This is a genomic window from Winogradskya consettensis, assembly GCF_018332715.1.
In the GTDB taxonomy this organism is placed as follows: domain Bacteria; phylum Actinomycetota; class Actinomycetes; order Mycobacteriales; family Micromonosporaceae; genus Actinoplanes; species Actinoplanes consettensis.
Genome location: NZ_BOQP01000027.1, coordinates 1 through 57,352 on the forward strand (window position 1 = coordinate 1; position 57,352 = coordinate 57,352).

The following is a 57,352-nucleotide window of genomic DNA, read 5'->3' on the forward strand; positions in this document are numbered from 1 at the left end:
GCTGCACGTCGATGAGCCGTCGCCGCACGTGGACTGGTCCTCCGGCGCGCTGCGCCTGCTGACGGAGCCGCGACCGTGGCCGGCCGGGGACGCCCCGCGCCGGGCAGGTGTGTCGTCGTTCGGGATCAGCGGCACCAACGCGCACGTGATCATCGAGCACGCCCCGCCGGAGGGTACACCCGAAGCGCCCACCCCAGTCCCGGCCCCGCCTCTGATCCCGTGGGTGGTCTCCGCCCGCGACGATCGCGGTCTGCGGGCGCAGATCGAACGACTGGGGGAGTTCGCCTCCGCGTACCCGGAGCTGGATCCCGTGGACGTGGGCCGGTCGCTGGTGTCCACCCGGGTATCGCTGGAACGCTCGGTGGTCGTGCTGGGCCGCGATCGTGCCACTCTGCTGGACGGTCTGTCGAAGGCGACCCCGGGGGTGCGCTCTGCGGGCCGGACGGCGTTGCTGTTCACGGGTCAGGGCAGCCAGCGCCTCGGCATGGGCCGCGGACTGTACGAGGCGTTCCCGGTCTTCCGGGCGGCGTTCGACGCGGTGTGTGACCTTGTCGACGGTGAGCTGGATCGTCCGTTGGCGTCGGTGGTGTTCGCGCCGGTGGATTCGGCCGAGGCGGCGCTGATTGATCAGACGGTGTTCACGCAGGTGGGTTTGTTCGCCCTGGAAACGGCGTTGTTCCGGCTGGTGGAGAGCTTCGGCGTGGTCCCGGACATGCTGTTGGGTCATTCGATCGGTGAGGTTGTGGCCGCGCACGCCGCCGGGGTGCTGGATCTGCCGGATGCGTGCCGGCTGGTGGTGGCCCGGGGCAGGCTGATGCAGTCGGCGCCGGACGGTGGGGCGATGGTCGCGGTCGAGGCCACCGAGGAGGAGATCCTCGCCGGGCTGCCTGCGGGGGTGTCGATCGCGGGGGTGAATGGACCGCGGTCGGTGGTGGTGTCGGGTGACGCGGACGCTGTGCTCGGGGTCGAACAGCAGTGGCGGGCGCAGAGCCGTCGTACGAAGCGGCTCGTGGTCAGCCATGCGTTCCATTCGGCGCACATGGACGGTGTCCTGGAGGAGTTCCGGTCGGTGGTGGCGGATCTGTCGTTCGCGCCGGCGCGGATTCCGGTGGTGTCCAATGTGACGGGTGTGACGGCGACGGATGAGCAGTTGAGTTCGCCGGATTACTGGGCGCGGCATATCCGGTCCACGGTGCGTTTCCACGATGGTGTCCGCCATCTGGAGAGCGAGGGGGTGACCCGGTTCGTCGAGCTCGGCCCCGACGGCGTACTGACCGCCCTGACGGGTACGGACGCCGTGGTGGCCGCACCGGTGCTGCGCGCGGGGCGTCCCGAGTCCGGTCAGCTGTGTGCGGTACTCGCCCAGCTGCATACCACGGGTGTGCCCGTGGACTGGTCGCCGCTGCTGGTCGGCGGTCGGCGGGTGGAGCTTCCGACCTACGCGTTCCGCCAGGACCGCTACTGGCTCGAGTCGGCCGGTACGCCCGGAGTCGCATCACCGGGCTCGGTGGCGACGGGACATCCGTTGGTGAGTGCCGCCGTGCAGCTGGCGGGATCGGGTGAGGTGGTGCTGTCGGGCCGGTTGTCGGCGGCGGACCTGCCCTGGCTGTCCGGGCACCGGATCGGTGACGCGCTCGTGGTGCCGGCGGCCGCGCTGGTCGAGGCGGTGATCCGGGCCGGTGACGAGGTCGGCTGCCCGGTGATCCGGGAACTGGTGCTGACCGCGCCGCTGGTCCTGCCCGCGAACCGGGCTCTCACGGTGCAGATCCGAGTCGGTGCCGACGACGGCGACGAGCGTCAGGTGTGGATCCACGCCCGGCCGGAGGGAGGCGTCCCGTCCGGCTGGACCCACTGTGCGGACGGCCGTATCACCGCGGCGCCGGACGAACCCGAACCCGAACCCGGCCCCGGACCCAGCCCTGCCGGCGCTGACGGTGTCGATGTCGCCCTACCGGAGGAACTGCATGCCGACGCGGCCCGCTACGGGCTGCACCCCCTGCTCTTGAGCGCGGCGACGCTGGCCGTCGCCGGCCCACCAGCCGGTCCCGGCCTGGTCCGCGTCCCGCTCGCCTGGCGCGGGATGCGGTTGCTGGCAGGCGGGGCGATCGCGGTGAAGGTGATCGCGACGCCGGTCGACGACCGGGCGGTGTCGCTGGTGCTGCTCGACGCGACGGGGTCCCCGGTGGCGGCGGCGGACGCCGTTGTCTTCGAGGATCAGCCGCTGGCGTCGTTCCGGGCGGCGCAGGACGGGCCGCCGGCCGAGCCGGTCGCGATGCCGGTCCGACCCGTCGCACGGATCGCACCGGCCCCGGCGCCTGCCGAGCGGCTCACCTCCCTGCCCGTGCCCGAGCGCCGTGAGGCGGTGCTCGACCTGGTCCGCGCGGAGGTCGCCGCCGTCCTGGGGCACCCGGACCCGGACGCCGTCGACCTGGACCGCTCGTTCCAGGAGCTCGGGTTCGACTCGCTCGCCGCGGTCAACCTGCGCAACCAGCTGGGCGCGGCGACCGGGATACGGCTCGCCGCCACGGTGGTGTTCGACCATCCCACACCGACGGCGCTCGCCGGTCATCTGGTGGCGCTGGCCGGGCCGGCCGTCGAGCACGGGTCACCGCTCGCGGAACTGGACCGCCTCGAGTCGGTCCTCGCCCGGATCGGCCCCGACGACGGTGAACGCGCGCGGATCTCCGCGCGGCTGCAAGCGATCGCCTCCCGCTGGCAGGACCAGCCGGACCCGGATCTCACCCGCGACATCGGGTCGGCCTCGGCCGCGGAGATCTTCGACTTCATCGACAACGAGCTGGGTCGCACCGCGAACTGACGGCGCCGCTCCCGGAAAGATCGTGGGTAACCATGTCCGAGCAGGAAAACAAACTCGTCGACTACCTCAAGTGGGTCACCGCCGACCTCCAGCGCACCCGCCGGCAGCTGAGCGACCTGGAGGAGAGCCGGAGCGAGCCCATCGCCATCGTCGCGATGGCGTGCCGCTACCCCGGTGGCATCGCGTCCCCGGAGGACCTCTGGGACCTGGTCCTGGCCGGGCGCGACGGCATCTCGCCGTGGCCCGCCGACCGCGGCTGGGACGTCGACCGGCTCTACGATCCGCAAGGGTCCACGCCCGGGACGTCGTACACCCGGGAAGGGGGTTTCGTTGACGACGCGACCTCGTTCGACGCGGGTTTCTTCGGCATCTCCCCGCGTGAGGCGCTGTCCATGGACCCGCAGCAGCGGGTGCTGCTGGAGACCGCGTGGGAGGTCTTCGAACGCGCCGGGATCGACCCCGCCACCCTCAAGGGCAGCCGGACCGGGGTGTACGCCGGGGTGGCCGGGCAGACCTACCTCGACCTCGACGGCCCGCAGGAACTGGAGGGCTACCTCACCACCGGCCGGCTCGGCAGCGTCGCGTCCGGCCGGATCTCGTACTTCTTCGACCTCGACGGCCCGGCGGTCTCGGTGGACACCGCCTGCTCGTCGTCGCTGGTCGCGCTGCACCTGGCCATGAACGCGCTGCGGGCCGGCGAGTGCGACCTCGCCCTGGCCGGCGGAGTCACCGTCAACGGACACCCCGGCGGCTTCATCGACTTCTCGCGGCAGCGGGGCCTGGCGCCGGACGGGCGGTGCAAATCGTTCGCGGCGGCTGCCGACGGCACCGGGTGGAGTGAGGGCGCCGGTCTGCTGCTGGTGGAACGGTTGTCGGACGCGCGCCGGCTGGGGCACGAGGTGCTGGCCGTGGTGCGCGGCTCGGCGGTGAACCAGGACGGTGCGTCGAACGGTCTGACGGCCCCGAACGGCCCGTCGCAGGAACGCGTGATCCGGCAGGCGTGGGCGAGCGCCGGCCTGACCGCCGCGGACATCGACGTGGTCGAGGCGCACGGGACCGGCACGCGGCTGGGTGACCCGATCGAGGCACAGGCGCTGCTGGCCACGTACGGCAAAGAGCGTTCCCCCGACCAGCCGCTGTGGCTCGGCTCCCTGAAGTCCAATATTGGGCATTCGGTAGCGGCCGCAGGAGTGGGCGGGCTGATCAAGATGGTGATGGCCATGCGCCACGGCATCCTGCCCAAGACCCTGCACGTCGACGCGCCCAGCCCGTTCATCGACTGGGATTCCGCCCCGGTACGACTGCTGACCGAGGCCCGGACCTGGCCGTCCACCGACCGTCCCCGCCGAGCCGGCGTCTCGTCGTTCGGAGTCAGCGGCACCAACGCCCACGTGATCCTCGAACAAGCCCCCGCACCTGTCCCCGCCGAACCGCCCTCGGCGAACCGGGCAGCGTCCCCACCGGTTATCCCGTGGGTCATCTCGGCGCGGGACGAGCGGGCCCTGACGGCACAGGCCGTCCGGCTGCACGACCATGTGACGCGGCACCCGGAGCTCGACCCGGTCGACGTGGCCTGGTCGCTGGCGTTCTCCCGGCCGGCCCTGGAGCACTCCGCGGTGGTACTGGGCCGCGATCGGCGTACGCTGCTCGACGCCCTGCCCACGGTCACGAGCCGCGCCCCGGGTGGTCGCACCGCGGTGCTGTTCACCGGTCAGGGCAGCCAGCGCCTCGGCATGGGCCACGAGCTGTACGAGACGTTCCCGGTCTTCCGCCAGGCCTTCGACAACGTCTGCGAGCTCGTCGACGCGGAGCTGGACCGGCCGCTCGCGTCGGTGGTGTTCGCACCCGCGGACTCGATCACGGCGGCGCTGATCGATCAGACGGTGTTCACGCAGGTGGGTCTGTTCGCCCTGGAAACGGCGTTGTTCCGGCTGGTGGAGAGCTTCGGCGTCGTCCCGGACATGCTGCTGGGTCATTCGATCGGTGAGGTCGTGGCCGCGCACGCCGCCGGAGTGCTGGACCTGCCGGACGCGTGCCGGCTCGTGGCGGCACGGGGCCGGCTGATGCAGTCCGCACCTGACGGTGGGGCGATGCTGGCCGTCGAGGCCACCGAGGACGAGGTGCTCGCCGTCCTGCCCGCGCGGGTGTCGATCGCGGGGGTGAACGGCCCGCGGTCGGTGGTGGTCTCCGGCGACGCCGACGCCGTGCGGCAGGTGGAGCAGCTGTGGTCGGCGCGGAACCGCCGGGTGAAGCAGCTGGTCGTCAGCCATGCGTTCCATTCGGCGCACATGGACGGTGTCCTGGAGGAGTTCCGGTCGGTGGTGGCGGGGTTGTCGTTCGCTCCGGCGCGGATTCCGGTGGTGTCCAATGTGACTGGTGTGACGGCGACGGATGAGCAGTTGAGTTCGCCGGACTACTGGGCGCGGCATATCCGGTCCACGGTGCGTTTCCATGACGGTGTCCGCCATCTGGAGAGCGAGGGCGTGACCCGGTTCGTGGAGCTCGGCCCCGACGGCGTACTGACCGCCCTGACCGGCGCCGCTCCCGTCCTCGCCGCCCCCGCCCTGCGGGCCGGCAGGTCCGAGACCGACCAGTTCTGCTCCGTCCTGGCCCAGCTCCACACGAGCGGTGTCCGCGTCGACTGGTCGCCGTTGCTGACCGGAGGCCGCCGGGTGGACCTGCCGACCTACGCGTTCCAGCGCAGCCGCTACTGGCTGGAACCGGCCGCGGCCCGCCCGGCGAGCGGCCATCCGCTCGTCACCACGGTCGTGGACGTCGCAGGCTCCGACGAGACGGTCATGACGGGGAGGCTCTCGCTCGCCCAGCAACCCTGGCTCGCCGGGCACCGCTCCGGTGACCTGACCGTCGTCCCTGCCGCTGCCCTCGTGGAAGCGGTGGTCCGCGCCGGTGACGAACTCGGCTGCACGACCGTCCGGGAGCTCCTGCTCACCACACCGCTCGTGCTTCCCGAACGCGGAGCGCTCTCGCTGCAGGTCCGCATCGGCGCTGCCGGCGACTCCGGCGACCGGCAGGTCCTGGTCCACGCCCGCCCCGACGTCCCCGAGCCACCCGCCTGGGCGTTGTACGCCCGGGGAACCCTGTCCAACGATGACCACGAGCCCGGTTTCGAGCTGGACGAGGGGCACGACGAGGTACAGCTGCCCCCGGAACAGCAGTCGGCCGCCGCGTCGTACGGCCTGCACCCGGATCTGCTCGACGCGGCTCTGCGTGTCGCCCTGCCGGGTGCGGCGATCGCCCTGCGGGATGTGCGGCTGTGGGCGGGCGGTGCGACTGCTCTGCGCGTACGCGTCACTGTCACCGGTCCGGACACCGTCTCGCTGGACCTGGCCGACCACCAGGGCCGTCCGGTGGCTTCCATCGGCTCGCTGGCGACGCGCCGGACCGCGGCGGTGGAACTTGCCACCGCCCGCGTGGGACACGACGACGCGTACTTCGCGGTGGACTGGAAGCCGGTGCCGTTCGCCGACGCGCCGGCCCTGAGCTGGGCCGTGCTGGGCGACCATCGCGGGTTCCCGGGCGTGGCGGTCTTCGCCGAAGCGGCCGAAGCGGCCCGGTCCACCGACCGGCCCGGGGCTGTCGTCCTCCTCGCCGGACGGCCGGACGACGCACTGCCCGCGGGTGTGCACGCCGCCACCAGCGACGTGCTGCGATCCGTTCAGCGATGGTGCGCCGACGAGCGGCTGGCCGGGACCCCGCTGGTCGTGGTCACCCAGGGCGCTGTCGCGGTGGACGGTCAGGTCAGCGACCTCACCGGCGCGGCGGTCTGGGGGCTCGTCCGCTCCGTCCAATCGGAGATACCCGGCCGCCTGGTCCTGCTCGACGTCGATGACATCACCTCGGTGGCTGCGATCGTCGGCGAGGTGGCCGCGGCGGGAGTGCCACAGGCCGCCGTCCGCGACGGCCGGTTACTGGCGCCAGTCCTCGCCCGGACCGTGCCCGGTACTGCCGGGCCGGTATGGCCGACCGACGGCGCGGTGCTGATCACTGGCGGCACCGGCGGCTTGGGCGCGCTCATGGCCCGGCATCTGGTACGCGTGCACAACGTGCCGGAGCTGGTGCTGGTCAGCCGTCGCGGCGCCGACGCCCCGGGTGCCGAGGCACTACGCAACGAGCTGACGGACGCCGGGGCCCGGGTCCTGATCGTGGCCGCCGACGCGGGGGACCGTGACTCGCTGGCCCGTGTCCTCGCTGACCTCCCGCCGGACGTCACGATCCGGGGCGTGGTGCACGCGGCGGGTGTCCTGGACGACGGCGTGCTCAGCTCCCTGAACGCCGGACGGTTGACCGGGGTGCTGCGGCCGAAAGCCGACACCGCATGGCACCTGCACGAGCTGACCCGCGATCTCGGCCTCACCGCGTTCGTCATGTTCTCCTCGATCGCAGGTGTCATCGGAGGTGCGGGCCAGGCGAACTATGCGGCCGCCAACGCGTTCCTCGACGGGCTCGCCGCGTACCGCCGGGCCCGTGGTCTGGCCGCCACGTCGGTGGCCTGGGGCATCTGGGACCAGGAGGGCGGCATCACCGCCGGCCTCGGCGATGCGGACCGGCAACGGATCGCCCGTGCCGGGTTCCCTGCCATCGACGCCGGCCGGGGACCGGCGATGCTGGATGCCGTCATGACCGCCGGCCGTCCGGCCGTGACCGTCACCCCGGTCGATCTGGTCGCGATGCGGTCGCGACCGGCCCAGGTCCCGTTCCTCTTCCGTGAGCTGGCGGGCCGGCCGCCCCGGCCGGCTGCCCGGGCAGCCGGCGACGTCGACGGCCCGTCCCTGGCACACGCGTTCGCCGGGCTCGAGCCGGCAGGGCAGGACCGGCTGATGCTCGATCTCGTCCGGCGCGAGGCGGCGGGCGTTCTCGGCCATGCCGGCCCCGCCGCGATCGACGACCACCGCAGCTTCGCCGAACTCGGCGCCGACTCGCTGACAGCGGTGGAACTGCGTAACCGGCTCGCCGCCGAGACGGCGGTGCCGTTGCCCGCCACCCTGGTCTTCGACCACCCCACGCCGGTCGACCTCGCCCGGCACCTCGCTACCCAGCTGCGCATGGCGACCCCCGGCGCCGTGCGGGATACCGAGCACGACGTCGACTACGCGGCCGAGGTCCGCCTCGCCGAGGACATTCGCCCGGCGGCGGGCCACGGTCCGGTACCACCGGCGGAACCGGGGCAGATCCTGCTCACCGGCGCGACCGGTTTCCTCGGCGCGTTCCTGCTGCGGGACCTCATGCGCACGACCACCGCCACGATCCACTGCCTCGTCCGGGCCGCGGATGCCCGGCAGGCCCGGGACCGGCTCGAGGACAACCTGCGCTGGTACCAGGTGGCGGACCAGGTGGACGGGGCCCGGCTGTCGATCGTCGTCGGGGACCTCGCGGCGCCCCGGCTCGGGCTCAGCGAGGAGACGTTCGACGGACTGGCCCGCTCGGTGGATGTTGTCTACCACGCGGGGGCGACGGTCAACTGGCTACGGCCGTACACCGCGCTGAAGGCGGCCAACGTCACCGGGACCGAGGAAATCCTGCGGCTGGCGGCGCGGCACCGCACGGTGCCGGTGCACTACGTCTCGACGGTAGGCGTCTTCGCCGGCCCGGTGACACCGGGCCGCCCGCTCGCTGTCACCGACCCCACCGGCCCGGCCGAAGCACTGCCCAGCGGCTACCTGCGCAGCAAATGGGTGGCCGAGGGCCTGCTCGAACTGGCCCGCGAACGGGGCCTCCCGGTCTCCGTGCACCGCGTCGACGTGATCTCCGGCGACCAGGACCACGGGGCCTGCCAGACCCGTGACTTCGTCTGGCTCAGCCTCAAGGGCCTGGTCCAGGCCGGCGCGGCCCCCGCCGACCTCACCGGCGCCTATCACCTGACACCGGTCGACTACGTCAGCGCGGGCATTGTCGCCCTGTCGCAGCGCCCCGAAACAGTGGGAAAGACGTTCCACTTCTACAACAAGAGCTCCCTGCGGCTCACCGACATCGTCACCCACCTGCGATCCATGGGGTACGCCCTCAGCGCCACCGACAGCGACACCTGGCACACCATCGTGCGTTCCGACCGGGACAACGCGCTGTTCCCGCTGCTCGACGCGTTCGCCATGATGCAGTCGGACAGCGGATCGTTCTATCCGGCCATCGACGTGTCGGCCACGGAGCGGGCGTTGCACAGCACCGGGATCGCCTGCCCGCCGCTGACCGCCGACCTGTTCCGCAAGTACGTCGGCTTCTTCGTCGGGGCCGGCTACCTCCCACCGCCCGGTAGCACGGGCCGGCCCGCCCTCGCCGGGCTGCTCGGGGACCCGTCATGACCGGGGTGGCCCTCGACACGCGGTGGCTGCGGCAGCTGCATCCCGGGGACGACCAAGCCGTCACCCTGATCTGCCTTCCGCACGCCGGCGGGTCAGCCAGCTTCTTCTTCCCCCTCTCCCGGGCACTCGCACCGCAGTGCCGGGTGCTGGGTGTGCAGTACCCGGGCCGCCAGGACCGGCACCGCGAGCCGGTCATCGACGACATGCACACACTCGCCGACCGGCTCTACCCGGCCGTGGCAGCGGTCGCCCGGCAGGGTCCCGTCGCGCTGTTCGGGCATAGTATGGGCGCCGTGCTCGGCTACGAACTGGCGGCCCGGATGCGCGCCGACACCCTGCCGCCACCGGTACGGCTCTTCGCCTCCGGCCGCCGGGCGCCGTCACGCCATCGCGACGAACAGGTGCACACCCTCGACGACCCCGGCATCGTCGCGGAACTCCACAGGCTGGGCGGTCCGGGCAACGTCCCGGGCGACCCCGACCTGCTACGACTCGCGTTACCGGCGATCCGCGGCGACTACCGGGCCGTCGAGACCTACCGGGAGCGGCCCGGCACCCTGCTCGACTGCCCGATCACCGTTCTCACCGGCTCCGGCGACCCGGTCGTCGACGCCGGCGAGGCCCGGCGCTGGGAAGCGCACACCACGGCAGCCGTCACCGTCCTCACCTACCCGGGCGGTCACTTCTTCCTGGTCGACCACGCCGCCGATGTCACCGCCGTCATCCGCGAGGCCCTGCGGTGACGATCTGCATGCAGTGAGCCGGTCGACGTCGGCCGCCGCCAACGCGGACGCGACCGGTGCACCCATGAGAAGGGAAGTGGGTGCACCGGGCAGGGGTGGCAGGGCGGCCCAGTGGGTCACGCCCTCCTTCGGGACGGGATCGTACGGTTTACAGGTCACCTGGTCGGAATCCCAGTAACGGCCGCGGCCAGGACCGGTACGCCGTCGGGCGGGTTCTCGAGCCGGGCATCGATCCATGTCATGGTGGCTCGTGCAGCGCCTGCGGCCCGGAACGGGCCTCGCCGTGGTGCGGGCTGCACCACGGCGAGGCCGGTTGATGTTTTTCGGATGTGTCAGCTGAAGGCGGGCTTGGTCGTTGCCGCCCAGTCGATGGTGGCCGGGGCTGCTGCCTCGACCTGGTTGGTGTCACCGATGCAGCGCTTGGTGGAGCCGTGGTCCCGGAGGTCGTTGTCGTTGACCCAGCCGCGGGTGCTGTCGGTGTCGGAGACCGTGACGACGTACGTCCAGGGTGTCGGCGCCGTTGATGTCGATCGCGTAGCAGTGGTAGTCGAGGCTCCAGCCCGTGATGTTGGTGGAGCTCACCGCGCAGCGGGTGCTCGAGCCGACCCGGGCGGTGGCGCCGTACCAGGCGACGTGGCCGCCGGTGGTGTCGATGTCGGCCGGGGCGCCGCGGCCGCAGCTCCAGTGGGCGGAGGCGGGTGCCGGGGCGGCCAGTGCGCCGAGGGCGACGGCGGTGATCGCCGAGGCGATGGCGAGCGGCCGGGATACCTTCTTGTTCATAGCTACTCCTTTGTTGGTGTGGCTGAGGGGAAGGGTCACCAGGCGCCGAGCGCGAGCCGTCCGCCGACCTTGTCGAGGTCGAGGGTGCCGCCGTTGTAGAAGGTGCCTGCTGAGGTGAGTCCGTTGCGGAAGACGTTGAGTTGCCAGTCGCCGGCGGGCTTCTGGTAGGCCATGACGATGTCGGCGCTGCCGTCACCGTCCACATCGGCCGCGTCGACCCGGTTGCCGACGTTGCTCAGCGAGAAACTGCTGTCGGCGTCGTAGTCGGTGGTGCGGCTGAACGCGGTGCCGGTCGAGGTCCAGCGGTAGATGTGCATGGTGCCGTTGTTGTTGTCGTACGCGAGGGCGGGTTCGGCCTTGCCGTCGCCGTTGAAGTCGGCGACGACGAGGCGGCCGGCGGCGTTGTCGAGGTTGAGGCTGCCGCCGTTGTAGAAGATGCCGGCGGAGGTGACTGCGCTGCGGAAGACGTTGAGCTGCCACTTGCCGTCGTTGTTCTGGTGGGCGGTGACGATGTCGTCGTCGCCGTCCCCGTCGATGTCGCCGGAGTCGACCCGGTCGCCGACCGCGGCGAGGGCAAAACTGGTCGACTCGTATTCGGTGGTGCGCTGGAAGGACGATCCGGTCGACAGCCAGCGGTAGATGTAGGTGTTGGAGCCTCCCTTGTCGTAGAGCAGGGCGGGTTCGGCTTTGCCGTCGCCGTTCCAGTCGCCGACGACGAGGCGTCCGCCGGCCTTGTCGAGGTTGAGGGTGCCGCCGTCGTACCAGATGCCGGCTGAAGTGACCCCGCCGCGGAACACATTCATCTGCCACTGACCATCGGGCTTCTGGTACGCGGTGACGAGGTCATCGACGCCGTCACCGTCGACATCACCGGATGCCATCCGGTCGCCGACGCTGGGGGCGTTGTAGCTGTTCCCGACGTACTCGGTCGTGCGGGCGAAGGCCGAGCCGTTCGACGTCCAGCGGAACAGGTGCGTGGAGCCGCCGCCGTTGTCGTACATCAGGGCCGGTGCTGATTGGGACTTGTCCACAATGGTGTTGACGCGGACCGGTGTGTAGCGCGCCGCGTTCGACTGGCTCCACGTGTCCCGGATCGTGTTGCGTGTGCCGGTCTGCTCGATCACCTCCGGCTGGGTGTGTGCCGAGTCCGCCCAGCGGACGAACAGTGCGACGTGGTCGTCGGGCCGCAGCAGCGCGTCGCCGGGCTTCAGTGCCGAGCGGGCGATCTCCGTGGTGACGAGGTAGAGGTTGCCGGTCCAGTAGTCGCTGCCTTCGCCGCCGAGACCCCAGGCCATCGACACGAACCCGGAGCAGTCGGTGCGGTAGTCGCCCAGGCTGTTGCGGTAGCAGTTCTCCTGGCTGTAGGGGACGCCGACGTCGAGCCAGGTCTGCGCCCGGGCGAGGACCTGCTCACGGGTCAGATGCAGGGCCGGCCCGTTGTCGTCGCACCCCGCGAAGCCCGCCTGCACCGTCGCGGCCCGAGCCGTCGGGTTCGGCGCCTCCTGCGTCGACACGCTCGGGTAGGAAGCCAGTGGCGGGTCGGACGGTGGATCCGCCGGGTCCGCGGATGCGGCGGTGGCGCCGCACATCAGGATCAGTGGCGCGGCCACCAGGACCGCCGCCCGTCGGCGCCAGGATATCGAAGTGTGCATATTCCTCAGTTCCTCCCCGTGGACCGGGCGGGGGTTCGCCCGGCCTCGCTGAGGGAGAGTCTGCGGAGGATGGCTACCGGCCCGCTGGAGGGCTGCAACCCGTACCGATCCCGTACTACGGTGATCCTCCGATCCGGATCTACGGGGGTAGCAAATGGACGAATCGGGGATGACGGTTGGCGCCCTGGTACGGGACACGCGAACCCGCCTGGGCCTGACCCAGGGCGATCTGGCGAAGCGGGCCGGCGTGAGTCTCGGCAGCGTCCGCGACCTGGAGCAGGGCCGGAGCAGCTCGCCACGGCCACGGCTGCTCGACGCGCTCGGCGGCGCGCTCGGGATGGGCCACCAGGACCTGAGCCGCCTGCGTCAGCTCGCCCGGCCTGCCCCGCTCGTACCGGCACCCACGAACGGCGGCCCATTGCGGATCTCCGTGCTCGGACCCCTCGGACTGACCCGGGCCGGGCAGGAGGTGAGCATCGGCGCCGGCCGGCACCGGATCGTGCTGGCCCGCCTCGCGATGACCCCGGACCGTCCCGTCGGCCGGGACGAATTGATCCACCTGCTGTGGGCGGACGACGCGCCGCCGTCCGCCGCGAACGTCCTGCAGACCCACGTGAGCCGGCTCCGGCGGCTGCTCACGCCGGGGATGGTGGAGCTGGCGCCCGGCGGCTACCGGCTGCAGGCCACCGCCGCCGAGCTCGACCTGGTCGCCTACAGGGAACGCCTCGCCGGCGGACGTGACCCGCAGGTTCCGCCGTCCGTGGCGTTCGACCTGGTCCACGACGCGCTGGAGATGTGGCACGGTGACGTCCCGGCCGCCGGCGTGCCCGAGCTGGAGGACGACCCGCTGGTCACCGAGCTGGCCGACGAACGGGTCGAGGCGGCGATCCGGCTGACCCGGCTCGGCGAGACACTGCACCGGGAACCGCAGGTGCTGCCGGTTCTGCGGCGGCTGGCACCCCGGCACCCGTACCACGAGTCGCTGCACGCACGGCTGGTCGTCGCGCTCGCCGCCTCCGGTCAGCAGGCGGCGGCGCTCGAGGTGTACGACGAGGTCCGCGCCCGCCTCGCCGACGAGCTGGGCCTCGACCCCGGTACGGAGCTGCGCGAGGCCCGGCAGGCGGTCCTGCGTACCCGTCCCGACGAGGTGCGGGCGCCGGTCGTCCGGCCCTGGCAGGCACCGGCGCCGCCCCTGGACTTCACCGGGCGTACGGCCGAACTGCACGACGTCGGCCGTGCCCTGCGCTACCCGTCCGGGCCGTCGGTCGTCTGTGTGATCTCCGGGATGGCGGGGGTCGGCAAGACCAGCCTCGCGTTGCAGGCGGCCCGGTCGGTCCGGCAGGACTTCCCGGACGGACAGATCCACCTCGACCTGCGCGGTGCGGACCGGCAACCGGTGGGTACGCCGTACGCCCTCGCGCGTCTCCTACGCGCTGCCGGCGTGCCCGGCCGGGCGGTCCCGGTCGACCCCGACGAGGCGGCCGCCCTCTGGCGCAGCACGGTCAGCGACCGGCGGCTGCTGGTGGTGCTGGACAACGCACGCAACGCGGCCCAGGTGCGTCCGCTGCTGCCCGGACCCGGTGGCAGCGCCGTCCTGATCACCAGCCGCAACCGCTGCGCCGAGCTGGACGGCGCGCACCTGGTCGAACTCGGCACCCTCAGCGTCACCGAGGCGCTCGGCATGCTGGGAGACCGCGCGGCCGACGACGCGACGAGTGCCGAGGCGCTGGTCGAGGCGTGCGGGCTGCTCCCGGTCGCGTTGCGGGTCATCGCCAGCCGCCTCAAGGACGGTCGCGTCGCGATGCACGACCTGCTGGACCGGCTCGCCGACAAACGGTCGCGGCTGGCCCGGTTCAGCATCGGCGACATCGGCGTCCAGGCCAGCTTCGAGTTGAGCTATCAAGAGTTGAGTACGCCCGTCAGCAGCGTGTTCCGGGCAGGTGCTCTGATCCCTGGCGAGACGTTCCACCCCGCCGCGGTTGCCGCGCTGGCCGGCGTCGGCGAGCAGGACGCCACCGCGGCGCTCCACGAGCTGACCGCCGAGAATCTGGTGCAGTGCACCGAATCCGGCCGTTTTCGCTATCACGACCTGCTGCGGCTCTACGCGGCTCAGCGGCCCGGGGACGATCGGGATCCGGCAGCCCTCGGCCCGCTGTTCGACTGGTACCTGGCCCGGACCGCCGCCGCGATGCGCCTGGTGTACGCCGAGATGGTCCGGCTGCCGCTGGACATCCCCGCCGACCCGGCGGGCTTCACCGACGTGAACACCGCCACCGCCTGGCTGCACGAGGAACTCACCGGCCTTCTCGCGGCGATCGACCTGGCCGCGGCCGGTCCGCACCGGGCCCGCGCCTGGCAACTGGCCGACCAGTTACGCGGCTACTTCTTCGTGCACCGCGACGTCGTGTCGTGGCTCGGTTCCGGGCAGACCGGGCTGGCCGCGGCGCAGGCTGCCGGTGACGACCTGGCGCAGGCCGCGATGCACCAGACGATCGGGCAGGCGTACTGGGCGGCGGGCGAGACCCAGCGGGCCGGCGAGGCGTACCGCGCGGGCGTCGACGCGGCCCGGCGCGGCGGCTGGCTCATCGGCGAGGCGTACCTCTTGCACAACCTCGGCCTGATCCGGCAGGAACTGGGCCAGCCCACCGAGGCCGAGCAGCTGTACCGCCAGGCCCTGGAGATCAGCGAAGGCCCCGAGTTCAGCCACATCCGCGCCGTCACGTTGAACGACCTCGGCGCGATGTGCAACGAGACCGGCCGCCTGACCGAGGCCGTGGTGCACTTCAAGGCCGCTCTCGCCCTCAACCGCGGCGCCGCCCGCCGCCGCTCGGCGGTCGTCAACCTGGGCAACCTGGGTATGGTGCTGCGCCTGCTGGAGGAGTTCGACACCGCCCGCGAACACCTGACCGCCGCCCTCGACTACCACCGGACGACCGGCGCGCTGAACGGCCAGATGGCCACCCTGGACGAACTGAGCCTGCTCTACCAGCAGCAGGCCGAGTGGTCCGCCGCGCTCTCGGCGGCCACCGAGGCCGTATCCATCGCCGTTCGCCTGCGTGACCTGCGCTCGGAGGCCGGGGTGCTGGCCACCCTGGGGTTCGCCCTGCTCGGCGCGCGCGCGATCGAGGACGCGGCCGAACGCTTCACCCGCTGCCTCCAGCTCTGCCGGGACAACGGCTACCTGTACTTCGAGGTGCAGGCCGGGGTCGGCCTGGCCGAGGTCCGGCTGGCGTCCGGCGACCCCGCCGAGGCCCGAGTGGTGGCCGAGGCAGCCCTTGACCTGGCCGACCGCAAGAAATACCGCATCTTCCAGGGTGACGCCCGCCTGGCCCTGGCCCGCACAGCCATGACAACCGGAGATCTCGCACGAGCCGAGCGGCTGTGCAAAGAGGCCGCCACCCTCCACGAGGGCCTCCCGGCCCGCCTGCGAGCGGGCCGGGAACTACTACTCGCGGCCGCCTGGCGTCACTGATCTGATCGCTGCCGACAGACCGTTCATCGACAAAAAACGACCGTTGTCAATTTTTTAACGACGACGATTTAATCGTCAAAGGATATCAGGAACGCGGCATCAGGTGAATCGTGGAGCGAATGATCGAGCGATTCGATGACCAATGGCGGCGGGATCGAGACGGCACGGTAACCCGCACCTCTGATCGAGATGCGGGTTATCGCTCAGGCGTCTAGTCCAAATCTATTGCGATTTCCTGGTCTGCTATGCGACCGACCAGATATTGGTAGAAGTGAGCGTCGCGGTCATCGAGAAGACGTTGGTCGGGAACTGAACCTCTGCCTTTTCCGTGATTTGAGTTACATCGAGTACGATGCCTTCCGTGTACGTGCCCGCAGTGATGTAGTAGACCGGCGTTGCGTCGAAGTTCGCGTGAAGATTCGGTTCTGCCTGCAGGGCGTACACCGGCTTGCCGGACATCCCGAGGCCGATCGAGGCCTGGCCCGGCGGAATGGGGTTCTGCTGGTAAATGTAGAGGATTCCGTCCTGTGGCGGCGGGTTGTGCTGACCCTTGCCGGTCTCGAAGGTGTACGTGTCGTTGCTCGCGTTGTAGGTGAGATTGACCTGATCACCTCCGACAGTCGGGGTGCTCCAGGTGTTGCTGGCTGAGGGGTCGGCCGGCCAGGTCTGGCCGACCTCGAACGACACCCCGGGAGCCGGCGTTCCGGTCTCGTCCCACATGAAACTCCAGTCGACCGTCCAGGTGAACTTCCCCTGGCTGGTCGGAGCAAGGGTCTTCTTGAGCCAGGCGGTCGACATCACTTTCGAGTTGCTGATGTTGGGGTTGTCCTGGTAGAGGCAGAAATCCAATTCCTGATCGGACTGGTTCGTGATGGCCAGCTCGTACGTTGTTCCCGGCATGATTCTTTCCCCTCTTTTGGCGATCCTTGTGGATCTCCGTCGTTTTCGGTTGCCAGTACACCGTCTTTGTCAATCGGGTGAGGCCGCAACGTGCTCGGAGGGTGATAGATGGGGCGGTTCAACCGTGATCCGGAACGTGTTTCGGAGTAAAACCGCCTCGGTTGAGCGCGCGGACCCGCTGTCAACCGCTGTCGCCTTCTTGACAAATCACCAAACGGCAGCGAGGCCATGCTGCGCGCCGCAAGATCATCGGTGCGGCCTGCAGTTCCGTCACCGTAGAAGAGGGACATTCACCATGAGCATCAGTCAGGATCGGCGCCCTGTAGTCGTCATGGATATGCCCGCACCGACCCGGTTCGCCGTGCTCGGGCCCCTGGTCGTCGAGCGGGTTGGGTCGGCGAATGTGGGCGGGCGGCAACGGGCGCTGCTGGACGCGTTGCTGGTCGATCTCGGCCAGATCGTCAGTGTTCCGCGCCTCACGCGGTGGATCTGGCCCGAGGCTGCGCCGACGAATCCGCGTAACGCCGTTCAGGTCCTCGTCGGACGGCTTCGGCAGCAACTCGGGCTGGGTATCCGCATGGCGGAGACTCCCGCGCTCATCACCGACGGAGCGGGATATCGGCTCGTGCTCGATGAGAATTGCTGCGACCTGCTCCGCTTTGAGCGGTTGGTTCGCGATGCCTGCCGCACGGCGGATCAGGCCGTGCGGGCGGCGCTGGTCGCAGAGGCGATGGGGTTGTGGCGAGGCCGGCCCTTTGACGGGATGTTGTCCCCGGCTGGTGACGCGGCGGTGACCGCGGCTCGGCAGCGGGTGCAGCGGCTCTACACCGATATGGAGCGCCTCGACGTCGCCGCGACGACGATCCCTTTTCAGGGCCGGGCGGTTCCCCTTCGCGGCAAACTGCGAATTCCTCAGGTACGCCCAGATGCCGCACTCCGTCCTAGGGTTACCGCCGCCTTGGCGGGCTGTGCCGAACTCGGCCAAGCCGTGCTTGTCCGGGCGCCGGCAGGTTTCGGCAAGTCCACGGCCTTGGCGCAATGGGCTGCTACCCGGCCGGCGGGTTCGGTGGGGTGGGTGTCGCTCGACGATGGTGACAACGACCCGTCGCGCCTCTGGTTGCACGTGGCACATGCACTCGGTGTGGGCGATGTCCCCGGCACCCAGCCCGGCAGCAGGCAGTTCCTCGACGCGATGCTCGATGGATTGGAGGCCGGCTGCGGGACGCGGTGGCTGGTGCTCGATGATTATCACCGCGTGACGAACCCTGACATTCACGCCGACTTGGCCCAGGTGCTCGATCTGCTGCCCGCGACGGTCGGCATGGTCATCGCGTCGCGTGGCGAGCCGGGGTTACCGCTCGCCAGGCTGCGGGCCAGCCGCCGGTTGCGAGAGGTCGGCATCGATCTGCTCCGTTTCACCGCGCCGGAAGCCCTTGAACTGCTTGACCGAGGGTTCGGTGTGGATGCCACCGACAGCCGGGTGGCCCGGTCCGCCGATCGCGCGGACGGCTGGGCGGTGGGCCTCTGCCTGCTCGGGCTGGCTCTGCGGGACCGGGCGCCGGGTGAGGTCTCCGAGCCGGCGTTCGACTGCCAGAGCGAGTTTCTCGGCTATCTGGACACGGAGGTCCTGGACCGGCTCCCGCCTCGCATCCTGTCCTTTCTGCTTGCCACCTGTGTGCTCGACCGTCTTGCCGCTCCGCTCTGTGACGCGGTCGCGGCCATCGACGACGGTGCAGCCCTGCTCGATCAGTTGCGGCGGCTCAACCTGTTCGTCATCGACGTCAACCGGGATGCAGGCTGGTTCCGCTATCACCACGTGTTCGCGTCCGCCTTGCGTGCCCGGCTGGAACGTGACAATTCGGCGTTGATCCCGGTGCTGCACCGGCGTGCGTCGAGCTGGTACGCCGCGCATGGCCATCCGGACGACGCGATCTCCCACGCCTTCGCGGGCGGCGATAACGCATCCGCCGTACGTCTCGTCTCCGGGGAGTTCGCGAACCGGTACCGGGCCGGTCACGTTGTCACCCTCGCCGCCTGGCTGCGTGCCCTGCCCGATGAAGCGGCTGTGGTGGATCCCGGTCTCGCCCTCGGAGCGGTCCTGTTGTTCCACGAGGTCGGCGATCTACGCGAACGGGAACGCTGGCAGCGCAACGAAGCCGCGCACGGTGCCGATGTGATGCCCATCGAGGACCGCGAGAAGTGGCACTTGCTCAACCGTACGGTCAGGCGGCTCGAGACCGGTGACGTTCACGGGGCGGTCCGTGACGGTCAGGCGGCGCTGGCACTCGGCGCCCCCGGGGGCTTCGCCGACACCGCGTGGTGGCTGACCGCATGTCGCAGCATGCTGGCCCGGGCTCTGTTCTTTTCCCGGCGGCTCCCGGAGGCGCGCAAGCAACTCGTCGACGCCGGACGTAACCGAAGCGAACACTTCACGCACCGAGTGACCCTGCCGGCGCTGCGCGGCCTGATCGCCGGAATGCTCGGTGAGCACGAGGAGGCTGCCGCGCTGTCGGGTGAGGCGCAGGAGCTGCTCGATCGGCTGCAGACATCCGGGGTCTTCCGGCTCACTACAGAGGCACGCCTGCTCACCGCCGTGCTGAGCCTGGAGCGAAACGACCCCGCGAACGCCCGGCATATCCTGGCCCGGATCGTCGAGAGCCCGGCCTGGCCCCACCCCGATCTGCCCGTGCAGGCCCTCGTCGTCGGATTGCTCTGCCGAGCAGAGCATGCGCTCGGCAACGACGGACCAGCCCGTAGATGGCTCGCCGAGCTGGCAGCGACGCTGCAAGCCTGCCATGGAGCGGAGCTGCTGACTTCTCTGCACGCAGAGCTTGAGAAGCTCCTTGGCCCGGCCCTGACCGCCGGTGATCCGCTGACCGAACGGGAGCGATCCGTGCTCCGCCTGCTCCGGGGGACCCTTACCCTCCCGGAAATCGCGAACGAGCTGTGGGTCTCGCCGAACACGGTGAAGACCCATGTTCGCGCGATCTACCGCAAGCTGGAGGTAACTAGCCGCAGCGAGTTGCGGGACAGATGATGCCTGCTGGTGCTGACGGGGTTGCACACGAGGAGGCGCTCGGCGCGGAGTGTGCACGGGCGGGTCGTACGCGGGATCCGTTGTCGCTGGTGCTGTTCGACATCGACCATTTACGGCGGTGGGGAGTTCGCGGTGCTGTAGCCGCGGACAGCGCCGCAGGACGCGTGCGCGAGGCGATCGCGGAAGCGGTGATGGAGCTCGGAACGGCGACGGTATCGGTCGGGGTCGCTGCCAGTCCGGTGCATGCCCCGTCCGCGGAGGACCTGGTGCTCGCCACGGACCGGCTGCTCTACGACAGCACGGCTGCGCCTACTAACGCATCACCGTCAGCGCGATGACCCACCTCGTCGACGAAACGCCCTACGGCAGCTTGAGGAGCATGCGTCCCACGATCGCGTTCTCGTTCACCGGGCCGCTCTGCCGGGAGTCCTGCGACACGATCCGGTGGTCGCCGAGCAGGTAGAGCTGGTTCGGTGGGACGGTGACCGTAGTGCAGTCGGTGTAGGTCTCGTCGGGGTAGTCACTGGCCAGGTATGGCTCGTCGAGCGGGGTTCCGTCGACCAGCACCCGGCCGCCCGCGCAGGAGATCGTGTCGCCGGGCAGCCCGATCACGCGTTTGACGCGCAGCGAGGTGGGTGTGGTGAGCTCGACGATGTCGTCGCGGTGCAGGCCGGTGATGCGGAAGCTGACCTTGTCGACGAGGTAGCGGTCGCCGATCAGCAGGGTGTTCTCCATGCTGCCGCTGGGCATCGTGTGGACGGTCAGCAGCCATTGGTTGACGGCCAGGCCGGCGACGACGGCGATGATCAGTACGGATACAGCGCGGCGGGTGATGCGTACGTGCCGGGGGAGTTGGTGGATCCGGCGGCGGCGTTCGTGCCAGGCGGCGCGCAGGCCTCCCCAGGTCCATCGGATCGCTTCGAGGTTGCCGGTGGTCTCGGCGAACTCGGCGAGCACGGCTTCACCCCAGTCGCCGCCGCGGTCGCGTCGCCCGCGCACGGCGGCGACGAGGACGGCGTGGGCGATGCGGCGGGTGGGGGAGTTGGTGGCGCGGTGCGGCGTACTGATCAGCGGGCTTGTCATGCGAGACCACCCGCCGGGCGGGTCTGTGCGATCGAGGCGCCGGAGGTTTTGCGGGCGGCGAGGCGTTGCCGGGCGAGGGTGGCGCCTTCGGCGGTCAGCCGGTAGATGTGGCGTGGTGGGCGGCCCGGCTCGTCGGAGGGCTCCCAGGCTGTCTCGAGTAGGCGCTGGTCGGTGAGGCGCATCAGGATCGGGTAGAGGGTGCCGGAGGCGAGCGCGGTTTCCCTGCTCAGGTCGTAGCCGTATCGCCAGCGCTGCGGGTCGTCGAGCAGCGCCTCGAACAGCTGCAAGGTCTGCGGAGACGTGTGCGGGATCCTTGGCATGAGCAAACTCTACATAACCCGATATTGAATGTCGAGTTATGTAGAGTTTGATGGTCAACCTCAGCAAGTACCACTTCCTGTGGATGTTCGCGAAGGCAACCGGAGTCACCCCGCACCGCTATCTCGTCGATCTGCGGCTGCAGGGCGGTGCCGACCAGCTGTGCACCAACCGGGCCATGAGCGTCAAGCAGCGTCCGGAGATGATCGATACCACCAGGGTATCGGTCGATAGGGAGATGGTTCTTCCTCCGGGACGGCAACCGTCGTTGACTGGATGTCGGTCCCGCCGCGACGTGGGTCTGCATCAAGATTTCGACAACACCAGGAGCCATCGCGTGAACGAATCCCTGAACGGCAAGGTCGTCATCGTCACCGGAGCATCGTCCGGAATCGGTGCCGCGACGGTACGACTGCTTCATGAGGCGGGTGCCCACCCTGTCCTGGCCGCGCGTCGTGTCGATCGGCTCGAGGCGCTGAGCAAGGAACTCGACGGGGCGCTCGCCGTCCCCACCGATGTAACCGTCCCGGAGCAGGTCAGGGCGCTGGTGCAGGCCACGATCGACCGGTTCGGCCGGGTGGACGCCCTGGTCAACAATGCCGGGGCGGGCGCCGGGTCGACGATTGACGGGACGACCCCGGAGGCTTTCCTGGACCTGCTGAACCTCAACGTGGTGAGTGTCGTGACCGGCATCCAGGCGGTGCTGCCGCACATGCGGGCGGCCGGGCACGGGCGGATCGTCAACATCAGTTCGGGTGCCACCGGGATGCCGATGGCGGGCAACGCCATCTACCCGGCCGCCAAGACGGCGGTGAACTGGCTCAGCCAGGTGGGCCGGATGGAACTCCTGGGCGAGAACATCCAGGTCACGTTGCTGTTGCCGTCGATGACCGACACCGAGTTCTACCCCGCGGGCAGTCTCCCGGCCGGGTTGGTCGCGCACTCACCCGAGTACGTCGCCCGGGTGATCCTGCGGGCCCTGCGCACCGGCGAGGAGCGGATCGACATCCCGCACGGCCCCGAGCAGCCGGACTTCCCCTCGGCCGCCTGAGCGCCGGTGCTGCGTTCCGGGTGAAGTGACTTCCGGACACCCACCCCTGCGGCGACTGGACCATGATCGCTACCGTGGGTCGTGTGATTCAGCCGACGGACGGTCACGTACACACCGAATTCTCCTGGGACGCTCCGGGCGGCTCCATGGAACGGACCTGCGCCCGCGCGGTGCAGCTCGGGCTGCCGGCCGTGGCGTTCACCGAGCACGTGGACTACTCCCGGTGGACGGTCGACGAGGTGGTTCTGCAGAGCTCACCGCTGCGGCGCGAGCTGACCGGCCCCGACGGCGTGCTGGTCCCGCCCGAGCTGGATCAGGAGCGCTATCTCGCCTCGGTCGACCGATGCCGGGAGTTGTTCCCGTCGCTGCGTGTCATCAGCGGTGTCGAGCTGGGCGAACCGCACTGGAACGCCGTGCCGGTCGCGAAACTGCTCGGCACCGGCCACTACGAAAGGGTGCTCGGCTCGCTGCACGCGTTGCCCGTCGACGGCCGTCTCGTCGAGGCGAACGCGCTCTACCGGCAGCGGCCCGCGGTCGAGGTGTTCCGGCTGTACCTGGCCGAGATCACCGAGCTGATCGCCCGTACGGATGCCTTCGAGGTCCTCGCCCACCTGGACTATGCGATCCGGGGCTGGCCCGCGGAGGCCGGGCCGTTCGATCTGTACGCCTACGAGGACGAGTTCCGGCACGCGCTGCGCACTCTCGCCGCCACGGATCGGATTCTGGAGGTCAATACCCGCATCCCGCTGGCTTCGGAGATCGTTCGCTGGTGGCGCGACGAGGGCGGCAAGGTGGTCACCTTCGGCAGCGACGCCCACGTGCCGGACGCCGTCGGCACCGGGCTTGCCGCGGCCGTGGACATGGTCGAGGCACACGGTTTCCGGCCGGGCCGTCATCCGTACGACCGGTGGACCCTTCCGGGGTGACCGTCACCGCGGCCGCCTGATCACGACGCCGTCCTGGTCCCCGGGGTCAGGACAGTGCGAACTCGGGGTTCCGTGCCCGGCGCCGTTGCGGGGCCGGACCGGTCGGGGTGGGTGTGCACGGTCGGCGAGTTGCCGCGCAGGATCTATGGTGGCGACATGGACAACCGGGGTCTGACGCTGATGGCAGTGCACGCTCACCCGGATGACGAGGCCACCAGCACCGGGGGCGTGCTCGCGCGTTACGCGGCCGAGGGCGTGACCACCGTCGTCGTGACCTGCACCGACGGGCGCTGCGGCGACGGCCTGGAGGGCGCCAAACCCGGCGACGCGGGCCACGACCCCGAGGCAGTGGCGGCGATGCGCCGGCGCGAGCTGGAAGCCGCTTGCGCCGTCCTGAAGGTCACCCACCTGGAGACGCTCGGATATCACGACTCCGGGATGATGGGCTGGGCCACCAACACGGCACCGGGAGCGTTCTGGACCGTCCCGGTGGCCGACGCCGCGCAACGGCTCGCGGAGCTCATCCGCCGATACCGCCCGGACGTTGTCATCACCTACGACGAGAACGGCGGCTACGGTCACCCCGACCATATCCAGACCCACCGCGTGACCATGGCCGCGGTGGAGCTGGCGGGCCACCCGGCCAAGGTCTACTGGAGTACGGTCCCCGAATCGTGGATGCACGACGTCGCGGCGCTGCTGCGGGATGCGGGCGTCGAATGGGACGAGGCCGAGGTCGCTGAGCTTCCCCCGATGGGGCTCCCGGCCGACCAGATCTCCACCTGGATCGACACCACCGGTGTCAGTGCTCAGAAGTACGACGCCCTGGCCGCCCACGCCAGCCAGGGCGACGGCGCCCTCTTCCTCGGCCTCGGCAAGGAACGCTTCGCCCGGCTCATGGGGACCGAGACCTTCGTTCGTGTCCTCGACACGACCGGCGCCCCGACTCCGGAGGATGACCTTCTCGCCGGCCTCCGGTGACGTTGGTACCCGGCTATTCGACCGGGAGGCGTTCGGCTGCGGCCAGCAGAGTGTCGAGCGTGGCGCGGACAGCGGTGATCTGCTGTGCGTTCCTGCGGGTGAGGGCCAGCACCCGGCGTGGGGGGTGGCGCTTGATCGGATGGATGCTGACGTTCGTGTTGCGGCTGGCGCGCAGGGCGAGCGAGGGGAGGGTCGCCACCGCGAGGTCACTGGCGACAAGGGCCTGGACGACGACGTAGTCGTCGGTGCTGTGCCTGATGTCGGGGGTGAACCCCGCGGCCGCGGCGGATTCGAGCAGGTGCTGCCGGCAACTCGGGCATCCGCCGACCCATCGCTCGCCCCGCAGCTCCGCGAGCCCGAGAGCGCCCTGATCGGCCAGTGGGTGTCCGGGTGGAAGAACGAGCCGTACGGGGTCGGCCAGGAGCTCGATCCGGTCGAAGTCCGTGAACCGTTCCGGGGCCGCGGATGCGTGTGCGAAGACGATGGCGATGTCGCACTCGGCCGACGAGAGCGCGGCGGCCGCCTCCGGTGGTTCGAGTTGGGATAAACGCACCTCGATGCCGGGATGCTGGGCGGCCATGACGCGTACGCATCCTGCGACGAGCGTTGCGCTGGCCGAGGGGAAGGCGGCTATCCGGACGACGCCGGCGCGGGCGCGGGCATGGTCGTCCATCTCGCGGGCCGCGTCGCGCAGCGCGCCCGCGACAGCGTCGGCGTGCCGCAGTAACGCATGCCCCGCCTGGGTTATCTCGATGCCGCGGCCCTGCCGCACGGCGAGGGGAACACCGAGGACGCGCTCCAGGCGGCGCACGTGCTGACTCACCGCCGGTTGCGTCCAGCCCAGGGCGTCCGCCGCGGCCGTCAGTGAGCCGAGCCGGCCGACCTCCCGGAAGACCAGCAAGGAACGCGGATCAACCGGTGGAAGGCTCTGATCCCCGGCGTTCTCCGCGCTGGTCACGATGTAGCCGATCCTCCCGTCAACACCAAAGCCCTGCTTTGGTTCACCGGTAGAAGTATTGCATTGTGCCGTGGTGACGGCGCCGCGAAAATGGTGAAGCGGAAGGAGCCGATATGCGTACGATCGGAATGCTGGGCGGAATGAGCTGGGAGTCGACAGCCGAGTATTACCGGCTTACGAACGAATTGGTGCGGGAGCAGCTCGGCGGTGTGCATTCCGCCCGCGTCCTGCTCGACTCCGTGGACTTCGCCGACATCGAAGCGCTCCAGGCGTCCGGGCAGTGGAGCCGCGCAGGCGAGCTGATCGCCGCCCGGGCCCGCGCCCTGGAGCTGGCAGGCGCCGACCTTTTGGTGTTGTGCACCAACACCATGCACAAGGTCGCGGAAATCGTGGAGGGGGCAGTGTCCATCCCGCTGCTGCACATCGCCGACACCACCGCCACTGCCGTGCGGAGCGCCGGGCTGACGCGCATCGGCCTGCTCGGCACCGCGTTCACGATGGAACAGGACTTCTACCGCGACCGGCTCGCGACACACGGGATCGCCACGATCGTCCCCGACGCGGACGATCGTGCGACCGTTCATCGCGTCATCTACGACGAACTCGTCCGCGGCGTCGTCCGGGCCGGGTCCCGCGCCGCCTACCGCGAGGTCATCCAGCGGCTCGTCTCGCGCGGGGCGCAGGGCGTCATCCTGGGCTGCACCGAGATAGAACTCCTGGTCGGCGCGGACGACAGCCCGGTACCCGTCTTCGCGACCACCCGCCTCCACGTTCAGGCCGCGGTGGCACAGGCACTCATCGCCGAGCGCGCAGGCTGAGTCGTCAGACTCCGACGGCAACGGCAGCGGAGAACGGCTGGTGACGGCGTCGACCGCGCCTGGACGCTCCGGACCACCTCGTCGACCTCCCCGCTTGTCTGACCGGGCGCTGCCACCTGCTCGTTCATGCCGGTCTGGCTCGCCGAACGCTCTGCCCGGCCCGGCGGGGGTGTTCAGCGGGCGGCGCGGATGTCGATGAGCCCGTTGATGCCGCGGAGGAAGGTTTCGGCGATGATCTCCGGGTCGAAGAGGCAGCCGGCGGTCATGGCGCCGTCGCGCAGCATGACGAAGTGCCGGGCGGCCGGAGCGGGCTCTGCCTCGTTGATCCCCGCCATCAGGGTGGTCACGGTGTCGAGGAACCATTGCCGGTGGGCGAGGACCAGCTGGTGCACGGGGTGGGCGGGGTCGGGGTATTCGGCCACCGCGTTCAGGAAGGCGCAGCCGCGGAAGCCGGGGGTCCGGATGCTCTCGGCGATCGAGGCGGCCACCGCTTTCGCCGACTCGGCAGGGGTCGCGCCGCCGGCGATGGCCGCTTCCGTCTGGTGGCGGATGCCCTGGTCAGCGGCGTTGAGATACGCGAGGACAAGGTCTTCCTTGCCGGGGAAGTGCCGATAGAAGGTCGCCCGGGTGATCTTGGCTTCGGCGATGATCCGGTCGACGCCGACCGCGTGGATCCCCTCGGCGTAGAAGATCTTGCTCGCCGTGGTGAGGAGCCGCTGCCGTGCCTCGGACGGCCGGGTCTCGGTTGTGCTGCGCGTCATGATCCCATAGTAATGACAGAACGTTCATTCTTGCTATCCGCAGGCCCCGGGCCATTGCGACCGGCAGGTGGGTAGAACGTTCGGTCTTGACAGCGGGGCATGGTGGCTGCGATGGTTCTCGGGACAGAACGTTCGTTCTACAGGAGGATCGCCGTGAGCACCATCGCTGCTTCGCCCGGGATCTGGCAGACCGCCTCCGCCCTGCGGCGGCTGTACTTCATCCGAGCCGTGTTCGCCCTCGTCTGGGTGGGCCCGGCGATCGCGGTCAGCAAGGAGATCGGCCCGCTCACGGTGGTGCTGTTCGTGCTGTATCCCCTGGTCGACGCAGGCGCCGCGATCTACGACCTGCGATCGTCGCGGACGGGTGCGTCGCCGGCCCTGCTCTACGTGAACATCGCGGTCAGCACGATCACGGCCATCGGGCTGGGCGCCGCCGCCGCGTCCGGGATCCCGGCGATGCTGCGGGTGTGGGGCGCCTGGGCCATCGTCGCCGGTCTGGTGCAGCTGGTCGTGGCGCTGACCCGCCGGAAGATGGGCGGCCAGTGGGCCATGATCCTCAGCGGCGGTCTCTCGGTCGTGGTGGGCTCGACGATCCTCGCCGGCGCTTCCGCGGCCGACCCATCGCTGAGCAGCGCGGCCAGCTACTCCATCGGTGGAGCCATCTTCTTCCTGGTCTCGGCGTTCCGCCTGGGCCGCGCCGCGAAGGGAAACTGACATGAGCAGCACGGAATACGACGTCGTCATCATCGGTGCGGGTCCGGTCGGGGAGAACGTCGCCGACCGCCTGGTCCAGGGCGGTCTCACCGCCGCGATCGTCGAGCGGGAACTGGTCGGCGGGGAGTGTTCCTACTGGGCCTGCATGCCGACCAAGGCATTGCTGCGCAGCACCGCCGCGCTGCGGGCCGCCCGGCAGGTGCCGGGTGCGCGTGAAGCGGTGACCGGCACCGTGGACGCGGCCGCGGTCCTGGCCCGCCGCGACGCGTTCGCGTCGCACTGGAAGGACGACGGTCAGGTCAGCTGGCTGGAATCGGCCGGGATCGTCCTGCACCGCGGCCAGGGCCGGATCGTGTCCACCGGTGCGGTCGAGGTGACCGGTGACGACGGTGCCACCACGACGTTGACGGCGCGGCACGCGGTGGTCATCGCGACCGGGAGCAGCGCATTACTGCCTGACATTCCCGGTCTGCTCGAGGCGTCACCCTGGACGAGCCGGGAGGCGGCCGCGGCGAGCACGGTTCCCGGCCGGCTCGCGATCATCGGTGGCGGCGTGGTGGGGACGGAGATGGCGACCGCCTTCTCCGCGCTCGGCTCGGCGGTGACGGTACTGGCTCGCGACGGCGTGCTGCCCCGGTCGGAACCGTTCGCCGGAGAGCGGGTCACCGAGTCACTGCGGGAATCGGGTGTCTCGGTACGCCTCGGTGCCGAGGTCGCCTCCGTGAAACGCGACGACGCCGGGACGGTGCACATCACGCTGACCGACGGCGACCACGTCGAGGCCGACGAGATCCTGGTCGCGATCGGGCGTACGCCGAACACCCGGGACATCGGCCTCGACCGCGTCGGGCTGAAGCCGGGAGACTGGTTGAAGGTCGACGACACCCTGCGCGCCCTGGACGGCGACGGCGTGCTCGCCGGTGAGGGCCGGCTCTACGCGGCCGGCGACGTCAACCGGCGGGTGCTGCTGACCCATCAGGGCAAGTACCAGGCCCGCGCCGTGGGCGACGTGATCGTGGCCCGGGCGAAGGGCGAGAAGGTTGAGGACGGCCCGTGGGGCCGGCATGTCGCCACGGCCGACGAGCGCGCGGTGCCGCAGGTGGTGTTCACCGATCCGGAGGTCGCTTCGGTGGGCCTGACCGCTGCCGCAGCCATGGCCGCCGGCCTGCGAACCCGGGTCGTCGACTACGACCTGGGCGGGGTGGCAGGCTCCTCCCTGCACGCCGAGGGCTACAAGGGACACGCGCGGATGGTCGTCGACGAGGACCGCAAGGTGATCGTCGGCTTCACGCTGGCCGGTCCGGACGTCGCGGAACTGATCCACGCGGCGACGATCGCGGTCGTCGGTGAGGTTCCGCTGGACCGGCTCTGGCACGCCGTTCCGGCGTTCCCCACCATCAGTGAGGTCTGGCTGCGGCTGCTCGAAGCGTACGGCCGCTGAGTTCTGCAATGAGTACTTCGACCCGTAAGGAGAGCACCATGCCCACCAAGATCACGCTGATCATCGACAATCCCGCGGATGCCGGCAGGTTCGAGGCCATCTACGCGGAGGTGAAGGAGGCCGCTGCGACCCTTCCGAAGCTCCAGCGGCTCGAGTCGGCCAAGGTGTGGCCGAAGGAGGACGGCACCGAGACCCCCGCGTACCGGACGCTCGACCTGTACTTCGACAGCTACGAGGACGCCTCCGCCGCGGTCACCACGCCCATCGCCGGCGCGTTCTTCGGTGCGCTGGTGAAGTCGCAGGTGCCGTTCAAGGGGCTCTTCTGCGACATCGAGAAGTAGCCGGCCGCGATCGAGAAGTGGCCGGACGGGCCTGGTCAGCGCTTGGAGTGGGTGCTGACCAGGCCCTCGATGCCGTCCAGGAAGGTCTCGGACACCAGCGCCGGATCGAAGAGGCAGCCGGCGGCCATGGCACCGTCGCGGAGCATCACGTAGTGGTGGGCGGCCGCCTCCGACCGCTCCTGTTTGACCTGCGCCAGCAGGGAGTGGAGCGTGTCCTGGAACCACGTCCGGTGGGCGATGATCTGCTGGTGCACGGGATGGTCGCCGGCGGGATATTCCGCGGCGGCGTTCAGGAAGGCGCAGCCGCGGAAGCCCGGCGACTGTATCTGGTGCGCGATCGACCCGGCGATCGCGAGGAGAGCGTCGGCGGGTGCGGGGTTGGCGGCGATGGCCGCGTCGATCCCCTCGCGATCCATCCGGTGGACTTCGCGCAGGTAGGCGAGGACGAGATCCTCTTTGCCCGGGAAGTGCCGGTAGAAGGTTGCCCGGGTCACCTTGGCCTCGCTGATGACCCGTTCGACGCCGACCGAGTGGATGCCCTCCGCGTAGAAGATCTGCGTGGCGGTGGCGAGGAGTCGAAGTCGCGCCTCGGACGGGCGGGTGCCGGGTGCGGCGTGGGTCATGCCGCCATGGTAACGAGCGGAACGTTGGGCGTACCTGTCAGCGCACTTTGCGGATCCGGGTGACGCTGAGGGCGTCGAGGATGCCGAACAGGGCGCCACTGAGGAACAGGCCGGGGTAGCCGAAGGCCGCGATGACTCCGGGGGCGTCGGCGGGCAGCAGCACCTGGGGAGTGACTGCGCGAGGAAGGCGGCGCCGACGATCCTCACCCTGAGGATCAGCCCGGCTGCCTGACCAACGGTGCCTCCGTGGTCGCTTCGGTTTCGCGCGTGCGCCGGGGACAGGTGGCCAGGAGGCGGGCGCTGGTGCGGGGGCCTCTCCGGTGGCTCGGCGCCACGTGCCGCCGGGGGAGGGCTGCGGCCGGGCGGCCGGGGCGGAGCCGGAGCTGCAGCCAGAACAGCCAGCCGGCGCCGATGATGAAGCCGAGGCTGACGATCCGGTACAGCACGATGACCGCGATCGCCGCGGGCAGCGTCGCGCCGCCCGCCATAAGGCCGATCAGCAGGGCGCTGTCGATGACGCCCAGGCCACCGGGCACCACGGTCACCGATCCGGCCGCCATCGCCGCGCAGAAAGCGAGCAGGACCGCCAGGGGTGACAGCGACTGCTCACCGGCCGCCCGGAAGCACAGCCATAGCGCCGCGGCGTCGAAGAGCCAGTTGAGCAGGGCGTCCGCGCCGGCGGCCACACCCGCGGCCGGGCGCAGCTTCGCGGCCCCGAGTTGGTCGACGAAGCCGGCGATGCGGTCGTGCCCCTCACCGGCCGGACGCCGGCGCAGGCGGTTGACGGCCGCGATCGGGCGGCGCACCAGTGACTCGGCCGCTCCCGGGTGGGCGACCAGGTGCCGTACGCCGGCGATGATCGCCGCTGCGGTGCCCAGCAGGACAGCGAGGTTGACCCACGAGGCCGCACCGCCGGACACGAACGCGACCCCGGCGGTGATCGTGGCCAGCGCGGCGGCGGACAGGATCCCGGAGAGCGCGATGGCCCAGGAGGCGACGGCGGGGCTGGCACCGAAGCGGCGCATCTGCTGGTAGTTGAGCCGGGTGGAGAAGGCCGGGCCGCCGGGCAGGGTTTCGTTGAGGGAGTGGGCCGCGTAGGCGAGCCGCAGGTTGTCGCCGTAGGAGGAGCGGACCCCGGCCGAGTGCAACAGCCGCCGTTGCATTCGGGCGTACGCGCTCATGGCGGCCACTTCGGCGAGGATCACCAATGCGAGCCAGCCGAGGTGCGGCATCCGCAGTTGCTGCAGGGCCGCCGCGAGTGACGAGCGGCCGATCACGAGCTCGGCCGTGACCAATGCCGCTACGGCCCCGATCCCGATCGGCCGCAGCCATCGGCGCCACCGGATGCTCCCGGCGGGCAGTTCGATCGTCGTCACGTGCGGCTCCTGACCTTGACCAGCAACGGTGATCAAGAACGAACTGCGGCGATGTATTCCCTGATCAGCGCTGTGTCGTAGCCCACGCGCGTGGGGGATAGAACGTTCGGTCTTGACAAGCGGCTCGCCGGGTCGACATGCTTTGTGCGACAGAACGTTCCGTCTTTGTAGGGATCGAGAGGGTCATCGTGACCATCACTGCTGCTTCGCCCGGCATCTCCCAGACCGCGTCCGCACTTCGGCGGCTGTACTTCGTCCGGGCCGCGTTCGCGATCGTGTGGGCCGTCGTGACGACGGTGACCACCAAGGACGTCGGCCCGCTCTCGGTGACGCTGTTCGTCCTCTACCCGCTGTTCGACGTCGGCGCCGCCGTCTACGACGCGCGCTCGTCACGCAGGACCGGCTCGCCGACCCTGCTGTACGTGAACATGGCGGTCAGCACGCTCACCGCCATCGGCCTCGCTGTCGCCGCGGCGTCCGGTGCGGCGGCGATGCTGGGCGTATGGGGTGCGTGGGCGATCGTGGCCGGCGCGGTTCAGCTGGTCGTGGCCATCACCCGCCGCAGCATGGGCGGCCAGTGGCCGATGATCATCAGCGGCGGCATCTCGGTGCTGGCCGGTGCGAACTTCCTCATCCGGGCCGCCGGGGAGAACCCGCAGCTGGGTCAGGCCGCCGGCTACGCGGTCCCGGGCGCCATCTTCTTCCTCATCTCGGCCATCCGGCTCGGTCGTGCCGCGAAGGGCAACTGACGCCGCGGCCTGGACGTCCGGCCGGTGCCGCTATCTCGTCGGCGAAGAACCGGCCGATGCGACTGATGAGCTCGCCTTGAAGACCATGACCGCCCATTCCTTGCCGGGCCTCGACAGTGGCACGGGGTGACCGGCACCGGCAGGGATTGACACTCCTTCCTAAAGTGGCCGGGTGAATCGCGCAGAACTGGCCGACTTCCTGCGCCGGCGGCAGACGTTGCTGGTCCTCATACCAGGGAGCCAGGCATGAGGACCTACGACACCTCGCCAAGGTCTCGCAACTGGAGCCAGATAGCGATCTTCGTGGTGCCGGCCTTTCTGGTGCTGGGCACCGTCGCTTACGGCATCAACTACGTCGCGAACAAGCGCCTGCGCCCGACCGCTGCCTCGGCCGCGGACTGCCGGCTCGCCCAGAAGATGTTCGACAAGGCCGCGGCCTTCCCCGTCGGTGACGCCGCCGCCGCCGAGGTCTGGGAGACGCAGATCCGTCAGTACGCCCCCGGCCGGTTCGAGAACGACGGCGTCGCCACGCAGGTCCTGCGCTACACGATGTGGGCGCGGACCGAGGCCGCCGGGGGCACCGACCGGCCCGAGGCGGGCGTACTGGACGACATCGACAAGGAAGCACACGGCCACTGCGACGACAGCGGTGTCGAGATCACCATCAAGAAGCTCACTTTCTGAGGTACGTCGTCCACTCTCTCGCTAGGGACGAGAAAGCCGCATCTCGGGTTCGCTGAGCCGTGCTGACAGATCCGCGGCCGGCATCGGCCGGTCGTAGAAATAGCCCTGGGCGTACCGGTAGCCCAGCCGGTACAGGGCATCGGCCTGCTCGGCGGTCTCCACCCCTTCGGCGACCGCGCGCAGGGAGAGCCCGTTGCTGAGGTGGATGAGCGCCTCGGCGACCACGGCCTGCTGGCCACCCTGGGTGACATCGTCGACGAATGACTTGTCGACCTTCAAGGTGTCGACGGGACAGGTGCGCAGGAGCCCGAGGGACGAGTGCCCGGTGCCGAAATCGTCCAGGGCGATGGTGACCCCGAGGGCTTTGATCGCGTGCAGCTCGTTCAGCGCGGTGCCACCGTCGAAGACAGCGGTCTCGGTGACCTCGATGGTGAGCCGATCCGGTGCCAGACCGGTCTGCTGCAACACGGCGGCGACGTCGGTGGCGAAGCCCGCCTCGCGCAGCTGACGGGCGGAGACGTTGACGCTGACGGTGTGCGGAGCCCGGTCGCCGAGTTCCTGCTGCCACCGGACGGCCTGGCGGCAGGCTTCGCCGAGGATCCAGGCGCCGAGCGGCACGATCAGCCCGGTACGTTCAGCGGCGGGAATGAAGTCGACGGGGCCGACCGGGCCGCGCTGCGGATGGTTCCATCGGATGAGCGCTTCGACGCCGTACAGGTGACCGCCGGCCATGGCCACGATCGGCTGGTAGACCAGGTGCAACTGGCCGGTGTCCATGGCCACCCTCAGGTCGGCGGCGATCCGGGCCTGTTCGGCGCCGTGCCGGTCCATGTCGGGGGTATAGACGACGTAGCGGCCGCGGCCCTGGCTCTTCGCCTCGTACATGGCGACGTCGGCCCGGCGGAGCAGTTCATCCGCGGTACCGGCGCCGTTACCGGCCGGTGCGAGACCGATGCTGGCCTCGACGACCAGGTCGTGCCCGCAGGCCGAGACCGGGCGCCGCAGCTGCTCGGTGAGGCGGATCAGGGCGGCTTCGTGGTCGGCGGTGCTGCCGGTACGCAGGAGCAGGACGTACTCGTCGCCGCCGAGCCGGGCCACGGTGGTGCCCGGCGGCACGTGCGCGCTGAGTCGGGCCGCGACGGCGGTGAGCAGGGCGTCCCCGACGGCGTGGCCGAGGTCATCATTAATGATCTTGAAGTTGTCCAGGTCGATCAGGGCGATGCCGACCGCCGCCGGGTCGGCGTCGAGGGCTTCGGCGGTGTCCCGATCGAGGGCGACGCGGTTCGCCAGCCCGGTGAGAACGTCGTGGGTCGCCTGATGGGTGAGCTGCTGCTGGTATTCGCCGAGCTCGTGCAGCCGGACGTCGAGATGCGTCACCAGGGCAGCGTTGTCACGAAGTGTCATCATCTGGCGGGCGGCGACCAGAACGGTCACGATGACCGCCCCGATCGCGACGGCGAACATGTCATCGGTACGGTCATGTGCGCTGATCAGCAGCAACGTCCCGGTGGACAGCACAGCGGCGTACGGCATGATGCTCGGGCGTCGCGACAGCGGCCTCGACGCCGGCGGGGGCTGGTGTGCCGCACGCAGTTGCCGGTCCACGGCCAGACACAGCACCAGACACACGATCGGGATCAGTACCGGCCCGTTGGCGACCCCGGGAAACGCGGCGAGCAAGGGGGCGGTGGCCCCGCCGCCGGCGCCGATCGCACCGGTCAGCCCGAGCAGGTGCAGGGCGCGTCGGTCGATCGCCCCGGTGCCGGTGAAGGCGACCTTGACGAAGGCGAAGACGCAGATGAACCCGCCGCCGATGACGGCCAGCTCCGACCAGGTCCCGGCGAGACCACCGGCCACCCAGGTCGGGTAGAGCAGGTGCCAGCTGAACGTCAGCACGGTGACGATGACCGTGGCGATGTCCAGTCCGAAGCGGGTCCATTCGGCGCGCGAGCGGCGGGTGCCCGGGATGCGGAGCAGTCCGATCATCATCACCAGCAGCCCGGCCAGGTAGATGCCCGACGTGAGCCCGCTGACCTGGTTGCTGTAGCCCGCGGTGAGGTAGTCGTAGCCGTTGCTCAGCGACCCGAGGCCGATGAGGGTCACGCCCACGGCGACGTAACGCCAGAAATACCGGCGTGGCATGTCCTCGGTCTGTGGGGTTCCGGCCCGCCAGGCGCCCCAGGCAGCGATGAGCACGGCTGTCATCGGCATCGCCCAGCCGATCGCCGGCGGATCGTGGCGCACCAGCGCGACGACGAACCAGATCACCGAGAGGCCGGCGACCCCGGCGGAGACCGCCACGTTGGTGGCCGGACGCCATCGGGGCGCGGTGAGCGGGTCCTGATTCGTCGATGGGGGCTCCGCACCGTTCACGATGGGTTTATCGACCCGAACCGGTCCCAGATGAGGCCGGTTCCCTAAGGGATCTGACTAGCGGTGCTCGTGGGGCCCGATGGCGCCGGCCACGATCAGCTCGGGGAACTGGTCGCGGGGGTAGAAGCGACGGTGAGAGCCTCACTTCGGCCATCGAGGTCACCGGCGTTCTTCGGCCGGCGAGTCGGTGCTGCGGGTGACGATTGACGCCATCTGAGTAGTCCTGTGAGTTCCTGCTCGACGCCCTGCGCCCACTGCGCGCCGAGTGAGCCCGGCCCCGGCCAAGCGGAAATTGCCGCTGACAATGCGGCGGCCTGGCTTTCGGTGACGCGCCGTTGGACGATCTCGTCGATCCACGCCGCGACGTCGATGCCGGCAGCGACATCGCTACCGGCGAGCAACCATAATTCGACGAAGGTGCCGGCGAGGACACCCGCGAGGCGATGCCGGTCCGCCACCTGACGTCGTAGAACGGATGACACCCGGCCGGAACAGCGGTCGAACAACTCGGAGGACGCGTCACGGTCGTTGTCGGCGATCCTGCGGATCAGCCACCGCAGTCGCTGCGGGTCACTGTCCGGTTCGCAGGACCGGGGAACACGGAAATCGGAACGACAAGCCAGCATTGGCACCAAGAACTCCCGGGCGACGTAAGACGTACGCCGCCGGGGTCTGAGGCGACCGACCGCGGGCTTTGGGCCCGCGCTGCCGGAAACGCTACGACATCACCGACATGGGCAGTAGTCCTGCCACGAACGAGCGACTTGCCCCGCGAAACCCCCTGTGCGGCTGGTCGACGAGCCTCGCCGGTCATTACGCCGGGTGAGCGGTCAGGGTGAGGCGATCGTGATCACGTCGGCTGCGTCGCGGCGGGGGACTGCGGGAAGCAGGGGGCTCGACACCGGGTAGCCGAGTCGTACGGCGAGGAAGGGCACGCCGAGGTCGGACAGCATGCCGCGGAGCAGGTGCCGGGGCCAGGTCACCTCGACGGCCTCGCTGAGCGGGGCGGTGGCCAGGCCCTCCGCGGTGGCCAGCAGCAGGAGTGCGGAGACGGCTTCGCCGCCGCGGAGCAGGTCGAGGGGCTGGTCGTCGGTGCCGAAGACGATGACGTACGCCGCGCCCTTGTCATCACCGGGCCCGGCGGTCAGGCCCGCGGTCGCACCGTCGGGGGTGAAGTCACGGACCGGGACCCGCCGGGCGTCCGGCTGGACCATGGATGCGGGCGGAACACCGTCGCTGCGCCAGATCGGGCGGCTCGTCCACCGGTCGAGCTCGGCCTGATAGGCGGGGTCCTCGTGCTCGGCGCGGGCGGCCCGCTCGGTCGTCACGGCCAGCATCGGGATCTGATCCGCCGGGACGACGTGCAGGTAGGCGCCCTCGAACTCGACGAATCGGCGCAGCCGGGTGAGCATCTGCTCGGACACGACCCGGTCACCGAACGCCCGCCTGTCGGTACGGCGGCGGTGGATCGCGGCGGCCATCCGCTGGGCCTGCGGGTCGGCCGGGATCTCGGCGCCCAGGTGGATGCGGGCGAGCAGGTCCGGCTGGTCCGGGCCGGGGAACCTTTCGACGGTGACGGCGAAGCCGGCCGCGGCCAGCGCGGTGCGCGCGTGGTGCAGCGCGATGCCGCAGCTGATCAGGAGCAGCCGCCCGTCGGCGTCGACGGTGCCGAGGTGCCGGCTGCGGTCCACGCAGAGTTCCAGGGTGTCACCGGCGGTGTGCCAGGTCCACGGCTGGGTGTTGAACACCGAAGGTGCCCGCAGCGATGCCTGCGCGGCGGCGGTGAGGACAGCGGTCGTCTCTCCGCTGGTCAATCGCCTGGATGCGACGCTCATGGTGGAGACCTCAATTCTCGTCGTCCTCCACGGTGCCCGTTGCGGCCCGGACCGGGCAGGGACCTAAGTCCCGTCCGGTGGGGCTGGACGGCCCGGCCTTTTCCGCGCGGCGGGGGCGATGGTGAGGGTGCCTCACCCCCCATCGTCAGGAGCTCGTCATGACCGATCAGCAGTACGACCGGCGCATCGTCGTCGGAGTGGACAGCTCATCCGGCTCGAAGGCGGCGCTGCGCTGGGCACTGTCGCAGGCCGCACTGTCCGGCTCGACGGTCGAGGCCGTCGCGGCGTGGCAGGACCCCGCCATGACCACCTACGCGTACGGATGGTCGCCGGCCGAGTTCGACGACAGCAACATCCGCACCCTCACCGAGAAGGCGCTGGCAGAAACGGTCACCGACGCGATGAACCCGCAGAACCAGGTCGTCGAGGTCAGGACCACCGTGGTCCAGGGACTCGCATCGCAGGTGCTGCCCGCCGTCGCCGCTGGAGCGCAACTGCTGGTGGTCGGCAATCGGGGACACGGTGCCTTCGCGGGGATGTTGCTGGGATCGGTCAGCCAGCACTGCGTACACCACGCCCCCTGCCCTGTTGTTGTCGTTCCGGAATAGGCGCACCGGATGAGGACGAACGGGCGCCTGCTCGGCGCCGGGCTCGTGGGACTCGGTGTCGCTGTCGCCACGGTGGCGACGCTGGGCCCGCTCGTCCTCGGCGTGATCCGCTACCGGATCTCGCCGACAAGCCTCAACCAGGTCGTCGGGGGTAACGCGGCCGCGTTGTGCGTCGTGGCCCCGATCGCTGCCACAGTCGGCGTTCTGGCGATCCGTGAACACCCGGCGGCGCCGGTGCTGGCCCTGGCGCCGGCCACCTTTGTCGTCTACACCTACGTCCAGTTGATCGTCGGCAACGAGTACCTGCGGCTACCGGGCAACGTGGAGCGCTACTTCCCGCTCCTGCTGGGCGTCTTCCTGCTCGGCGCCGCCATCATGATCAAGGCCTGGAACAGTGTGCCGGCTGCGGATTTACCGGTGGCTTCAGCACGCGTCGAGCGCGTCGCGGGGCTGCTGCTGCTGGGCATCGCCGCGTTCGTCGTGGTGGGGCTGCACCTGCCGACCTTCCTCGACGCGATGCGAGACTCCCCGCAGTCGGAGCAGTACCTCACCAGTCCTACGGCGTTCTGGCTGGTGAAGCTCATGGACCTGGGCATCGTCGTCCCCGCCGCGATCACCGTCGGTGCCGGGGTGCTGCGTCACCGGCCCTGGGCCCGCAAGCCGATGTACGCCCTGCTCGGCGCGTACACCCTGATCGGTGCGTCGGTCGCCGGGATGGCGATCACCATGGGGATTCGGCGCGACCCCGACGCGTCCACCGCCACGACCATCGGGTCGGTCCTGGTCGCCACCGCGCTGGCAGCCGTCACCGGATATGTCTACCGGCCGCTCTTCTCACGGGCCGGGTCCCGGTCCAGCCCGCGGCGATGACCTCACCGCGGGCTGGATCCGGCCGGTCAGCAGGCCCGTAGGCAGCGCAGGAAGATGTGCGGGATGCCGTCGGCCGGGTCGGGGCCGAGGTCGGTCGCGGTGGACCGGAGGACGACGCGGCTGCCGGGTGGTTGTGCCGGACGTCAGGTCGATCCCACTGCCCAGGCCGGAGCCGTCGCCGGCGTAGTCGCCCGAGGCGGTGAACGCGATGTGGTCGCCGCTGCCCGAGATCTCCGCCTCGTAGACCGTGTTGCCGAAGTCGTCGTCGGCGGGCGTGGCCAGCCGGGTCGTGTCGTTCAGGAGGTCGCGTACGTACGCCTGCTGGCCGTACAACCAGTTGCCCTCGTCGTCCCTGCCGGTGAAGGCCGACACGACGAACGCGACGTACTGCCCGTCGTCGGAGATCGTGCCGCCGTCGCTGATTCCGGGGATCTGCCGGTCGCCGGCGAAGACGCTGGCCCGGGTCGTCGTGCCGGTCTCGAGGTCGCGGACGAAGACGTCCCGGTCGTTGTTGGTGTCGCCGGGCACGAGATTCGACGCGTACGAGGTGAAGACGACGTACCGGCCGTTACCGGAGATCGCAACGAGCGTGGAGGCGTAGCTGTTGGCAGGTTGCCCGGCGTGCCGTCCGGGGTGGCGTCGATCAGGACGGCGTTACCGGTCGGGGCGGCGGCCAGGGCGGGCGCCGGGGCGAGAAGGAGGACGTTCGATTCAGTAGAAATCCACATCGGATGGATAGGTTCCCGTCGACGGGAGACCGTTCGGTGCTTCTCGGGAGACGAAGAGTGGGGACGGGATCTTGAACAGGTTCAAGCGGGTAAGTGCGGCGCTGGCTCTCACCGTGGCGGTGACCGCCGGACTGACCGTGGCCTCACAGGGGTCGGCGATGGCGGCTACGACCAAGTTTGTCGGGGCTTTTGCGAACCCGACGGAATGCGCTGTCCAGGCCGCCTTCCGGTCCTGGGTCGATGGACACACCTACTGGTGTGACGGGGCGTACCTCTACACCTACGCCTGACCGCATCGCGTGGCGCGCGGCCCGCCGACGAGACCGGCGGGCCGTGCGCGGAGACGTTCAGTTGAGCGGGCCTCCGGAGGGCTGGGAGTCGGTGACCTTGCTGAGGTCGCACAGTGCGGCGACTTCGGTTTTGGCCAGGTTGGCGTTCTTGGGGACCGCTGAGAATGCGGTGATGAAGCTGTTGTCGAAGCGGTTTTCGTCGGTGTCGCAGCCGGAGTCCTGGGGTTCGGCGCCGATGCCGCCGCCGAGCAGGGTGCCGGCGGTGTCGCGCAGGACGTACGACGAGCCGCGTGAGACGAGGTCGGTGCAGTTGGCTGATCGGGTGCGGTAGGTGATGGTGCCGATGCCTTGCGGGTCGGTGCTTGTCTTGGCGGGGACCAGCGTCGTGGTGATCGGGGCCAGGCCGTTGGTGGCGTCGCCGGCGGGCAGCCATTGGGATGGCGCGAAGGTGATGGTGACGTCGGTGGCATCGGTGCCTTTGATGGCCAGGGTGGTGCCGACCGGGACCTTCGTCTTGGGGAGCAGGATCGGGACCTCGATCACCTGGTAGCGGTGGAAGGTGTCCTGCACCGTGCTGGTGCCGTCCGCGCCGAGGGCGTCGAAGGTGACGCGGGTGTGGTAGGCGACCTTGTCGGTGGTGTTCTCCAGGATCGCGCCGATGGTGACGGTGCTGAAGTTGGCGGCGTGCAGTGTGGAGTGGCCCTGCTCCGCGAGGCTGATGCCGGTCGGGTCACCTGCTGCTGCGGGATCCGGTGGCGGGGTGAGCAGGCGGCAGGAGGCTTGCGGGGGCGTGTCCTGTCCGGTGCAGGCTCCGACGGTGCCCGTTATGGTGACGGCCGCGACGGCGGCCAGCCAGATCCTGCGTCGCACCTGGGGGATCCTCTCGGGTCAGCGGTCGTTGCCGTAGTACTTGTTGGAGAGCTCGGCGATCTTCGCGAACTGGTCCTGGACGAGTTCGGCGGCTGCCTGGGCGACGGCGGCGGTGAACTGGTGTTCGTCCAGCGCCCGGACCGTGCCGGGTGCGATGTCGACCTGCCACTGTCGCATTCCGACGGCTTTGACGGCGATGCGGCCGTCGGTGGAGTAGCCGCGGGCGACGATCTCGTCGCGTTCGGCGCGCCAGTCGATGTCGCGGGCGCTGACCGGGGTGTCCTCCCCGGTGACCTGTCGGCCGGTGTGGTCGCTGAAGGTGCGCCAGTATTCGCGGGTACGGGCGACCCAGAGCAGGCCGGCCAGCGCGGTGAGACGCCGTTCGAGGTCGGATTCGGTGCACCGCTCGTAGAAGCCCTGCGGGAAGTGCAGGGTGAGCCGGTCCCGGTCGGTCAGGTCGGCGGTGATCGACCCGTCCGGGGTGGAGGCGCGTACGCGTATGGCCTGGATCCGGTCGGCGAGTTCACCCATCAGCGGTTCACCCTTCCGCGGTGCCGAGCCCGGTGGGCCCGTTGCCGGTGACGGTTGCCGCGGTGGCATCCGCCAGCGCCGGTCGCCGGGGGGTGAATGCCTCCGCGTTGCCCTGCAGGTAGCCGTGGGAGCCGGTCATCGCGTCGGCGATCACGCGTTCCTTGCCGGTGATGTCGGAGGCGAGCTCTTCGAGGCCCTTACGGATCTGCTCCACGACGTCATGGGCGTTCTTGCCGTCGAACTTCACCGGTTTCGGATCGTCGCCGGTGAACGACGCCCCGGACGAGGCCGCCTCCCCGACGATGGTCAGGCCCAGCGCGACCGAGGCGCCGGCTGACGGCCCGGCGGCGGCGATCGCGAAGATCGACCCGACCACGGTCAGCAGGCACGAGGTCTCTTTGGGGTTGCAGTCGAGCAGCACGTCCAGGGAATCCTGCGCGGCATGGGCCAGCTCGTCGACACTCCTGCGGGCCTCACGCCACAGGGCGCGCTCGGCCTCCATCGCACCTTTGAGGGCGAGGATCAGGGAGAACTGGTTGGCGGTCACCCCGGTGAACCGATCCATGAAGTTGGTACGGAAGTTGGTCGCGGCGGGCCCTCGCCAGTCCTCGATGAGGGTGCCGACCCGGGCGAACCCGCCCAGGGCCGGGTTGACGGTCACCGCGTCGGTGTTGACCTTGTCCTGGCCGGTGCCCTCGTTCAGCGTGCTCGCCGCACTCGCCAGCACCGTGATCGCGGGAGTGAAGACGTCCGGGTCCGGCATGCCCAAAAACGGGGTGAACATCTCCGCGACCCCGGCGAAGCGTCCCACGGTCCCGTCGACGGCGAGCTGAACCTCGTGGTCACTGCCGCCGCCGTACCATTTACCGTCGTCTTTTTTGTTGAATCCGCGTTGTTTGAGGTCCATCTCGATGGCGGACGTCTCGATCTTCGCGGCGTGCTCGGCCAGCTGTTCGTAGCTCACTGCGGTGTCCCGTCCTGCGGGTGCGCGGCTTCCACGGCGGGTTGCAGCTCCTGGAACTTCTTCGCCGCGACGTCGTCGGTCCGGGCGTACTCGTCGGCGGCCAGCACCATGGCGTCGCCGGTCAGTTCCAGGTTTTCCGCTGTGGTCCGCAGGATCTCGAAGACCGCGTCCCGGAAGTCGTCGAACGCCGGTTTCGCGGGGCCGTACGGGCCGCCGAGCTTGCCGTCGCGATAGAAGTTGTGGCCGACACTGTCCGTGAGCAGGAGGTTGCCGGCGGCGAGCCGGAACTGCTGTGCGACGGGTTTGAGCTGGTACTGGCCCGCTTCCCACAGGTCGACCAGGTCGGCGCCCAGTTCATCGCCACTGTGCGGCATCGTCGTCTCCCCCGACATCGCCATATCGAGACCGATCAGTCGCTCACGATAGCCCAGCGACGCACCCGCCGCGGCCCCGCGACTGTGTTGATCAGCTCAAACGCACGCCGGCGACGGTCGCGGCAGCAGGCTGTCCGAGGGCCGGCAGCCGGCGGCTTCGTGGCTCAGGCCGGACGGGCCGGGCGGGACTGGGTGTCGAGGCCGGCGACGAGCAGCGTGATGCCCAGGTTGAAGGCCTGTGGCCCGCGCGGGAGGTCGGCGGGGTCGAGGGAGTGCGGGGCGGCGACGACGCCGAGGCTGTCGGCTTGGAGGCGTTGTTGCTGGTGGAAGGCGTGGCCGACGAGGAAGAGGACCATGGTCTCCGCGGCGAGGCCGGTGGTCTGCGGGTCGAAGCCGCCGGCGCAGATCGCCCGGGAGAGGCGGTGGGCGAGACCGTCGGCGCCGAGGCCGAGGGCGAGGGTGCTGGAGACGACCTCGGCGCCGTCCTTGTAGGCCAGGAGTGCGTCGTGCAGTGCTGCGGCCTCGTGACGCACCTGGTCGCGCCAGTCGCCGGTGCCGGGGTCGGCGGGGCGGGCGCTCGCGATGATCTGGTCGGAGACGGCTGCCAGGAGGGCCTGCTTATTGGGGAAGTGCCAGTAGAGCGCGCTGGGCTGCACGCCGAGGGTGGTGGCCAGGTGCCGCATCGTGAGGTCGGGCAGGCCCTGCTCGTCGAGGATCCGCAGGGCGGCGGCCAGTACGTCCTCGCGGCTGTTGCGGGCGTACCCGGCGCTTGAAGGTCTCGGCACGCCGTCACTATAGTGACGGCGGTGTCCTGAACGTTGTTCAGGTGAACGGCGTTCAGGAGGGGTGCGGGTGGAGCGGTTCGACACGCGGGATGTGGCGAGGATCGTGGTCTTCGCCGCGATCATGGCTGTCCTGGGGTTACCGGGTGCGATCACGTTGTTCGGTGGCGCGGTGCCCATCACCCTGCAGTCGATGGGCGCCATGCTGGCCGGTGCTGTGCTGGGGCCGTGGCGCGGTGCCACCTCGATCGTTGTCTTTCTCGTGCTGACGTTCGCGGGCCTGCCGTTGCTGTCCGGTGGGCGCGGCGGAGCCGGGGTGTTCGTCGGCCCGTCGGCGGGTTACCTGGCCGGCTGGGTCCTCGGGGCGTTCGTCGTGGGCGTCATCGTGCGGTTCCGGGGCCGGCCGCCGGTGTGGTGGCGGACGGCGTTGGGCTGCCTCGTCGGTGGGATGGCCGTCGTGTACGCGATCGGCGTCCCGGTCCAGGCCGCTGTCACGCATCTCCCACTGGGCAAGACCGTGCTGTCCGCCCTGGTTTTCGTGCCGGGGGATCTGCTCAAAGTGGTGTTCGCGACGATCGTCACGATGGCGCTGTGGCGGGCGTACCCGCGGGCTTTCGAGCTGAAGTGACCGCGGCCTTGATCTGCGGCGATGGTGAGCTGACCGGGAGCGAGCTGGCTCGCCGGATCGCCGCGACGGATCCGGCCGTCGACGTGCCCGGCCGGGTGGTGCCCATCGTGGACTCCGACCGGGTCGCCGCGCTGATCCGCGCGCTGGCCGTCCGCGATGCGGGTGGCGTGCCGCTGATCGGCGACGACCGCTGGAACCCCGCGTACTGGGCCGGGTTGCGCGATCGGGTGGAGGCGGCGGCGCCCGTGCCCGAGATGGCGTGGGCCACGTTCACCTCGGGCAGTTCCGGCGCGCCACGGACCGTTCTGCGTACCGAAAAATCCTGGTCGGAATCTTTCGCAGCCGTGACCCGGCTGACCGGTCTCACCGCCGTGGACGTCGTCTACCTGCCGGCGCCACTGGTCTCCTCGATGACCGTCTTCTCCGTCGCCCACGCCCGGCACCTCGGTGCCACCGTCCTGCTGCCGCGCACCCACACCGTTTCCGCCGCAGACCTCGGCGTTGCCACGGTGCTGCACGGTACGCCGTACGCGCTCCGCGACGTGCTCGAACGGATCGAAGGCGGGGCAGCGCACCGGCTACGGGTTGCCCTGATCGGCGGCGCCCGGCTCGATCCGGACCTGCTCGCGCGCGCCGGCACCGCCGGGATCCGGGTGGTCAGCTATTACGGAGCCGCCGAACTGTCCTTCGTGGCGGTGGACGCGGACGGGCACGGACTGAGCCCGTTCGACGGAGTTGAGCTGCGCGTCGACCAGGAATCGGTGCTGTGGGTGCGATCCTCGTACGTGGCCGGCGGTTATCTGGCCGACACCGCAGGCCCGTTGCGACGCGACGCGGACGGCTGGGCGACGGTCGGTGACCTGGCCGCCATGACCGGGGCCGGACGGTTGCGCCTGCTCGGACGCGATGACGGCGCGATCCTGACGGCGGGCGCGACGGTCATCCCCGAGGACGTCGAGGCGATCCTGCCGCGCGTCGAGGGCATCGCCGACGCGGTGGTGTTCGCGTTTCCGCACGCCCGCACGGGAGACCTGCTCGCCGCGGTCATCGAGCTCGAACCGGGACATCGGCCCCCGTCGGCCGCGGAACTGAGGGCCAGGACGGAAGCCCTTCTGACGGGTACGCATCGGCCGCGCCGGTGGTTCTGGACGGACCGGCTCCCGCGTACGCCCACCGGGAAACCGGCCCGTGAGCAGATCCGCCGCGACGCCCTGGAGGGCCGGGTGTCCCGCATTGTCTGAGTACCCCGTCATCGTGGCGGCGCGGCGTACCCCGATCGCCGCGTCCGGCGGTGCCCTCGCCGGCCTCGGCGCTGCCGAACTCGCCACCCCGGTCGTCCGGGCCTGCGTCGACGATGCCGCCCGGGCGACGGGCTCGTCCGGCCCGGTCGGGGACGTGGTGCTGGGCAACTGCATGGGTCCGGGTGGCAACCTCGCCCGGGTCGCCGCGCTGGGAGCCGGTCTGGGACACGCCGTGCCGGGGATGACCGTCGACCGGCAGTGCGGCAGCGGCCTGGCGGCGATCATCAGCGCCGCCGAGACGATTCGCGCCGGCGACTCCCGGCTGCGCGTGGCGGGCGGCGTGGAGAGCTGCTCCACCGCACCCACCCGGGCGATCGGCGGCGTGGTCTACCGCCGGGCACCGTTCACGCCCGCCGGACATCCCGACCCCGACATGGTCCGCGCCGCTCAGGATCTCGCCGTCCACGACGGGATCAACCGCGACCAGCAGGACGCGTACGCCGCCCGCAGCCACCGCCTGGCGTTGCGTGCCCAGGAGTCCGGCGGGTACGACGCTGAACTCGTACCCCTCGAAGGCTTCACCACCGACACGAACCCGCGCCGGCGGCTGCCCGCGATGCTCGCGCGTTTCCCGGTGCTGTTCCCGGACGGTGGCACGCTGACAGCGGGCAACTCGTGCCGCGACAGCGACGGCGCGGCCGCAGTCGCCATCGTCGCGCCCCACCTGCGGGGGAGTGCACCCGGCCTGGCCGTGCGCGCCACCGCGACCGTGGGCTGCGATCCGGCTCTGCCCGGCCTCGGCGCGGCCGTCGCGGTGCGCGACCTGTTGGCGCGTAACGGGATCGGCGTCGCGGACCTCGCCGCGATCGAGATCGTGGAGGCGTTCGCCGCGCAGACCCTGGCATCACTGACCAGGCTGGGACTCGCGGACGGCGACGACATCGACGACCGGGTGTGCGCGGGCGGCGGCGCCCTCGCGCTGGGTCACCCGTGGGGTGCGAGCGCGGCCGTGAGCGTGGTGCGGCTGTTCACCCGGCTGGTACGCGCGGGCGCGCCGGCCGGCACCCTGGGCCTCGCCACCGCCGCGGTCGGCGGAGGACTCGGTGTGGCAGCCCTGTTCGAGGTTGTCCGCCATGACTGACCGCGTCATCGGGTTCGAGCACGTCTCGGTGCACTTCGCCCGGCACACCGCGCTGCGTGACGTATCGGTGCGACTGGACCAGCGGCGCATCGCGGTCATCGGGTCCAACGGTTCCGGAAAGTCGACCTTCGCCCGTACGCTCAACGGTCTGATCGTCGCCTCCGAGGGCGGGATCCGCGTCCACGGCATAGATCCGGCCCGCGAGCCCAAACAGGTGCGCCAGCGGGTCGGGTTCATCTTCAGCAACCCGGACACCCAGATCATCATGCCGACCGTGGCCGAGGACGTCGCCTTCTCCCTGCGCCGGCGCGGACTGCCCCGGCAGGAGATCCGCGACCGGGTCGCCGCCGCGCTGGACGACTTCGGCCTCACCGCGGAGGCGGACTCCCCGGTGCACGAGCTGTCGAGCGGGCAGAAGCAACTGCTGGCCCTGTGCGCGGTGCTCATCGGCGAGCCGGGCCTGGTCGTGGCCGACGAGCCCACCGCGTACCTGGACGCCGCCAACAGCCGGCGGATCGCGGGTTTCCTGCTCGACCGGATGCCACAGCAACTGGTCCTGGTCACCCATGATCTGCGGCTGGCCGCCCGCTGCGACGTCGCGCTGCGATTCGAGGGCGGCCGGCTGGCCGACCACGGCGAACCCGGCCCGGTCATCGCCCGGTACGAGAAGGACCAGGACCAGCCATGATCTCGCTCTACCGGCCCGGCGACAGCCTGCTGCACCGCATGCCCGCCGGGCCGAAGCTGGTCGTCGTGGCGGGCCTGGCGACGGCGATCTCCCTGCTCCCGGCGAACCCGTTGCTGCTGGCCGCGGTGCTCGTGGCCGTCGCCGGCTGCTACTTGCAGGCCGGCACCGGGATCGCCGAGGCCGGCCGGCAACTCTGGCGGCTGCGCTGGGTGCTGCTCGTCGTGTCGCTGAGCCAGGTATTTTTCCTGCCCGTGCTCACCGTGGCCGCCAACGTCATCCGGGTCGGTGCGGTGGTGCTGCTGGCAAACCTGATCACTCTGACCACCCGTACGGACAGGCTCATCGACGCCCTGGAACGCGCCCTGCGTCCACTGCGCAGGGTCGGCGTCAACTCGGACCGGGTAGCCCTCATGCTGTCGATGACGATCACCACCATCCCCGTCATCGCCGGCTTCGCCGCCCGGATCCGCGAGGCCCAGCGCGCCCGGGGCGTGACGGTCTCCCCGTTCGCGGCCGTCGTACCCCTGCTCGTCATGGCCCTCAAACACGCCGACGACCTGGCCGACGCCCTGGTCGCCCGTGGCGCCGACTGACCGGCCGCCGGGCGGTGAGGTTGACAGAACGGCATTGCATTGATTGTGTTCGATGCAATACCTACTGACGGGAGCCCCCGATGTCGTGGATCTCCGTAGCCGCTGTTGCGGTCGCGCTGGTCGTGCCGGGTCAGGTTCCTGCGGCGGCGCCGGTGGAGCCCGTGCCCGGTGGGCCCCGGACGGCGGCGGAGGTCTACCGGTATCTGGAGGATCCGCAGCTCACCGGCGAGGGTCAGGAGGAGCCGCACGCCGACCTGCGGCCATACCCGGATGCCTCCTCCGCGGCCGCTGATGTGACCAGCCACGACGCCGCGAATCCGGAGGTGCGTTCGCTCAACGGCGATTGGCGGCTGAAGATCTTCGACCGGCCCGATGATGTGCCCGCGGCGTTCCACGACGCCGGGTTCGACGCGAGCAGGTGGCCTGCCGCGCGGGTGCCGCACACGTGGCAGTCCGACTTCATCGACCACCCGATGTTCCGCAACATTCCCTCGGAGATCGTCCCGGACGACCCTGCCAAGGTTCCGCACGACGTCAACCCGACCGGCGCCTACCTTCGTACCTTCGACCTGCCGAAGGACTGGTCCGGTGACCCTGTCTTCCTCCGCTTCGAGGGTGTGACCAGCAACTATCTGGTCTGGGTGAACGGCGGCTACGTCGGCTACGACCAGGGCGGCTACACCCCGGCCGAGTTCGACGTCACCGAGCGCCTGCACCCGGGACGCAACACGATCGCGGTGCAGGTGCACCGCTGGGGTTCCGGTGCCTACCTCGAGGACTTCGATCAGTGGCGTTACAGCGGCATCTTCCGCGACGTGTGGCTCTACCGGACCGGGCCGACCCGGCTGCGGGACGCGTACCTGACGACTCACGGTGACACTCTGAGCGCCCGGGTGGACGTCGCCGGTGTCGCCGGCAGGTTCACCGTGCGCGGCACCCTGCGCGACGCGAAGGGCCGGACCGTCACCACCGTCAGCGCGTCGACGGGCACCGGCAGGGTCACGCTCACCGCACCCGTGGCGAACCCGGCACGGTGGAGCGCCGAGGAGCCGAACCTCTACACGCTGGTGCTGGAACTGCTCGACAGCCGCGGCAGGTCGTTGCACACCACCGCGCAGCCCGTCGGCTTCCGCGACGTCGAGGTGCGTGACCGGCAGATCCTCGTCGACGGCAAGCGCATCCTGATCAAGGGCACCAACCGCGCGGAGACCGATCCCGACACCGGCCGGCACGTCAGCCGCGATGCCCAGCGCGACGATGTGTTCCTGATGAAGAAACTGCACTTGAACGCCGTACGGACATCGCATTATCCGTCCGATCCTTATCTTTACGACCTGGCCGACCGGCACGGTCTGTGGATCGACGACGAGGTGGACATCGAGACGCACAACCACGAGTCCTGCCCGTCGGTCTGTCTCGCGGACCGCCCGGAATGGCAGGCCGCTTTCGCCGACCGGTTCCGCGCGATGGTGGAGCGCGACAAGAACCACCCCAGCGTCATCTTCTGGGACACCGGCAACGAGGCCGGGCTCGGCGCCGCGCACTACGCGATGGCGGCGTGGGCCGACGCGAACGAGCCGACCCGGTTGCTCTATCACCAGTCCAACAGCCCCGACGGCGACGCACCGTTCGCCGACGTCGACGGCCCCCGCTATCCGACCCCGGCCCGGCTGGAGAGCCGCACGCTGAGCAGCACCAAACCGATCGTGATGGGGGAGTACGCCCACGCGATGGGCAACGGGCTGGGCAACTTCGACCAGTTCTGGGCCCTTGCCCGTGAGTATCCGCAGATGCAGGGTGGCTTCATCTGGGACTGGGCCGAACAGAACCTGCGCCAGCCGCTCGTGGTCACCCCCGACACGGCGAACGGGATCCAGGCCTTCCTGGTCGGCAAGCCCGGCACCACCACCGGCCACCGCGGCAACGCCGTCTCACTGTCCAGCCTGGACGACTTCGTCGACGTCTTCCGCGACCCGCGCCTCGACCTGACCGGCCCCCTCACCCTCGACGCATGGGTCCAGCCGGGGGAGTGGGCCGGCAGCTTCCCGATCCTCACCAAGGGGCAGTCGTACGCCCTGCAGATGACCGATCGTGACACGCTGGAATTCAGGGTCGACGGGAAGGCCGTCACCGCGGACGTCCCCGCCGACTGGTACGGCAGCTGGCACCGCGTCACCGGCGGCTACGACGGCACCACCCTGCACCTGCTGATCGACGGCACCGAACGGGCCACGACACCCCGCAGCGGCGCGGTCGACCCCGGTCTGTGGGAGGTCAACCTGGGCCACAACGCCGAGACGCAGCAGGACAACGACCTGTGGAGCGTACGTCTCGGCCGCGGCCTGATCGACGATGCCCGCATCTACGCCAGGGCACTGACCCCGGACGACCTGGCCGCCGACCCGTCCGGTACCGCCGTCCTGGCCCTGAACTTCGACACGTTCCAGCGTCGTGGCGACTTCCTCAGCCTCGGTATCAGCCTCTCCGGCACCGACGGCCTGGTGGGCTCGGACCGTTACGTGCAGCCCGAGACCGCCGAGATGGCCTGGGCGCAGGCGCCGATCCGGTTCACCCGGGACGGCGACATCATCCACGTGCACAACGAGCAGCAGGCCGGCGCCTTCGCGGTCACGCTGCGCTGGAAGCTCACCGAACAGGACCGTACGCTGCGCAGCGGCAGCCGTAAGGTCCGGCTGGAACCCGGCGCGACCTACGACCTCGACCCGGGTCCGCTCCCGGCGAATCCCGGCGACCGGGAGCGTTTCCTGAGCGTCGAAGCGGCCGGCGACACCGATCACGCGTGGGCGCGTCGCGGCTGGATCGTCGGGCACGACCAGTTCGCTGTCGGCGGTCACGCGGTGCCCGGCATCCTGCCGCTTCCCGTCGCGGGGGCCCCGGCGCTGTCCGGCAGCGGCGACCGGATCACGGTGTCCGGCAAGGACTTCACCTACCGGTTCGACGCGGGCCTGCTCACCTCGATGCGCGCGACGGGTCGTGAGTTGCTGCACGGCACCCCGGCCCTGGACGTCTACCGGCCACCGACGAGCAACGAGACGTACGACTGGGGCACCGACGACCGCCGCATCTGGCACGAGACCGGTCTGGACGCCCTGCGCACCACGGTCACCGGCGTCACGACCCGCACCGAGGCCGACGCCGTGGTGGTCGAGGTCCGCAGCACCGCGGCGGGAACCGGGATCTCGTTCGGCCAGACGATGCGCTACCGCATCGACAAACGGGGCACGATCACCCTCGCGCACGACGTCGTGCCCTCCGGACCGGGGATCACCTCCCTGCCGTACCTGCCGCGGGTCGGGATCTCGTTGCAGGTGCCCGATTCCCTGCACCGGTTCGCCTACTACGGCCGGGGCCCGCAGGAGAGCTACAACGACCGGCGCAGCGGCGCCCCGATGGGGGTCTACACCAGCACCGTCGACGACCAGTACGTGCGCTACTCGCGGCCCCAGGCCAACGGCAACCACACCGACACCCGCTGGGCCGCCCTCACCGACGGCCGCTCAGGGCTGCTCGTCGGCGGCACTCAGGACGTCAGCGTCACCGCCTACGACAACCTCGACCGCGCCGAGTACGACCATCAGCTCCCACTCGTGCGCAACCGCGGCTGGGTCACCCTGCACGCCGAGGCCGGCGAGACGGGCATGGGCGAGACACCGAACTCGGTCCTCGCGCCCTACCGGCTCTCCCCGACCCAGCCCTACCACCAGGAACTGGTTCTGCGCCCCCTCACCCGCGCGGAGGCGGCGGCCGGTGGCGTGCCCGATTCGGACGTCCCGGCGCCCTGCCCACCCGCGGTCTCCGTGCAGGCGCCGGCGCAGATCCAGCCCGCAACCCCCGTCGAGGTCCAGGTCCCGGTCCGGTCACGCTGCGCGCCTGGTCTGCGGGATGCCTCCGTACGCCTGGGAGCGCCCGAAGGCTGGACGGTCTCCCCGGAATCGGTCTCGCTGGGCGCCGTAACCGACCGCGAAACGGCCACTTTCACCGTCACCGCTCCGGCCGGCACCGACATCGGAAAGTACCCGCTGACCGCCACGGCCGTCACCACTACCCCGACCGGATTCCGCTCCACCACCACCGCGACCACGACGGTCGCCGTGCCGCTGCCCGCCGGCTGGTCGTGGCTCAGCGACCGGCCCTTCACCCCGGTCACGAACGGCTGGGGCCCGGTCGAGAAGGACCGCAGCAACGGCGAACAGGGCGCCACCGACGGCAACGCCCTCACCATCGCCGGAACCGTCTACGACAAGGGCCTCGGCGCCCACGCGACCTCGTCGATCGAAGTGCCCCTGGGCGGCTCCTGCACCCGGTTCCGCGCCGACGTCGGCGTCGACGACGAGACCGGCAGCGGTGGCACGGTCGATTTCGAGATCTGGCTGGACGGCGAGCGCCGGTTCGCGTCCGGCACCCGCACCGGCACGGACCCGGCCCAGCCCCTCGACCTCGACGTATCCGGCGCCACCACCATGAACCTCAGGGTCACCGACGCCGGTGACGGCAACGGCAACGACCACGGCGACTGGGCGTACGCCCGCCTCGACTGCTGACTGTCCCGTGTAGATAGCGACGGCCGGACTGCCCACGTAAGCGCGCTCACCACCCGATTCGGGGCCCGGAACGCAGCTGGCGTCAGCGCTTCGTAATATTCTCATGCGTCGATGCCGGTTAGGTTTGTCTCCTGCCTTACCGGCCGCGAGGATCCGCCGAACCGGGTGTGTGAGCAGAGGCCGGAAGTCGACGGATGAGCGCTCCCACGGGCCTCTCCCGGGCGAAGGAGAAACAATGCGTAAGTTCCTGGCCGAATTCGTAGGCACCTTCTTCCTGGTGCTGACCGTCGGCATCGCCGTCGTCAAGATGAGCGCGCTGGCCCCGCTGGCAATCGGCGGCGTACTGACGGTGATGGTCTATGCCGCCGGGCATGTCTCCGGCGCGCATTTCAATCCGGCCGTGACGCTGGCGGCCCTGGTCCGCGGTGCGATCTCGCGGGCCGACGCGGCCGGCTATGTGGCCGCCCAGACGGTTGCCGGCGTGCTGGCCGCCCTGGCCGCCGGCTGGATCACCCATCCCGCGGCGGTCTCGACATTGACGTTGTCCGGCCGGGCGATCGGGGTGGCGTTGCTGGCTGAGTCGCTGTTCACCTTCGCGCTGGCATACGTCGTCCTCAACGTGGCGACCAGCCGGGACCATCCGAACAATTCGTTCTACGGGCTGGCCATCGGCGGGACGGTGATGGCCGGTGCGGTCACGGTCGGGGGCATCTCCGGCGGGGTCTTCAACCCCGCTGTGGCCGTGGGCGGGGCCGTGCTGGGGCTGTTCGCCTGGTCGAGCATCTGGGTCTACCTGGTCGCCGCGCTGATCGGTGGCACCGCGGCCGGTGCGGTGTTCCTGGCGCTCAACCCCGCCGACCGGCCGGACGCGAAGCGGGACGTCACCGTGAACGATCCCGCCCTCGCGCGTCCCTGACCGTCCTCCCGTACGACTCCTTGACGCTGACGTCCGGAAAGGACCCGATGTCCGAGAACCACGATCCCATCGACCACGACGCCGAGGCCGGCGCCGCCTCTCAGTGCCCGGTCGCGCACGGCCGCGCGCCGGAGCCGGTGCAGGGTGGCGGCAACCGCAGTTGGTGGCCGGACCGGCTGAACCTGAAGATCCTGGCCAAGAACCCCGCGGTGGCCAACCCCCTCGGCGGCAGCTTCGATTACCCGGCCGCGTTCCAGACCCTCGACCTGCCGGCCGTGAAGGCCGACATCGAGCAGGTCCTGACCACCTCGCAGGACTGGTGGCCGGCCGACTACGGGCACTACGGCCCGTTCATCATCCGGATGGCCTGGCACAGCGCGGGCACCTACCGTATCAGCGACGGCCGCGGTGGCGCCGGCGCCGGTCAGCAGCGCTTCGCGCCGCTGAACAGCTGGCCGGACAACGCCAACCTCGACAAGGCTCGGCGCCTGCTCTGGCCGGTGAAGAAGAAGTACGGTCGAAACCTTTCCTGGGCCGACCTGATGATCCTGGCCGGCAACGTGGCGCTGGAGTCGATGGGCTTCGACACCTTCGGATTCGCCGGCGGGCGCCCCGACGTCTGGGAGCCCGACGAGGATGTCTACTGGGGACCGGAGACCACCTGGCTGGGCGACGAGCGTTACACCGGCGACCGTGAGCTGGAGCAGCCGCTCGGCGCCGTGCAGATGGGCCTGATCTACGTCAATCCGGAGGGCCCCAACGGCAACCCGGACCCGGTCGCCTCGGCCCGCGACATCCGGGAGACCTTCACCCGGATGGCGATGAACGACGAGGAGACCGTGGCGCTGATCGCCGGCGGCCACACCTTCGGCAAGACCCACGGTGCCGGCCCGGCCGACAACGTCGACCTCGAGCCCGAAGCCGCCCCGCTGGAGCTGCAGGGCCTGGGCTGGAGGAACAACTTCGGCACCGGCAAGGGCGGCGACACCATCACCAGCGGCCTCGAGGGCGCCTGGACCAGCACCCCCAGAACCTGGGACAACACCTACTTCGAAATTCTCTTCGGGTACGAATGGGAGCTGTCCAGGAGCCCAGCCGGCGCGAACCAGTGGAAGCCGGTCGGCGGCGACGGCGCCGGCACGGTGCCCGACGCGCACGACCCGGCCAAGACGCACGCACCGACGATGCTGACCACCGACCTGGCGCTGCGCGTCGACCCGATCTACGGGCCGATCGCTCAGAGCTTCAAGGACGACCCGGCGGCGTTCGCCGACGCGTTCGCCCGCGCCTGGTTCAAGCTGACCCACCGCGACATGGGCCCGATCGCGCGCTACCTCGGCCCCGAGGTCCCGGCCGAGGTGCTGATCTGGCAGGACCCGGTCCCTGCGGTGGACCACCCGCTGGTCGAGGCCGCCGACGTGACGAGCCTCAAGCAGCAGATCCTCGGCTCCGGGCCGACCATCTCCCAGCTCATCTCGACCGCATGGGCGGCAGCCTCGTCGTTCCGCGGCAGCGACAAGCGCGGCGGCGTCAACGGTGCCCGCATCCGCCTGCAGCCACAAGCGTCGTGGGAGGTCAACGACCCCGACCAACTGGACAGCACCCTTCGTACCCTCGAGGGTATCCGGACGTCCTTCAACGCGGCCGCCACCGGTGGCAAGAAGGTCTCCCTCGCGGACCTGATCGTGCTCGCCGGCAACGCCGCTGTGGAGAAAGCGGCGGCCGACGCCGGTCAGAGCGTCGAGGTGCCGTTCACACCGGGCCGCACCGACGCGTCGCAGGAACAGACCGACGTCGAGTCGTTCGCGGCGTTCGAACCGACCGTCGACGGCTTCCGCAACTATCTGCGCAAGGGCCACCGTCTACCGGCGGAATTTCTGCTGGTCGACAGGGCCAACCTGCTCACCCTGAGCGCCCCCGAGATGACGGTGCTCGTCGGCGGCCTGCGGGTGCTGGGGGCAAACCACGCACAGTCCGGTGTGGGCGTGCTGACCGACGCCCCGGGCACGCTGACCAACGACTTCTTCGTCAACCTGCTCGACCTCGGCATAACCTGGCGGCCGTCGGGCAGCGACTACGAGGCCGTCGACGCCTCCGGCGCGGTCAAATGGACCGGCAGCCGGGTCGACCTGCTCTTCGGCTCGAACTCGGAGCTGCGCGCGCTGTCCGAGGTCTACGCGAGCGACGACGCCAAGGTCACGTTCGTGAGCGACTTCGTCGCCGCCTGGGCCAAGGTCATGGAACTCGACCGCTTCGACCTGGCCTGACGGTGAGCGCCGCACTGTAGGGTGTCCCCGGGTTCCAGCAGCACGGTCGTGACCAGTGTCAGGCCCTGCTGGGATCCGGTGGTGACGAGCACGTCCTGCGCCCTGCTCGGCAGTCCCCACCGGCTCATCCGGGTGGCGATGTGTTCCCGCGGCGCCGGGTCACCCTCGGTGGGGGAGTACTGCAGCACCTCCCACGTTCAGACCGCGGTGGCACAGGCACTCATTGCCGAGCGCGCAGGCTGAGTCGTCAGACTCCGGCGGGAACGGCAGCGGAGATCGGCTGCACCTCGGTCACCGTTCCGGCGCTCAGGCTGTACTGCGTGGGCAGAACGGCCAGCTCACCCCGCCCCATGGCCTCCCGCACGATCGCGGAACGCCTGCGCAGCGCCTGCACGGTGAACACCGAGTGCTGGCCGCCGATCTCCACGGCGTTCCCGGCGCCACAGGAGCGGGCTCGCGACACGTGCGGGGCGATCTTTTCGGCGATCTTGCGGATGTTGCCGGGAGGAGCGGGATTACCGTCAACCATGCTGATCGCCGCGGCGACGGCGCCGCACCCGTCATGGCCGAGCACCACGATCAGAGGTACGCCCAGCACCCCGACCGCGTACTCGACGGATCCGAGCACCGCCGTGTCGAGGGCGTGCCCCGCCGTGCGGACCACGAACAGGTCACCGACGCCCTGATCGAACAGGATCTCGGCCGGCAGCCGGGAGTCCGAGCAGCCGAGGACGAGAGCGAACGGCCGCTGCGACAGGCTGGTCTCGGCGCGGCGGTCCGCTCCCCGGCCCGCGTGCGCCGTGCTGTGGCCTTCGACCCAGCGTCGGTTGCCGTCCTGCAACCGTTCCCACGAGGGGTGTACAGACATCTCAGGTTCTCCTCGTGTCAGTTGAGCAGGGCGCCGGTGACGGCGATCTGGTCGGCGAGGACCCCGCCGATGAGCTTCTGCGTCTCGTTGATCTCCTCCACCGCGGTGTGGATCTCCGACAGCGACGCGGTGACGGCGTCGACCCGCGCCTGGATGGTGCTGACCTTCGAGCTGACCTCGGTCGTGGCGCGCTCGGTCTCGCTCGACAGCTCTTTCACCTCACCGGCGACCACGGCGAACCCCTTGCCGGCCTCGCCCGCGCGGGCTGCCTCGATCGTCGCGTTGAGCGCCAGCAGATTGGTCTGGGCCGCGATCGCCTGGATGCTCCTGACCACCTCGTTGATCTCCGCGCTTGCCTGACCGAGCGCCGCCACCTGCTGGTTGGCCTCCTCGGTGAGCTGTTCACTGCGGGCCGCCACGGTTGCCGCGGAGGTGACATTGCGCTGGACATCGCCGATGGAGTCGAGCAGCGTACGGCCGGCATGATGCAGTTGCTCCGTCGACGCGAACCGCTCCAGTGCCTGCCCGACCAGGAACGCCGTGTTGCGCAGCGCGCTCTCCCGTCCCGGGTACATGATCAGCGTCCGGGTCGCGAAGAAGTCCATGGTCCCGACGATCTGCCCCCCGACCAGGATGGGAAGGCACACCCCGGACTTGACGCCCGCGGCCTGCGCGGCCGGACGGCGTACGCAGTCGGTCAGCTCCCCGAGGTCCTCGACGAAGACCAGGTCGCCCCGGGCCCAGGCACGTCCGGACAGCCCCACGCCCTTGGCGAAGGAGGCGGACATGGTGACCCGCCGGAATTCCGCACCGGCGTCACCGGACTCGAGCGCGAAACGCAGCTCGCTCCCGGCGTCGTTGAGCTGCCAGAACGAGCCGTACTGCCAGTCGAAGTCGGCGCGGATCGTTTCCAGCGCGACCCGCAACGCCTCATCCCGGCTCTTGACCTGCGTCATCTTGCGGATCACCGTGGAGACAGCCTCCACATCCTGAGCCGCCTTCTCCTGACGGACGGCCTCGTGCAGCCGAGCCATCGCCCCGGAGACCAGTTGACCCACCGAGCGCAGCACCGACAACCTGCCCTCGCTGGGATCCAGCTCCTCCATCGCGAAGAAATCCAGGGTCCCCACGACCCGGCCGTCCTCAACGAGCGGGAAACACACCCCGCTACGGACACCTGCCCGCGACGCCACGGGTGCGCGGACACAATCGGTCAGCTCGGCGAGGTCACGGACGAACACCAGGTCCCGGCTGCGCCAGGCCCGGCCGGACAACCCGACGCCCTCGGCGAAGGACGCCTCCATGGTCACCCGGCGGAAATCGTCGTTGACGCTGCCGCTCTCCTGCGCGAAACGCAGGACCGCGGCGCCCCGGTCCAGCTGCCAGTACGACCCGTAGGCCCACCCGAACAGCTCTCGCACCAGCTGCAAGGCGGTGTCGATCGCCTCTGCGGGAGAGGTGGCGCTCTCCATCTTCCGCATGATCGTGGTGATGGCCCGGACATCGGCCCGGGCCTCCGCCAGATCGGCGTCGAGCCGCTCGGCGACACCCCGTTTGCTGGAACCGAACACCGGTACCCCTCTCGCTAGACGAGGAGACTGTCGGCTGCCGGTCGGCTCACATGAGAAAGTTTCCCGATCACACGCGCTTCGTCGCTACGGTTTGAGGACTTGCCTGGCG

At 70.2% G+C, this 57,352-nt stretch carries 46 protein-coding genes and 2 pseudogenes; 26 read left to right on the forward strand and 22 right to left on the reverse strand.

Annotation, left to right across the window (positions count from 1 at the left end; genetic code table 11):
* The 3 genes and pseudogenes from Aco04nite_RS23940 to Aco04nite_RS23950 all read left to right on the forward strand — a co-directional run.
* A partial coding sequence (locus Aco04nite_RS23940; protein WP_212999501.1) for an acyltransferase domain-containing protein occupies positions 1 to 2,818 on the forward strand: 2,818 nt, incomplete at its 5' end.
* A 35-nt stretch (positions 2,819 to 2,853) separates the two neighbouring features.
* Positions 2,854 to 9,135 (forward strand): annotated as a pseudogene (locus Aco04nite_RS23945) (type I polyketide synthase); the annotation flags it as partial.
* Positions 9,132 to 9,878 carry a thioesterase II family protein gene (locus Aco04nite_RS23950; protein WP_212999503.1) on the forward strand — a complete coding sequence of 249 codons (747 nt, stop codon included), beginning with the start codon at positions 9,132 to 9,134 and terminating at the stop codon, positions 9,876 to 9,878. The pseudogene Aco04nite_RS23945 and the gene Aco04nite_RS23950, both read left to right, overlap by 4 nt.
* 405 nt (positions 9,879 to 10,283) lie before the next feature.
* On the opposite strand, the gene Aco04nite_RS23955 is transcribed toward Aco04nite_RS23950, so the two are convergent.
* Entirely contained in the window at positions 10,284 to 10,658 is a 375-nt protein-coding gene (locus Aco04nite_RS23955; RefSeq protein ID WP_212999504.1) for a hypothetical protein, read from the reverse strand.
* A 35-nt stretch (positions 10,659 to 10,693) separates the two neighbouring features.
* Positions 10,694 to 12,310, reverse strand: a complete 1,617-nt coding sequence (locus Aco04nite_RS23960; RefSeq protein WP_212999505.1) for a C40 family peptidase — start codon at positions 12,308 to 12,310, stop codon at positions 10,694 to 10,696.
* 169 nt (positions 12,311 to 12,479) lie between these two features.
* Here Aco04nite_RS23960 and Aco04nite_RS23965 point away from each other — a divergent pair, with 169 nt between their 5' ends.
* A complete protein-coding gene (locus tag Aco04nite_RS23965; RefSeq protein ID WP_212999506.1) occupies positions 12,480 to 15,782 on the forward strand; it encodes a BTAD domain-containing putative transcriptional regulator in 3,303 nt (1,100 codons plus the stop codon).
* A 243-nt stretch (positions 15,783 to 16,025) separates the two neighbouring features.
* Here Aco04nite_RS23965 and Aco04nite_RS23970 read toward each other — a convergent pair whose 3' ends face one another.
* Positions 16,026 to 16,682: a RhiA family protein gene (locus Aco04nite_RS23970; RefSeq protein ID WP_212999507.1), complete on the reverse strand. Its 657-nt coding sequence runs from the start codon at positions 16,680 to 16,682 to the stop codon at positions 16,026 to 16,028.
* 295 nt (positions 16,683 to 16,977) lie between these two features.
* Between Aco04nite_RS23970 and Aco04nite_RS23975 the strand changes: the two genes are divergently transcribed.
* Positions 16,978 to 19,719, forward strand: a complete 2,742-nt coding sequence (locus Aco04nite_RS23975; RefSeq protein WP_244876244.1) for a winged helix-turn-helix domain-containing protein — start codon at positions 16,978 to 16,980, stop codon at positions 19,717 to 19,719.
* Positions 19,719 to 20,057 (forward strand): nucleotidyl cyclase domain-containing protein, encoded by a 339-nt coding sequence (locus Aco04nite_RS23980; protein ID WP_212999508.1) that lies wholly within the window; start codon positions 19,719 to 19,721, stop codon positions 20,055 to 20,057. The genes Aco04nite_RS23975 and Aco04nite_RS23980 overlap by 1 nt, the downstream gene beginning before the upstream one ends.
* Positions 20,058 to 20,079: 22 nt before the next feature.
* Here the strand turns inward: Aco04nite_RS23980 and lepB are convergent, their stop codons facing one another.
* Both lepB and Aco04nite_RS23990 read right to left on the reverse strand, forming a co-directional pair.
* A complete protein-coding gene (gene lepB / locus Aco04nite_RS23985; RefSeq protein ID WP_212999509.1) occupies positions 20,080 to 20,802 on the reverse strand; it encodes a signal peptidase I in 723 nt (240 codons plus the stop codon).
* Positions 20,799 to 21,122 (reverse strand): PadR family transcriptional regulator, encoded by a 324-nt coding sequence (locus Aco04nite_RS23990; RefSeq protein WP_212999510.1) that lies wholly within the window; start codon positions 21,120 to 21,122, stop codon positions 20,799 to 20,801. The genes lepB and Aco04nite_RS23990 overlap by 4 nt, the downstream gene beginning before the upstream one ends.
* Positions 21,123 to 21,457: 335 nt before the next feature.
* Here Aco04nite_RS23990 and Aco04nite_RS23995 point away from each other — a divergent pair, with 335 nt between their 5' ends.
* The 3 genes from Aco04nite_RS23995 to Aco04nite_RS24005 all read left to right on the forward strand — a co-directional run bounded on the left by Aco04nite_RS23995 (position 21,458) and on the right by Aco04nite_RS24005 (position 24,078).
* Positions 21,458 to 22,171, forward strand: a complete 714-nt coding sequence (locus Aco04nite_RS23995; protein WP_212999511.1) for an SDR family NAD(P)-dependent oxidoreductase — start codon at positions 21,458 to 21,460, stop codon at positions 22,169 to 22,171.
* Positions 22,172 to 22,254: 83 nt separating this feature from the next.
* Positions 22,255 to 23,097, forward strand: a complete 843-nt coding sequence (locus tag Aco04nite_RS24000) for a PHP domain-containing protein (protein WP_244876245.1) — start codon at positions 22,255 to 22,257, stop codon at positions 23,095 to 23,097.
* A 156-nt stretch (positions 23,098 to 23,253) separates the two neighbouring features.
* Complete coding sequence (locus Aco04nite_RS24005; RefSeq protein WP_212999513.1) at positions 23,254 to 24,078, forward strand: PIG-L family deacetylase; 825 nt, start codon at positions 23,254 to 23,256, stop codon at positions 24,076 to 24,078.
* A gap of 13 nt (positions 24,079 to 24,091) precedes the next feature.
* Here the strand turns inward: Aco04nite_RS24005 and Aco04nite_RS24010 are convergent, their stop codons facing one another.
* Entirely contained in the window at positions 24,092 to 25,036 is a 945-nt protein-coding gene (locus Aco04nite_RS24010; protein WP_212999514.1) for a LysR family transcriptional regulator, read from the reverse strand.
* Positions 25,037 to 25,149: 113 nt separating this feature from the next.
* On the opposite strand from Aco04nite_RS24010, the gene Aco04nite_RS24015 reads away from it, so the two are divergent.
* Complete coding sequence (locus Aco04nite_RS24015) at positions 25,150 to 25,854, forward strand: aspartate/glutamate racemase family protein (protein ID WP_212999515.1); 705 nt, start codon at positions 25,150 to 25,152, stop codon at positions 25,852 to 25,854.
* Between the two features lie 173 nt (positions 25,855 to 26,027).
* On the opposite strand, the gene Aco04nite_RS24020 is transcribed toward Aco04nite_RS24015, so the two are convergent.
* Positions 26,028 to 26,615: a TetR/AcrR family transcriptional regulator gene (locus Aco04nite_RS24020; RefSeq protein WP_212999516.1), complete on the reverse strand. Its 588-nt coding sequence runs from the start codon at positions 26,613 to 26,615 to the stop codon at positions 26,028 to 26,030.
* A 153-nt stretch (positions 26,616 to 26,768) separates the two neighbouring features.
* On the opposite strand from Aco04nite_RS24020, the gene Aco04nite_RS24025 reads away from it, so the two are divergent.
* From Aco04nite_RS24025 to Aco04nite_RS24035, 3 genes are read left to right on the forward strand one after another with little or no spacing between them, the layout of a single operon-like run.
* A complete protein-coding gene (locus Aco04nite_RS24025) occupies positions 26,769 to 27,329 on the forward strand; it encodes a hypothetical protein (RefSeq protein ID WP_212999517.1) in 561 nt (186 codons plus the stop codon).
* Position 27,330: 1 nt separating this feature from the next.
* Positions 27,331 to 28,770: a dihydrolipoyl dehydrogenase family protein gene (locus Aco04nite_RS24030; RefSeq protein WP_212999518.1), complete on the forward strand. Its 1,440-nt coding sequence runs from the start codon at positions 27,331 to 27,333 to the stop codon at positions 28,768 to 28,770.
* Positions 28,771 to 28,808: 38 nt separating this feature from the next.
* Entirely contained in the window at positions 28,809 to 29,111 is a 303-nt protein-coding gene (locus Aco04nite_RS24035; RefSeq protein ID WP_212999519.1) for an EthD domain-containing protein, read from the forward strand.
* Between the two features lie 35 nt (positions 29,112 to 29,146).
* Here Aco04nite_RS24035 and Aco04nite_RS24040 read toward each other — a convergent pair whose 3' ends face one another.
* Genes Aco04nite_RS24040 through Aco04nite_RS24045 form a run of 3 tightly spaced genes read right to left on the reverse strand, consistent with a single transcriptional unit; the run spans position 29,147 to position 31,110 of the window.
* Entirely contained in the window at positions 29,147 to 29,734 is a 588-nt protein-coding gene (locus tag Aco04nite_RS24040; RefSeq protein ID WP_212999520.1) for a TetR/AcrR family transcriptional regulator, read from the reverse strand.
* 37 nt (positions 29,735 to 29,771) lie between these two features.
* Positions 29,772 to 29,897 (reverse strand): hypothetical protein, encoded by a 126-nt coding sequence (locus tag Aco04nite_RS49685; protein ID WP_280519373.1) that lies wholly within the window; start codon positions 29,895 to 29,897, stop codon positions 29,772 to 29,774.
* Positions 29,898 to 29,949: 52 nt separating this feature from the next.
* Positions 29,950 to 31,110: a lysylphosphatidylglycerol synthase transmembrane domain-containing protein gene (locus Aco04nite_RS24045; protein WP_244876246.1), complete on the reverse strand. Its 1,161-nt coding sequence runs from the start codon at positions 31,108 to 31,110 to the stop codon at positions 29,950 to 29,952.
* A 188-nt stretch (positions 31,111 to 31,298) separates the two neighbouring features.
* Between Aco04nite_RS24045 and Aco04nite_RS24050 the strand changes: the two genes are divergently transcribed.
* Together Aco04nite_RS24050 and Aco04nite_RS24055 are read left to right on the forward strand one after the other, a co-directional pair.
* On the forward strand, positions 31,299 to 31,859 hold the full coding sequence (locus Aco04nite_RS24050; RefSeq protein ID WP_212999521.1) for a hypothetical protein: 561 nt from the start codon (positions 31,299 to 31,301) through the stop codon (positions 31,857 to 31,859).
* Positions 31,860 to 32,105: 246 nt separating this feature from the next.
* Entirely contained in the window at positions 32,106 to 32,543 is a 438-nt protein-coding gene (locus Aco04nite_RS24055; RefSeq protein WP_212999522.1) for a hypothetical protein, read from the forward strand.
* 21 nt (positions 32,544 to 32,564) lie between these two features.
* Here Aco04nite_RS24055 and Aco04nite_RS24060 read toward each other — a convergent pair whose 3' ends face one another.
* The 3 genes from Aco04nite_RS24060 to Aco04nite_RS24070 all read right to left on the reverse strand — a co-directional run bounded on the left by Aco04nite_RS24060 (position 32,565) and on the right by Aco04nite_RS24070 (position 36,751).
* A complete protein-coding gene (locus Aco04nite_RS24060) occupies positions 32,565 to 34,916 on the reverse strand; it encodes a putative bifunctional diguanylate cyclase/phosphodiesterase (protein ID WP_212999523.1) in 2,352 nt (783 codons plus the stop codon).
* A gap of 95 nt (positions 34,917 to 35,011) precedes the next feature.
* Positions 35,012 to 35,374, reverse strand: coding sequence for a hypothetical protein (locus Aco04nite_RS24065; RefSeq protein WP_212999524.1), 363 nt, complete (start codon positions 35,372 to 35,374; stop codon positions 35,012 to 35,014).
* 372 nt (positions 35,375 to 35,746) lie between these two features.
* Entirely contained in the window at positions 35,747 to 36,751 is a 1,005-nt protein-coding gene (locus tag Aco04nite_RS24070) for an Acg family FMN-binding oxidoreductase (RefSeq protein WP_212999525.1), read from the reverse strand.
* 158 nt (positions 36,752 to 36,909) lie between these two features.
* Here Aco04nite_RS24070 and Aco04nite_RS24075 point away from each other — a divergent pair, with 158 nt between their 5' ends.
* Positions 36,910 to 37,359 carry a universal stress protein gene (locus tag Aco04nite_RS24075; RefSeq protein ID WP_212999526.1) on the forward strand — a complete coding sequence of 150 codons (450 nt, stop codon included), beginning with the start codon at positions 36,910 to 36,912 and terminating at the stop codon, positions 37,357 to 37,359.
* A 9-nt stretch (positions 37,360 to 37,368) separates the two neighbouring features.
* Positions 37,369 to 38,229 carry a hypothetical protein gene (locus Aco04nite_RS24080; RefSeq protein ID WP_212999527.1) on the forward strand — a complete coding sequence of 287 codons (861 nt, stop codon included), beginning with the start codon at positions 37,369 to 37,371 and terminating at the stop codon, positions 38,227 to 38,229.
* Here the strand turns inward: Aco04nite_RS24080 and Aco04nite_RS24085 are convergent.
* Entirely contained in the window at positions 38,194 to 38,757 is a 564-nt protein-coding gene (locus Aco04nite_RS24085) for a TolB-like translocation protein (RefSeq protein WP_212999528.1), read from the reverse strand. The two genes, Aco04nite_RS24080 and Aco04nite_RS24085, sit on opposite strands and share 36 nt — an antisense overlap.
* 271 nt (positions 38,758 to 39,028) lie before the next feature.
* On the opposite strand from Aco04nite_RS24085, the gene Aco04nite_RS24090 reads away from it, so the two are divergent.
* Positions 39,029 to 39,247, forward strand: coding sequence for a hypothetical protein (locus Aco04nite_RS24090; protein ID WP_212999529.1), 219 nt, complete (start codon positions 39,029 to 39,031; stop codon positions 39,245 to 39,247).
* A gap of 57 nt (positions 39,248 to 39,304) precedes the next feature.
* Here Aco04nite_RS24090 and Aco04nite_RS24095 read toward each other — a convergent pair whose 3' ends face one another.
* The 5 genes from Aco04nite_RS24095 to Aco04nite_RS24115 form a co-directional block, all read right to left on the reverse strand.
* Positions 39,305 to 40,117, reverse strand: coding sequence for a hypothetical protein (locus tag Aco04nite_RS24095; protein ID WP_212999530.1), 813 nt, complete (start codon positions 40,115 to 40,117; stop codon positions 39,305 to 39,307).
* 18 nt (positions 40,118 to 40,135) lie between these two features.
* Complete coding sequence (locus Aco04nite_RS24100) at positions 40,136 to 40,648, reverse strand: hypothetical protein (RefSeq protein WP_212999531.1); 513 nt, start codon at positions 40,646 to 40,648, stop codon at positions 40,136 to 40,138.
* A gap of 7 nt (positions 40,649 to 40,655) precedes the next feature.
* Positions 40,656 to 41,612 (reverse strand): hypothetical protein, encoded by a 957-nt coding sequence (locus Aco04nite_RS24105; protein ID WP_212999532.1) that lies wholly within the window; start codon positions 41,610 to 41,612, stop codon positions 40,656 to 40,658.
* Complete coding sequence (locus Aco04nite_RS24110; protein ID WP_212999533.1) at positions 41,609 to 41,986, reverse strand: hypothetical protein; 378 nt, start codon at positions 41,984 to 41,986, stop codon at positions 41,609 to 41,611. Before Aco04nite_RS24110 ends, Aco04nite_RS24105 begins: the two co-directional genes overlap by 4 nt.
* Positions 41,987 to 42,150: 164 nt before the next feature.
* Positions 42,151 to 42,771 carry a TetR family transcriptional regulator gene (locus Aco04nite_RS24115; protein ID WP_212999534.1) on the reverse strand — a complete coding sequence of 207 codons (621 nt, stop codon included), beginning with the start codon at positions 42,769 to 42,771 and terminating at the stop codon, positions 42,151 to 42,153.
* Positions 42,772 to 42,838: 67 nt separating this feature from the next.
* Between Aco04nite_RS24115 and Aco04nite_RS24120 the strand changes: the two genes are divergently transcribed.
* From Aco04nite_RS24120 to katG, 8 genes are all read left to right on the forward strand, one after another.
* Positions 42,839 to 43,396, forward strand: a complete 558-nt coding sequence (locus Aco04nite_RS24120) for a biotin transporter BioY (RefSeq protein WP_212999535.1) — start codon at positions 42,839 to 42,841, stop codon at positions 43,394 to 43,396.
* Positions 43,393 to 44,637 (forward strand): class I adenylate-forming enzyme family protein, encoded by a 1,245-nt coding sequence (locus Aco04nite_RS24125; protein ID WP_212999536.1) that lies wholly within the window; start codon positions 43,393 to 43,395, stop codon positions 44,635 to 44,637. Before Aco04nite_RS24120 ends, Aco04nite_RS24125 begins: the two co-directional genes overlap by 4 nt.
* Positions 44,630 to 45,778 (forward strand): thiolase family protein, encoded by a 1,149-nt coding sequence (locus tag Aco04nite_RS24130; RefSeq protein ID WP_212999537.1) that lies wholly within the window; start codon positions 44,630 to 44,632, stop codon positions 45,776 to 45,778. The genes Aco04nite_RS24125 and Aco04nite_RS24130 overlap by 8 nt, the downstream gene beginning before the upstream one ends.
* On the forward strand, positions 45,771 to 46,466 hold the full coding sequence (locus Aco04nite_RS24135; RefSeq protein ID WP_212999538.1) for an energy-coupling factor ABC transporter ATP-binding protein: 696 nt from the start codon (positions 45,771 to 45,773) through the stop codon (positions 46,464 to 46,466). The genes Aco04nite_RS24130 and Aco04nite_RS24135 overlap by 8 nt, the downstream gene beginning before the upstream one ends.
* Positions 46,463 to 47,059 (forward strand): energy-coupling factor transporter transmembrane component T family protein, encoded by a 597-nt coding sequence (locus Aco04nite_RS24140; RefSeq protein ID WP_212999539.1) that lies wholly within the window; start codon positions 46,463 to 46,465, stop codon positions 47,057 to 47,059. Before Aco04nite_RS24135 ends, Aco04nite_RS24140 begins: the two co-directional genes overlap by 4 nt.
* 80 nt (positions 47,060 to 47,139) lie before the next feature.
* Positions 47,140 to 51,621, forward strand: coding sequence for a glycoside hydrolase family 2 TIM barrel-domain containing protein (locus Aco04nite_RS24145; protein ID WP_212999540.1), 4,482 nt, complete (start codon positions 47,140 to 47,142; stop codon positions 51,619 to 51,621).
* 235 nt (positions 51,622 to 51,856) lie between these two features.
* Positions 51,857 to 52,537 (forward strand): MIP/aquaporin family protein, encoded by a 681-nt coding sequence (locus Aco04nite_RS24150; protein WP_212999541.1) that lies wholly within the window; start codon positions 51,857 to 51,859, stop codon positions 52,535 to 52,537.
* Between the two features lie 47 nt (positions 52,538 to 52,584).
* Complete coding sequence (katG, locus tag Aco04nite_RS24155) at positions 52,585 to 54,804, forward strand: catalase/peroxidase HPI (protein ID WP_212999542.1); 2,220 nt, start codon at positions 52,585 to 52,587, stop codon at positions 54,802 to 54,804.
* 247 nt (positions 54,805 to 55,051) lie between these two features.
* On the opposite strand, the gene Aco04nite_RS24160 is transcribed toward katG, so the two are convergent.
* The 3 genes and pseudogenes from Aco04nite_RS24160 to Aco04nite_RS50260 form a co-directional block, all read right to left on the reverse strand.
* Complete coding sequence (locus tag Aco04nite_RS24160; RefSeq protein WP_212999543.1) at positions 55,052 to 55,672, reverse strand: carbonic anhydrase; 621 nt, start codon at positions 55,670 to 55,672, stop codon at positions 55,052 to 55,054.
* A 17-nt stretch (positions 55,673 to 55,689) separates the two neighbouring features.
* Entirely contained in the window at positions 55,690 to 56,091 is a 402-nt protein-coding gene (locus Aco04nite_RS50255; RefSeq protein WP_438874938.1) for a methyl-accepting chemotaxis protein, read from the reverse strand.
* 105 nt (positions 56,092 to 56,196) lie between these two features.
* Positions 56,197 to 57,153, reverse strand: a pseudogene (locus Aco04nite_RS50260) (GAF domain-containing protein); the annotation flags it as partial.
* Between the last annotated feature and the right edge of the window lie 199 nt (positions 57,154 to 57,352).

Excerpts from the sequence above, each read along its gene's own strand:
- Aco04nite_RS24020 (WP_212999516.1), bottom strand. The coding sequence starts at position 26,615 with ATGACGCGCAGCACAACCGAGACCCGGCCGTCCGAGGCACGGCAGCGG.
- Aco04nite_RS23965 (WP_212999506.1), top strand. The coding sequence starts at position 12,480 with ATGACGGTTGGCGCCCTGGTACGGGACACGCGAACCCGCCTGGGCCTG.
- Aco04nite_RS24070 (WP_212999525.1), bottom strand. The coding sequence starts at position 36,751 with ATGAGCGTCGCATCCAGGCGATTGACCAGCGGAGAGACGACCGCTGTC.
- Aco04nite_RS24100 (WP_212999531.1), bottom strand. The coding sequence starts at position 40,648 with ATGGGTGAACTCGCCGACCGGATCCAGGCCATACGCGTACGCGCCTCC.
- Aco04nite_RS24140 (WP_212999539.1), top strand. The coding sequence starts at position 46,463 with ATGATCTCGCTCTACCGGCCCGGCGACAGCCTGCTGCACCGCATGCCC.
- Aco04nite_RS23990 (WP_212999510.1), bottom strand. The coding sequence starts at position 21,122 with ATGCCAAGGATCCCGCACACGTCTCCGCAGACCTTGCAGCTGTTCGAG.
- Aco04nite_RS23950 (WP_212999503.1), top strand. The coding sequence starts at position 9,132 with ATGACCGGGGTGGCCCTCGACACGCGGTGGCTGCGGCAGCTGCATCCC.
- Aco04nite_RS24135 (WP_212999538.1), top strand. The coding sequence starts at position 45,771 with ATGACTGACCGCGTCATCGGGTTCGAGCACGTCTCGGTGCACTTCGCC.
- Aco04nite_RS24030 (WP_212999518.1), top strand. The coding sequence starts at position 27,331 with ATGAGCAGCACGGAATACGACGTCGTCATCATCGGTGCGGGTCCGGTC.
- Aco04nite_RS24005 (WP_212999513.1), top strand. The coding sequence starts at position 23,254 with ATGGACAACCGGGGTCTGACGCTGATGGCAGTGCACGCTCACCCGGAT.
- Aco04nite_RS24160 (WP_212999543.1), bottom strand. The coding sequence starts at position 55,672 with ATGTCTGTACACCCCTCGTGGGAACGGTTGCAGGACGGCAACCGACGC.
- Aco04nite_RS23975 (WP_244876244.1), top strand. The coding sequence starts at position 16,978 with ATGAGCATCAGTCAGGATCGGCGCCCTGTAGTCGTCATGGATATGCCC.
- Aco04nite_RS24080 (WP_212999527.1), top strand. The coding sequence starts at position 37,369 with ATGAGGACGAACGGGCGCCTGCTCGGCGCCGGGCTCGTGGGACTCGGT.
- katG (WP_212999542.1), top strand. The coding sequence starts at position 52,585 with ATGTCCGAGAACCACGATCCCATCGACCACGACGCCGAGGCCGGCGCC.
- lepB (WP_212999509.1), bottom strand. The coding sequence starts at position 20,802 with ATGACAAGCCCGCTGATCAGTACGCCGCACCGCGCCACCAACTCCCCC.
- Aco04nite_RS24075 (WP_212999526.1), top strand. The coding sequence starts at position 36,910 with ATGACCGATCAGCAGTACGACCGGCGCATCGTCGTCGGAGTGGACAGC.
- Aco04nite_RS24150 (WP_212999541.1), top strand. The coding sequence starts at position 51,857 with ATGCGTAAGTTCCTGGCCGAATTCGTAGGCACCTTCTTCCTGGTGCTG.
- Aco04nite_RS24145 (WP_212999540.1), top strand. The coding sequence starts at position 47,140 with ATGTCGTGGATCTCCGTAGCCGCTGTTGCGGTCGCGCTGGTCGTGCCG.
- Aco04nite_RS24040 (WP_212999520.1), bottom strand. The coding sequence starts at position 29,734 with ATGACCCACGCCGCACCCGGCACCCGCCCGTCCGAGGCGCGACTTCGA.
- Aco04nite_RS24015 (WP_212999515.1), top strand. The coding sequence starts at position 25,150 with ATGCGTACGATCGGAATGCTGGGCGGAATGAGCTGGGAGTCGACAGCC.
- Aco04nite_RS23955 (WP_212999504.1), bottom strand. The coding sequence starts at position 10,658 with ATGAACAAGAAGGTATCCCGGCCGCTCGCCATCGCCTCGGCGATCACC.
- Aco04nite_RS23960 (WP_212999505.1), bottom strand. The coding sequence starts at position 12,310 with ATGCACACTTCGATATCCTGGCGCCGACGGGCGGCGGTCCTGGTGGCC.
- Aco04nite_RS23980 (WP_212999508.1), top strand. The coding sequence starts at position 19,719 with ATGCCTGCTGGTGCTGACGGGGTTGCACACGAGGAGGCGCTCGGCGCG.
- Aco04nite_RS23970 (WP_212999507.1), bottom strand. The coding sequence starts at position 16,682 with ATGCCGGGAACAACGTACGAGCTGGCCATCACGAACCAGTCCGATCAG.
- Aco04nite_RS24110 (WP_212999533.1), bottom strand. The coding sequence starts at position 41,986 with ATGCCGCACAGTGGCGATGAACTGGGCGCCGACCTGGTCGACCTGTGG.
- Aco04nite_RS24055 (WP_212999522.1), top strand. The coding sequence starts at position 32,106 with ATGAGGACCTACGACACCTCGCCAAGGTCTCGCAACTGGAGCCAGATA.
- Aco04nite_RS24035 (WP_212999519.1), top strand. The coding sequence starts at position 28,809 with ATGCCCACCAAGATCACGCTGATCATCGACAATCCCGCGGATGCCGGC.